This window comes from Longimicrobiaceae bacterium, assembly GCA_035696245.1.
Classification (GTDB): domain Bacteria; phylum Gemmatimonadota; class Gemmatimonadetes; order Longimicrobiales; family Longimicrobiaceae; genus DASRQW01.
In genome coordinates this window covers 1-51,827 of record DASRQW010000273.1, presented here as the reverse complement: position 1 = coordinate 51,827, position 51,827 = coordinate 1, and the positions used below count along the sequence as shown (strand labels likewise).

Here is a 51,827-nt window from a genome sequence, read left to right as displayed (position 1 = left end):
AGCGCCGCCTCGATCTCGCCCAACTCGATGCGGAAGCCGCGAATCTTCACCTGCTCGTCCAGACGGCCGACGAACTCGATGGTTCCGGAGGCGTTCCACCGCACCGCATCTCCCGTCCGGTACAGGCGCTGACCGTCGATGAACGGATTCGGGACGAACCTCTCCGCCGTCAGCCCCGCGCGGCCGAGATAGCCGCGCGCCAAGCCGTCGCCGCCGATGTACAGCTCGCCGTTGACGCCCATGGCAACCGGCTGCATCTCGCGGTCGAGCACGTACGTCGTCGTGTTCGACAGCGGCGCGCCGATGGGAACCGTCGCCGCGTTCTCATCTACCGCATCGACCAGGTGCCACGTTGCGAACGTCGTGCTCTCCGTCGGACCGTAGACGTGGAGAAGGCGCGTCGGCCCGCCCGCGTCGATAACTGCACGCACCGCAGACGGGTCGACTGCCTCGCCGCCGAACAGCACGTTGTCGAGCGATGAGAAGCCGTCCGGAATCTCGCGCGCGACCTGATTGAACAGCGCGGTCGTGAGGAACATTGTGTTGATGTCCATCTCCCGAAGCGCGGTTACGAACCGCTCGGGCGACAGCGTCACGTCGCGGTCGATGCCGATGAGCGAGGCGCCGTTCAGCAGCGCACCCCAGATCTCGAACGTCGCCGCGTCGAACGAGGCGTTGGAGACCTGCGCAACCCGCTCATCCGCGCCGAGCTGTACGTAGTTGCTGTTCCGGACGAGGCGCACGACAGCCGAGTGCGGGATGCCGATTCCCTTCGGCTTACCGGTCGATCCCGACGTGTAGACGACGTACGCCAGCGATTCGGGGAAGACGGAGATTTCGGGAGATGCGGGGCTCTGCGCTGCGATCCGCTCGGCGTCTCCAGACAGCGAGACAACGGTGCCGGTGAAGGATGCGAGGGCTTCCGGCAGCGCATCTGCCACGAGGAGCACGCCGATCTCCGAATCGTCCAGCATGAAGGCGAGACGATCGGCCGGGTAGCTGGGGTCGAGCGGAACGTATGCGGCGCCAGCTTTGAGTATGGCGAGCAAAGCGACGACCAGGTCGGCCGAGCGCTCCATTGAAATGCCGACGCGGGTCTCCAGCCCCACGCCAGCGGCGCGGAGATGGTTCCCGAGACGGTTGGAGCGCACGTCCAGCTCGGTGTACGTCAGCTCGTTGTGGACAAAATGGACGGCGGTGGCGCTTGGCGTCTTCTGAGCCTGCGCGGCGAACAGCGCGGGGATCGAAGTGTCGCGCGGGTACTCGGTCGTTGTCGCATTCCACTCGTTGACGAGCGTACGGCGCTCGTCGGCCGACAGCATCTCCAGGGCGGAGAGGCTGGTGTCGGCGTGGTCCGGCAGCGCGCGGAGGAGCGTGGCGTAGTGCCGCAGCATCCGCGCGATCCCGTCGGCCGTGAAGCGGCCGGCGTCGTACGTGGCGCGGAGGAGCAGGCGGCCCGCGGGCGCGGCGGAGACGACGAGCGGGTAGTTGGTGCGCTCCATCGCCGCGTCGAAATCGACGGCGAGCGGGGGCGCGTCCGCATCTTCCGTATCCTCCGTCGCGGCTTCCGGAGCACCGGCGGCGGACGGGTAGTTCTCGAAGACGAAGAGGCTGTCGAAGAGCTGGCGGTCGCGGTCCACGTCGCTCCAGCGCTGGACCTGAACGAGCGGCGCGTAGTCGTGGTCGCGCGCTTCCATCTGCGCGTCCTGCAACGACATCAGCCACGGGAGCACGGCAGCACGGTCCGGCACCGCCACCCGCACGGGGATGGTGTTGATGAGCATCCCCACCATCTGCTCCACGCTCTCCATCTCCGCCGGGCGGCCGCTGACGGTGTTGCCGAACGCGACGTCGGTCTCGCCGGAGTAGCGGGCGAGGAGCAGCGCCCACGCGCCCTGGAGCAGCGTGTTGAGCGTGAGCCGGCGGTCGCGCGCCCAGGCCTGGAGGCGCTCCGTCTCCTCGGCGGTGAGGCCCGACGTCTCCTCCGCGAAGTGGACGGGGGCGGTGGTGGTGCCCGGCCGTGCATCTCCCGGCAGCGCGGTGGGCGTGGTGAAGCCTTCCAGCGTGCGGCGCCAGAACGCCTCCGCGCCGGCCATGCTGCGCTGCGCGAGCCAGGCGATGTAGTCGCGGAACGGACGCGGGCGCGGCAGGTCGAGCGTGCGGCCCGCGGCGAATGCGTCGTACAGCGCCCAGACTTCGCCCATCACCTGCGGCAGCGACCAGCCGTCCAGCAGGATGTGGTGATGGCTCCAGACGACTTCCAGCACGTCGTCCGCCGTGCGCACGAGCGTGAGGCGCATCAGCGGTGCGCGCGTGAGGTCGATGCCGCGGGCGCGGTCGGCCTCCAGCAGCGCGGCGAGGCGGCCGGACCGCTCCGCATCTCCCGCGTCGCGCCAGTCGTGGCGTTCCACGGGCAGATCGGCCGTGCGGTGGACGACCTGCACGGGCGTCTCCAACCCGTCGGCCACGAAGGCGGTGCGGAGGATGGCGTGCCGGGCGACGACCTCGCGCCAGGCGCGCACCATCGCGTCCTCGTCCGAGGCGCCGCGCAGGGTGAAGCGAAGCTGCTCGAAGTACGCGCCGCTCTCCGGCTGCAGGCGCGTGTGGAAGAGCATGCCGCCCTGGAGCGGCGACAGAGCGTACACGTCCTCGATGCCCGCGGCGCCGCCCTGCGCGGCGGCCACGCGGTCCAGCTCGGCCTGCGTGAGCGGCGCGAGCGGGAAGTCCGACGGCGTGAAGCCGCCCGCATCCGCCGTGCGGCAGTGCGCGACGATGGCGCGGAGCGCGGCTTCGTATGCGTTTGCGAGGCGTTCGATGGTGGCGCGGTCGTGGCGCGCGGGGCTGTAGCCCCAGCTCACCACCAGGCGTCCGCCCGCGACCATCGCGGTCACGTCCAGCAGGTGCGTGCGCCGGCCGCGCGGGCTGACGGTCGCGCCGTACGACTCGGCGGAGGGGGCGAGGAGGCCGTCCTCGGACGCGCCGGCGCCCATCTGGCCGAAGTAGTTGAAGCCCACCTCCGGCCGGGGCAGCGCCGCCAGAGCGTCGCGGACGGCGCTTTCGGGTGACAGGTGCCGCAGGATGCCGAAGCCGATGCCGCGGTTGGGGATGGCGCGCACCTGCTCCTTCACGGCCTTGAGCGCCGCGCCCTCGCCGCCCGTGCGCGGAAGCTCCACGAGCACGGGGAAGACCGACGTGAACCAGCCGGCGGTGCGCGACAGGTCCACGCCGTCGAACAGGTCCTCGCGGCCGTGGCCCTCCATCTCCACGGCGAGCGCGGCGCTGCCCGTCCAGCCCTGGAACGCCCGGGCGAGCGCCGCCAGCAGCACCTCGTTGGCCTGCGTGCGGTAGATGGACGGCACCTCGTGCAGCAGCGCGCGCGTCGTCTCCTCGTCCAGCGCCAGGTCCACGGTGGATGCGGTGTCCTGCGTGTCCTCGCCGTCCGCGTGGTCCACCGGCAGCGGCGTCGCGAGGTGCCACGGGCGGCCGAGCCACCAGTGCGCCTCCGCCTGCATTGCATCGGTAGATGCGTGCTGCGCGAGGTGCGACGCCCACTCGCGGTACGAGGTGGTCTTCGGCGGCAGGGCGACGGTTTCGCCCCGGGAAAGCTGGGTGTACGCCGTCTCCAGGTCCGCCAGCAGCACGCCCCACGACACCGCGTCGACCGCGAGGTGGTGGACGACGAGCAGCAGACGGTCGCCGCCAGCGCAGGCAAAGTGCACGGCGCGCAGCAGCGGTCCGTGGATGAAGTCCAGGCTGCGCTGCGTCCGCTCGGCGTGGGCTTCGATGGCGGCGCCAAGCTCTGCCTCCGGCACGGCGGACAGGTCGATTCGCTCGAAGCCGAACGCGCCGTCCACGCCCGCGTGGGCCTGCGTCCACTCGCCCGACACGTCGTTCGCGAACCGCAGCCGCAGCGCGTCGTGATGTGCGGCGACGTGCTCCAGCGCGCGCTCCAGCAGCGCGGAATCCAGCGAGCCTCCGATGCGGCGGATCGTCGCCTGGTTCCAGTGATGCGGATCGGCGACACCCAACTCGAAGAACCAGCGCTGGATGGGCGTCAGCGGCGCATCGCCCGTCACCAGCCCCTGCTCGGCCGTCGTCGCGTTGTCGGTGGATGAAACCGCGACGGCGGCGAGCGCGGCGATAGTCTGGTGCTGGAAGATCTGCTTCGGCGTGAGCTTGAGCCCCGCCTGCGTAGCCCGCGAGATCACCTGGATGCTGAGGATGGAGTCGCCGCCGACCGCGAAGAAGTTGTCGTGGATGCCCACCTTCTCCCGCCCCAGCAGCCCGCTCCAGATGCCGGCGAGGATGCGCTCCGCCTCCGTCCGCGGCTCCGCATCACCTTCCTTGGCGACGGGAGCTTCGGGCGCGGGTAGCGCCTTCCGATCCACCTTGCCGTTCGGCGTCAGCGGCAGCGCATCCAGCGTGACGATGGCGCCAGGCACCATGTACTCCGGCAGACGCGTGGCGAGGGCGATGCGCAGCGTCTCCGCATCAGCATCCCCCGTCACGTACGCCACGAGTCGCTTCGCGCCCGGCACATCCTCGCGCACGATCACGACGGCGTCGACCACGCCCGGCTCGGCCGCGAGCGCCGCTTCGATTTCGCCCAGCTCGATGCGGAAGCCGCGGATCTTCACCTGCTCGTCCAAGCGGCCGAGGTATTCCAGCTCGCCCGCGGCCGTCCATCTCACCCGGTCGCCGGTGCGATACAGCCGTGCACCTGCCTCGTCCGAAAACGCGTCGGGGACGAAGCGATCCGCCGTCAGCCCCGCGCGGCCGAGATAGCCACGCGCCACGCCAATCCCGCCCACACACAGCTCGCCGGGAACGCCCACGGGCACCGGCTGCATCGCACGGTCGAGCACGTACATGCGCGCATTCGCGATCGGCTGGCCGATGGTTGGGCGACGGTCGCCCGTCTCGCCCTCGGACATCGTGGCGCAGACGGTGGTCTCCGTCGGGCCGTACGCGTTGACGAAGTGGCGGCCAGCGCTCCACCGCGCGACCACGTCCTGCGTGCACGCCTCGCCTGCCGAGACGACCGTGCGCAGGGCGGGCAGATCGGCGTCGGGCAAGGCGGAGAGCACGGACGGCGGCAGCGTCGCGACGCTTACCTGCTCGCGCTGCATCAGCTCCAGCAGCGGCGCGCCGGGCATCAGCTCGTCCTTCGTGCCGAGAACGAGCGTGGCGCCTGCGAGCAGCGTCACGAGAACTTCCGAGACCGCGGCGTCGAAGCTGAACGAGGCGAACTGGAGGACGCGGCTGTCGCGGGAGATGCGGAACGCCTCGGCCTGCGCGGCGGCCAGGTTGCCGATGCCGGCGTGCGTGACGACGACGCCCTTCGGCGTGCCGGTGGAGCCCGACGTGTAGATGATGTACGCCGCCGTGCTCGCATCCACAGAAACCGCGGGTGCATCTACCGCCGAGTCTTCATCTCCCGGAAGCTGGTCCAGGAGGACGACGCGTGCGGAGCGCGCGGGCAGGTCCGCGGCGAGGTGCGACTGCGTGAGGATGACCGGCGCGGCGGAATCCGCGAGCATGAAGGCACGGCGCTCGGCGGGGTACGTCGGGTCGACGGGCAGATACGCGCCGCCGGCCTTGAGGACGGCGAGGAGCGCGATGACCATCTCCGGGCCCCGCTCGACCGAGATCGCGACGGGGATCTCGGGGCCGACGCCCATCTCGCGAAGCGTGTGCGCCAGTCGGTTCGCGCGCGCATCGACCTGCGCGTACGTCAGCGACTCGCCGCGGAAGGTGAGGGCGACTGCGTCCGGCGTCTCGGCGGCCTGGCGGGCGAAGAGGTCGTGGGCGGTGCCTCGCCACGCATCTCCCGAATCCGCCGTGCTCCAGTCCGACAGGAGCTGCTTCCGCTCGTCCGCCGAGAGCAGGTCGAGGGCGGAGAGGGGCGCGGCGGGGTCGGCCGTGAGCGCTTCGAGGAGCGCGGCGAAGTGCGCGACGATGCGCTCGGCGGTGGCGCGGTCGAAGAGGTCGGCGCTGTACTCCAGCATGCCGGCCAGGCCGTCCGCGTGCTCCGCGACGTTCAGCGTGAGGTCGAACTTGGCGGCGTTCAGCTCCGGGTCCATGCCCGCCACGCGCAGCCCGCCCGCGTCGCCATCGCCCGCGGCGGGGGCGTTCTGGAGCACGAACATCGCCTGGAAGAGCGGCGAGTGCGAGAGGTCGCGCTCCACGTTAAGCGCGTCGATCAGCTTCTCGAACGGCACGTCCTGGTGGGCGTACGCGCCCAGGGTCGCCTCGCGCACCTGCTTCAGCACGTCGCGGAACGCGGGGTCGCCCGCCAGGTTCGCTCGCATGGCCAGCGTGTTGACGAAGAGGCCGATCAGCCCCTCCGTCTCCGCCTGCGCGCGGCCGGCCACCGGCGTGCCGACCACCACGTCGTCCTGCCCGGAGTACCGCGCCAGCAGCACCTGCCAGGCGGCGAGCAGCGTCATGAACAGCGTCGCGTCTTCCGCGCGGGCGAGCGCCGCGACGCGGTTCGCGAGGGCGGCCGGGAGCGCGAACGAGACCTGTCTCCCGCGGAAGCCCTGCACCGGGGGGCGCGGCCGGTCCGTGGGCAGCTCCAGCACCGGCGGCGCGCCGGCCAGGTGCTCGCGCCACCAGCCGAGCTGCCGTTCCAGCTCGCCGCCGCGCAGCCAGTCGCGCTGCCACACCGCAAAGTCCGCGTACTGCACCGGAAGCTCCGGCAGCGGCGACTCGCGATCCGCCAAGAATGCGGCGTACAGCGTGAACGTCTCGCGGAAGAAGACGTCCATGCTCCACCCGTCGCTCACCGCGTGGTGCATGGCGACGAGCAGCACGTGGTCGTCGTCCGCCAGGCGCAGCAGGCTCGCGTGGAAGAGCGGGCCCGCGGCCAGGTCGAAGGGACGCCGCGCATCTTCCGCAGCCAGGCGGCGCGCCTCGGCCTCGCGCTCATCTTCCGGGAGCGCGGACAGGTCGGTCACGGCGAGGTGGACGGGAGATGCGGGGGCGACGACCTGCACCGGGCCCTCCGCGGATTCCGCGAATGACGTCCGCAGCGACTCGTGGCGGCGCACGATCTCGGTGAAGGCGCGCTCCAGCGCGCCGGTGTTCAGCGCGCCGCCCAGCCGCAGCGCGGTGGGCATGTTGTACGTGGCCGAGCCCGGATCGAGCCGGTCCAGGAACCACAGCCGCTCCTGCGCGAACGACAGCGGCGCGGGCCCGTCTCGCTCCACGCGGACCAGCGGTGGCGCGGAGATGCCGAGCCCGGCGCGGCGCTCGTCGTCCACGCGCGTGGCGAGGGCGGCCACCGTGGGCGCGTCGAACAGCGCGCGCAGCGGAAGCTCCACGCCCAGCGCGCGGATGCGGGAGATGACGCGGGTGGCGACCAGCGAGTGCCCGCCCAGCGCGAAGAAGTTGTCGTGGATGCCCACGCGCGCGGCACCCAGCACCTCGCGCCAGGCGGACGCGACCAGCTCCTCGGTGGGCGTGCGCGGCGCGACGAACGCGGAGTCCGAGAGCGCGGCGGCGTCCGGCGCGGGAAGCGCGCGACGGTCCACCTTGCCGCTGGTGGTGAGCGGCAGGGCGGGGAGCGAGACAAACGCGGCCGGCACCATGTAGTCCGGCAGCGACTCCGCCAGGAACGCGCGCAGGTCCGCGGCGGACGGCGCATCTCCCGATGCCGGAACGACGTACGCGGCCAGCGCCAGCGTGCCCGACGCGTCCGGGCGCGCAATCACGGCGGCGTCGCGGACGGCGGAGTGCGCGACGAGCGCGGCTTCGATCTCGCCCGGCTCGATGCGGAAGCCGCGGACCTTGACCTGCTCGTCCACGCGGCCAAGGAAGGCGAGGCCGCCGTCTTCCAGCCAGCGCGCGCGGTCGCCCGTGCGGTACATGCGCGCGCCCAGGACGCCGGAGAACGGGTCGGGCACGAACGCCTCCGCCGTGGTGCCGGGGCGGCCCAGGTAGCCGCGCGCCACGCCCGCGCCGCCCAGGTACAGCTCGCCGGCGACGCCCACGGGCACCGGCTCGCCCGCCGCGTCCAGCACGTACGCGGCGTCGTTGGCGATGGGGCGGCCGATGGATACCTCGCCCGGCGTCGCGGTGACGAAACCGCCCGTCGCGGCGACGCTGGCCTCGGTGGGGCCGTAGGAGTTGTAGAGCGCGACGCGGCCATCGACGGCACGGTGCCAGGCGGCCACGCGCTCCGGCATCGCCCGCTCGCCGCCGATGACGACGAGGCGCAGCGACGCGGGAAGCTCCAGCGCGTCCGCATCCATCGCCGCCGCGAGCTGGTGCCAGAACGCGGTCGGTGCGGGCGCCACGGTCACGCCCCACTCGCCGCAGCGCGCCAGGAACGTCTCGGGTGACGAGATCATCTCGTCCGTCCGCAGCACCATCGTGCCGCCGCAGGCCAAGGGCGCGAACAGCTCCTCCACGCTGGCGTCGAAGGCGACGGAGGCGAACTGGAGCATGCGGTCCGCCGCCGTCAGCCCGTACTCGTGCACGGCGTGGCGGACGTAGTTGGCGGGCCCGGCGTGCGGGACGAGCACGCCCTTCGGGCGGCCGGTGGAGCCGGACGTGTAGATGACGTACGCCAGCCCGTCGGGCGCGACCTCCACGCCCGGATTCTCCGCGTCGGCCGACGAACGCGCATCCACGAGGACGCGGCGGACATGCGGGGGGAGGCGGTCCGCCAGGGCGGCGGCGGTGACGGCGACGCGCAGCCCCGCATCATCCGCCACGTAGGCCATGCGGTCCGCGGGCCAGGCGGGGTCGAGCGGGACGTACGCCGCGCCGGACTTGAGGATGCCGAGCAGCGCCGCCACCATCTCCGGCGAGCGGTCGATGCACAGCCCGATGCGCGCCTCCGGTTCCGCGCCGAGGTCGATCAGCCGGTGCGCGATGCGGTTGGCGGCGGCGTTCAGCTCCGCGTACGTCAGCGACGCTCCGTCGTGCTCCACCGCGGTGGCGTGCGGCGTCGCCTCTGCCCAGCGCTCCACCCACCCGTGCAGCGTCTCCACGCCGTCGGACGGGAGATGCGGGCCGCGCGCGCGGTCCGCCAGCAGCTCGCGGCGCTCGGCCTCGCCCAGCATCTCCAGCGAGGCGAGCGGCGCGTCGGCCGAGGCGGGGAGGGTGCGGAGGAGCGCGCGGTAGTGCTCCGCGAGGCGCGACATGGCCGCGGCGGCGAAGCGGTCGGCGTCGTAGCTGATCTCCACGCGCACCTGCTCGCCGGGCACGACGCCGACCGTGACCGGGTAGTTGGTGCGCTCGTGGACCGGCGCGGGCGTGACCTCCAGCCCGCCGTCGTCCTCCGACTCTTCGCCCGTGCCGAACTGGGCCGGGTAGTTCTCGAAGACGAAGAGCGTGTCGAAGAGCCGGCGCTCGCGCGGCACCTCGCTCCAGCCCTGCACGTCCACCAGCGGCGTGTAGTCGAAGTGCCGCGCCTCCATCTGCAGCGCCTGCAAGTCGTGCAGCCACGAGGAGGTGCGCGCATCGCCCGGCACGCGGACGCGAACGGGGATGGTGTTGATGAGCATCCCCACCATCTGCTCCACGCCGGGCAGGTCTGCGGGACGGCCGGAGACGGTGCTGCCGAACGTCACGTCGTCGCGCCCCGTGTAGCGGGCCAGGAGCAGCGCCCACGCGCCCTGCATCACCGTGTTCAGCGTGAGCCCGGCGCCGCGCGCAAAGGCTTGCAGCGCATCGGTATCCTCGCGCGACAGGCTCATCTCGGCCTGGGCGAACGACGCCGGCGCGTCTCCGTCTCCCGCGTCTCCCCACGTGGTGGGGAGCGGCACGGGATCGCCGAAGCCGGCCATGGCCCGGCGCCAGAACCCCTCGGCGGCGGCGCGGTCCTGGCGCGCGAGCCACGCCACGTAGTCGCGGTACGGCCGCGGGTGCGGAAGGCGGGCCGTCTCGCCGCGCGCATAGGCGTCGTAGAGCGCGCTCACCTCGCCCAGCACCTGCGGCATCGACCAGCCGTCCAGCAGGATGTGGTGGCTGCTCCACACGAACTCCCACTCCGCCTCGCCCGTGCGGATCAGGGCGATGCGCGTGAGTGGCGCGCGGTCCAGCCGGAAGCCGCGCGCCAGGTCCGCCGCCAGGTATGCGGCGATGCGCGTCTCCGCGTCGCCGTCGTCCCGCCCGCGCCAGTCCTGGCGGTCCACGGGAAGCTCCGCGCGGCGGTGCACGACCTGCACGGGGGCGTCCAGCCCGTCGGCCACGAAGGCGCTGCGGAACACCGAGTGGCGGTCGGCCACGCCCTGCCAGGCGCGCGCGAACGCGCCGGGGTCGAACCGGCCGCGCATGGTCATCCGCACCTGCTCGAAGTAGGCGGCGGAGCCGGGCGACAGGCGGGCGTGGAAGAGCATGCCCTGCTGCAGCGGCGACAGCGGATACACGTCCTCGATGCCCGCCGGGCCGCCCTGGCCGGCGACGATGCGGTCCACCTGCGCCTGCGTGAGGGGCGCCAGCGGGAAGTCCGACGGCGTGAAGCCGCCCGCGTCCGCCTCGCGGCAGTGGGCGATGATGTCGCGCAGCGCGGCCAGGTATGCTTCGGCGACGCGCTGCACCGTGGCGCGGTCGTGGATGCGCGGGCCGTACGTCCAGCTCACCACCAGGCGCCCGCCACCCACGGCCGCGGCCACGTCCAGCAGGTAGTGCCGTTCGCCGTGCGGCCCCATCGCGGCGCCGGTGGGCTCCGGGGCGGTGTGGAAGAGGGCGCGCTCCGCCGCCGCCGCGTCCACCTGCCCCAGGTAGTTGAAGCCCACCTCCGGCCGGGGGATGGCCGCCAGGCGCGCGCGCAGCTCCGCATCTCCCGAGAGGTAGCGCAGGATGCCGAAGCCGACGCCCTTGTGGGGGATCGCGCGAAGCTGCTCCTTCACCGCCTTGAGCGCGGCGCCCTCGCCGCCCGCGCGCGGAAGCTCCAGCAGCACTGGGAAGGCGGAGGTGAACCAGCCCACGCTGCGCGACAGGTCCACGCCGTCGAACAGGTCCTCGCGGCCGTGGCCCTCCGGCTCCACCAGCAGCGCGCCGCCCGTCCAGCCGCGGAACGCGAGCGCCAGCGCGGCCAGCAGCACGTCGTTCACCTGCGTGCGGTAGATGGACGGCACCTCGTGCAGCACCGCCCGCGTCTCGTCCTCCGTCAGCGCCAGGCTGATCGTCTCAGCCTCGCCGACGGTGTTCGAGCCGCCCGCGTGGTCCACGGGGACGCGCGCCGCGGCGCTCCAGGGCCGGCTCAGCCAGTAGCCCGCCTCCGCCTCCATGGCCGGAAACGAGGCGTGGGCGGAGAGCCGCCGCCCCCACTCCGCGAACGAGGTGGTCTTAGGCGGGAGCGCGGCCGGGGCCCCGCGGGAGATCTGCGTGTACGCGCTCTCCAGGTCCGCCACGATCACGCCCCACGACACCACGTCCACCGCCAGGTGGTGGACCACGAGCAGCAGGCGGTCCGGACGTCCGTCTCCCGCGGCGAAGTGCAGGGCGCGGAAGATGGGACCCGCCGTGAAGTCGAGAGATGCCTGCGCCTCTTCGGCCCGCGCCGCGATCTCGGCCGAGAACGCGTCGTCGGAGAGCGCGGAGAGGTCGATGCTGCCGAAGGCGAAGGAGCCTTCGGACGCGGTGTGCGCCCCCCTCCACTCGCCCGCGGCGTCGCGGGCGAAGCGCAGGCGCAGCGCGTCGTGGTGCTCGGCCAGGCGCGCCAGGGCGGCGTGGAGCGCGTCCGCGTCTAGCGCGCCGCCCGCCTCCAGCATCACCGCCTGGTTCCAGTGGTGCGCGTCGGTCACCTCCATCCCGAAGAACCAGCGCTGGATGGGCGTCAGCGGCGCGTCGCCCGTCACCAGCCCCTGCTCGGCCGTGCTCGCGGCGCCGGCGGTCGACACGGCGACGGCGGCGAGCGCGGCGATGGTCTGGTGCTGGAAGATCTGCTTGGGCGTCAGCTTCAGCCCCGCCTGCGCAGCCCGTGAGATGACCTGGATGCTGAGGATGGAGTCGCCGCCCACGGCGAAGAAGTTGTCGTGGATGCCCACCTTCTCCAGCCCCAGCAGCCCGCTCCAGATGCCGGCGAGGATGCGCTCCGCCTCGGTCCGCGGCTCCGCGTCCCCGTCCGTCGCGACCGGCGCCTCGGGCGCGGGCAGCGCTTTTCGATCCACCTTGCCATTGGGTGACAGCGGCATCTCGCCGAGGGTGACGATGGCGGACGGCACCATGTAGTCCGGCAGGCGCGCGGCCAGCGCGGCCCTCAGCGCCGCCACGTCCGCGTCCGCCGGGGTGACGTAGCCCACCAGGCGGCGCGTGCCCGGCACGTCCTCGCGCGCCAGGACGACCGCGTCGCCCACCCCCGGCTCGGCGGCGAGGGCGGCTTCGATCTCGCCGAGCTCGATCCGGAGGCCACGGATCTTCACCTGCCCGTCCAGGCGGCCCAGGTACTCCACGTTGCCGTCCGCCCGCCACCGCGTCCGGTCGCCCGTGCGGTACAGCCGCGCGCCCGGCGTGGCCGAGAACGGGTCGGGGACGAACCTCTCCGCCGTCAGCGACGGCCGGCCCAGGTATCCCCGCGCCACCTGCACGCCGCCCAGGTACAGCTCGCCCGGCACGCCGGTGGGCAGCGGCAGCCCCGCCTCGTCCAGCACGTAGACGCGCGTGTTCGCCACCGGCGCGCCGATGGGAACCACGGCGTCACCCGCACGGCAGAGCCAGGCGGTGACGTCCACCGCGGCCTCCGTCGGCCCGTACAGGTTGTGCAGCTCGGTACGTGGAAGACGGGCGAGGAAGCGGTCCTGGAGCGGCGCGGGAAGCGCCTCGCCGCTGCAGACCACGTAGCGGAGCGACGTGCAGCCGTCCATCTCCGGCTCGTCCACGAAGAGCTGGAGCATGCTGGGGACGAAGTGCGCCACCGTCACGCCTTCGCGCCGGATCAGGTCGGCCAGATACGACGGCTCGCGATGGCCTTCCGGCCGGGCCGGGACCATCGTCGCGCCCGCCATCAGCGGCCAGAACAGCTCCCAGACGGAGACGTCGAAGCCGAACGGCGTCTTCTGCATCACGCGATCATCCGCGCCGATGCGGAAATGCTCCTGCATCCACCGCAAGCGGTTGCAGATGCCCGCGTGCGAGTTGACCACGCCTTTCGGCCGCCCGGTGGAGCCGGACGTGTAGATGACGTAGGCCGCGCTCTCCGGCACCACGCCGGCATCGAACGGCTCCGCATCTTCCGCATCCACCGAAGCGCGGTCGCGGTCCAGCAGCAGCACGGAGCCGTCGTGCACGGGAAGCTCCGCGGCCAGCGCCTCGGTGGCGACCAGGACGGAGACGCCGGCATCCGCCAGCATGTAGGCCAGGCGATCCGCGGGATAGCTCGGGTCAAGCGGCAGGTACGCGCCGCCCGCCTTCATCACGCCGAGGAAGGTGGCGACCGCGTCCGGGCCGCGGTCCAGGCAGACGCCCACGCGCGACTCCAGGCCCACGCCGCGCCGCCGAAGCGCGCGGGCGATGCGGTTCGCGCGCGCGTCCAGCTCCGCGAACGTCACGCGCTCGCCCTCGTACGCGACGGCGACCGCGTCCGGCGTGCGCGCCGCCTGCTCCGCGCAGAGCACGTGCAGCAGGTCGGTCTTGGGATACGGGCGCGCCGTGTCGTTCCACTCCTCCAGCACGCGGCGCCGTTCCTCGCCCGCGAGCAGGGAGACGGTGGAGAGCGGGGCCGCGGGATCTTCCGTCACGGAGGCGAGCAGCGCCCCGAAGTGCTCCGCCATCCGCTCGGCCGTCGCGGCGTCGAACAGGGCGGTGTTGTACTCCAGCGCCGCGTACAGCCGCCCGTCCTCCTCCACGGCAGACATCGTGAGGTCGAACTTGGCGGTGCCCAGCTCCGCATCCTGCCCGGCCACGCCCACGCCGCCCCAGTCCATGCCGCCCATCGGCTGGTTCTGGAGGATGAACATGGTCTGGAAGAGCGGCGCGTGGCTCAGGTCGCGCTCCACGCCCAGCTCGTCGATCAGCTTCTCGAACGGCACGTCCTGGTGCGCGTAGGCGCCCAGCGTGGCGTCGCGCACCTGCTTCAGCACCTCGCGGAAGCTGGGGTCGCCGTCCAGGCGCGTGCGCAGGGCCAGGGTGTTGAGGAAGAGGCCCACCAGCCCCTCCAGCTCCGACCGCGTGCGCCCCGCGATGGGCGTGCCGACGACGACGTCGTCCTGCCCGGTGTAGCGCGCCAGCAGCACCTGCCAGGCCGCGAGCAGCGTCATGAACGTGGTCGCGCCCTCCCTGCGCGAGAACGCCGTGACAGCGGCGGACACGTCCTCCGGCAGCGCGAAGATGAGGTGCGAGCCCTCGAACGCCTGCTCGGCGGGGCGGGGGCGGTCCGTCGGAAGCTCCAGCAGGGCGGGGGCGCCGGCCAGCCGCTCGCGCCAGTACGCCATCTGCCGCTCCAGCTCCGCGCCGCGCAGCCAGCCGCGCTGCCACACCGCGAAGTCCGCGTACTGGAGCTCAGGCTCCGCCAGCGGCGACGGCCTCCCGTCGGCGAACGCGCGGTACAGCGCCGCCGTCTCGCGGAAGAAGACGCCCATGCTCCAGCCGTCGCTCACCGTGTGGTGCATCGCCAGCAGCAGCACGTGCTCGTCCGCCGCGAGGCGCAGCAGCCGCGTCCGCAGCAGCGGCCCGGCGGCCAGATCGAAGGGCGTGCGCGCCTCGGCCGTGGAGATGCGCTTCGCCTCCGCTTCGCGCGCGTCCGCCGGCAGCTCGGAGAGGTCGTCCACCGGCAGCGCGAGCGGCGTCCACGCATCCACCACCTGCACGGGGTGCCCGTCCACCAGCGCGAAGCGGGCGCGCAGGACCTCGTGGCGGCGCGTCATCTCGCTCAGCGCCTGCTCCAGCGCGCGCACGTCCAGCGCGCCCGTGAGCCGCAGCGCGGTGGGCATGTTGTACGCGATGCCGCCGGGGTCCAGCTGGTCCAGGAACCACAGCCGCTCCTGCGCGAACGAGAGCGGCGCGGGTCCCTCGTCCGTCCTCGCCAGCAGCGGGGGGATGGAGATGCCCTGCCGCTCGCGCATCGTGTCGTCGACCGCGTGCGCCAGGTCGGCCAGCACGGGATGCTCGAAGATGGCGCGCAGCGGAAGCTCCACGCCCAGCGTCTGGCGCGCGCGCGAGGCGACCTGCGTGGCCAGCAGCGAGTGCCCGCCCAGGTCGAAGAAGGCGTCGCGGCGGCCCACGCGCGGCACCGCCAGCACCTCGCTCCAGATTCCCGCCAGCACCTCTTCCGTCGGCGTCATGGGCGCCGCGAAGCCCTCCGCGCCGCCCAGGTCGGGCGCCGGGAGGGCGCGGCGGTCCACCTTGCCGTTGGGCGTCAGCGGGAACGCAGGGAGGACGACGATGGCCTGCGGCACCATGTGGTCCGGCAGCCGCTCCGCCAGCGCGGAACGCAGCGCGGAGGGAGATGCGGCGCCGTCATCCTCCGCCACCACGTACGCCACGAGCCGCCGGTCGCCCGGCACGTCCTCGCGCGCGACGACGACGGCGTCGCGGACGGAAGGCTGAGCCGCGAGCGCGGCCTCGATCTCGCCCAGCTCGATGCGGAATCCGCGCACCTTCACCTGCTCGTCGGCGCGGCCCAGGTACTCGATCTCGCCCTCGTCCGTCCACCGCACGCGGTCGCCGGTTCGGTAGATGCGCGCTCCCGCATCTTCCGAGAACGGGTCCGGCGCGAAGCGGTCCGCCGTGAGCCCGGCGCGGTTCAGGTAGCCGCGTGCCACGCCCGCGCCGCCCACGCACAGCTCGCCGGCCACGCCCGCGGGCACCGGCTCCAGCCGCGCGTCCAGCACGTACGCGCGCACGTTCGCCATCGGCCGCCCGATGGTGGGGCGCCGTGAGCCGTCCTCGCCGACCGACATCGTCGCGCAGACCGTGGTTTCCGTCGGCCCGTACGCGTTCACGAACCGCCGCCCGTCTCCCCACCGCGCCGCCACCTCGGCCGAGCACGCCTCGCCCGCCGAGATGACGGTGCGCAGGTCGGGCAGCTCCGCATCCGGCAGCGCGGCGAGCACGGACGGCGGCAGCGTCGCGACGCTCACCCGCTCGCGCTCCAGCAGGCCGAGCAGCGGCGCGCCGGGCATCGTCTCGTCCTTGGTGCCGAGAACGAGCGTGGCGCCCGCGAGCAGCGTCACCAGCACTTCGGAGACGGCGGCGTCGAAGCTGAACGACGCGAACTGGAGCACGCGGCTCCCCGCGCCGATCCCGAACGCCTCGGCCTGCGCCGCCGCCAGGTTGCCGATGCCCGCATGGGAGACGACGACGCCCTTCGGCGTGCCCGTGGAGCCGGACGTGTAGATGACGTACGCAGCGTTCCGCACATCTATCGAAACGCCAAGGTTTTCGGCAGATGCGGTAGATGCGGTAGATGCGGGCGCTTCCTCATCCCCCGCGTCGTCCAGCAGCACCACGCGCGCGGACGTCTCCGGCAGGTTCTCGGCGAGATGCGACTGCGTGAGGACGACGGGCGCGCCGGAATCCGCCAGCATGAACGCCCGCCGCTCCGCCGGATACGCGGGATCGACGGGCAGGTACGCGCCGCCGGCCTTGAGCACGCCGAGCAGCGCGACCACCATTTGCGGCCCGCGATCGACCGAGATGGCGACTGGCACGTCCGGCCCCACGCCCATCTCCCGAAGCCGGTGCGCCAGTCGGTTGGCGCGCGCGTTCAGCTCGCCGTACGTGACCTCGCTGCCGCCGAACGACAGCGCGATGGCGTCCGGCGCCGCCGCGGCGCGGGCCTCGAACAGCTCGTGCGCGGGTGTCTCCGCGGGGTACGGGCGCGCGGTCGCGTTCCACTCGCGCAGCATGCGCTCGCGGGCGGGGCCGGCGACCATGGGGATGGAGCCGAGCGTGCGGTCCGGGTCCGCCGCGATCTCGTCGAGCAGCGCCTCCAGCGCCTCCATCAGCCGGTCGATGGTCTCTCGCGAGAAGCGGTGCTGGTGGTAGGTGACGCGGATGTCGAGGCCCTCGTAGTTCACGATGGCCAGGCCCAGCGGGAAGTTGCTGCGCTCCACGTTGTGGCGGGCCCCGTAGCGGAGCTGCTCGTCGTCCGCGCCGTCGTCGCCGGTGGCGAGCGGGAAGTTCTCGAACACCAGCAGCGTGTCGAACAGCGAGCGGTCGCGCGGAACCCCGCTCCAGCCCTGCACGTCCACCAGCGGCGAGTACTCGTAGTTGCGCATCTCCGCCGCGTGCGCCTGGATCTCCGCCAGCCACTCCGCCGCGCGCGCGTCCGCCGGAACACTCACGCGCACGGGCAGCGTGTTGATCAGCAGGCCCACGATGCCCTCCACGCCTGGCAGATCCGCCGGCCGGCCGCTCACCGTGGTGCCGAAGACCACGTCGTCCACCCCGGCGTACCGCGCGAGGAGGAGCGACCACGCGCCCTGGAGCAGCGTGTTCATCGTGATCTTGTGCCGCCGCGCGAACGCCCGCAGCTCCTCCGCCTTCTCCGGCGCGACGGTGCGCGTGAAGCCCGCGCACTCCGCCGCGCCGTGGTCCTCGGCCGGGGCCGTGTCCAGCGGCAGCGGCGTGGGCGCCGTGAAGTCGCCCAGGCTGCGGCGCCAGAACGCCTCGGCCTGGGCCATGTCCTGCTGCCCCAGCCAGCCGATGTAGTCCTTGAACGGCCGGTGCCGCGGAAGCTGGGGGGTCTCCCCGCGCCGCAACGCCTGGTATGCCACGTCCGCCTCGCCGAAGACCGACGAGATGGACCACCCGTCCAGGATCGCGTGGTGGAAGGTGAGCACCAGCAAGTGCTCCCGGTCCGAGAGGCGCGCGATCGCCATGCGGATGAGCGGCGGCTTCGCCATCTCGAACCCGCGGCGGCGGTCGGCCGTCACGTACCCGTCGATCCTCGCCTCGCGCTCGGCCCCGTCCAGCCCGCTCCAGTCCAGCATCTCCACGGCAACCGGCGCCTTGCGGAACACCACCTGCAGCGGCTTGGCCACGTTCTCCCACACGAACCCGCTGCGCAGCACGGGGTGGCGGTCCACCACCATCTGCCACGCGCGCACGTACGTCTCCGCGCTGAACGCGCCGCGGAGGGTCACCACCGCCTGCTCGGTGTACAGCCCCGTCTCGGGCGAGTACAGGGCGTGGAAGAGGATCCCCTGCTGAAGCGGCGAGAGGGGATAGATGTCCTCGAGGTTCTGCTTCATCGACTGGACTGGAAGATTGCAGGAGAGCGGGTTCGCGCCGCCTGCGCGGCCGGCCGTGTGGCGTCCACACCCGCCGCACGGCCACGGACGAACCTTTTCGGCCGCCGGAAAGGGCGGCGCTCAGCCCGGAAATCTCGCACTTGCCGCCGGTTTAGTCCACCCCGCGAAACGCCATCCCACGGCGTTACGCAAGTCGTCGCGGCCCATCCGTTTCCGCGTACTCTCTATCCTTTCCGTCACCCCGCCGGAGGGCGTGAAGCAGACGGCCCCGCATCAGCGAGGTGGCTGGTGCGGGGCCGTTCCGATGTCATTGCAACCGCGGAATTTCGATTAACGGGTGGATGCGATCACATCCCCCGTGAACCGTTGCAGGGAGATGCGGACGAGGTCGTCCAGCGACGCGTCCGGCGGTTCGGGAGATGCGAGGCGTTCCGCAGCGTCGCGCCAGAACGCCGGCTCCGCGTCAGCCAGGGCACGGGCGGCGCGCCAGAGCATGCGGGAGACGTAGACCTCCTCCGCGACGGTGATGCCCAGGCGGTTCGCGCTCATGTGCGCGTGGCTGGACGCGATGCGCAGCCGCACGTCTGCCGGCGCGTCGCGAAGCGTGGCGCCGAGAACCCGCGGCCCCTCCGCCCAGCGCATCGGGATCTCCGTCGATGCGGCGATGCCGGAGAGCGCCTCCATCTCACCACGCACACGGGCGATGAGTGGCTCCGGACGCCGGTCGAACGCCGCGTCGCCCTCGCTCACGAAGCGCTCCAGCGGGCCCGCCGCGCCACCCGCCGCCCAGCCGATCAGCCGCACCATCTCGGCCGGGTCCGCCGCGAAGCTCCACGCGTGGCGGAGGAGGGAACGCGAAGCTTCCGTCAGACGGCGCGCGGCGGTGGGCTCGCCTTCGTTTAGCCACGCCAGCGCGTCGATGCTGGAGAGGGTGAAGAGCGCGACGGAATCCGCCAGGCGCTCCGGGCCGCCGTACCGCTCCGTCTCGAGCTTCACCGGGCTCTCGACGACGCTGTCGCCGGGCAGCACGAGGTCCGCCATCTCCGCCTCGCCGGGATCGGAGGCGGCGACGCCGCGGTTGCGCTCGCGGATCGTCTCCGGCGCCAGCGGGGCGGGGGATGGGTGGCGCGCGAAGAACTCCGACGCCGCCGCGTGGATGCGCTCGTTCGCCTCCCGCTCGCGGCCGGGGCAGGGCAGCACGCGGAAGCGGACGTGCGGCCCGCCCACGGCGTAGCGGATGAAGAAGAAGCGCGAGATCGCCCCATCGCGCAGCAGCGACGCGGCGAGCGGGCGCACCATCTCCGCGAGGAGCCGGTCGCGGTCGCCGTGGCAGACGAGGTGATACGCTCGCCAGCCGAGGCCCGCGTCCGGCGGCGCCGCTACGCTCACGAAGCCACCGCGGCGACGGGCGAGCCGCGCAGCCACGCGTACAGCACCAGCGGCACGTGCAGCCGCACCATCTGCCCGAGCTGGAGCAGCACGCAGTGGTTCACCTCCCGCAGCACTCCCCATCGTCCGTGCGGCGACTGGGCGCCCTCGCGGAGCGCGTGCTCCACGAGCTCGGTCGCGGAAGACCACGGCGGCCCGTCGGCTTCGACCTCCGCCCACGCCCGCGCAAACGCGTCGCGGTTGCGGTCGCCGACCAGCTCGCGCAAGCGCGAGACGATCGCCTCCGGGTCGGCATCGTACCGTTCGTCCAGCCCCACGAGCAGAGTGGACGCGTGGCGGCGCCAGTAGTCGTCCGCCGCCTCGCCGCTCTCGCGAAGAGCCAGGTCCACGGATGCCGCCCATCGCACGGCCGCGCGCGAGCCCGTGCCGGCGCGCAGATGGCCGATGCTCCACAGCGCCAGGCCGCACATCATCTCCCCCGCCCGGTCGTCCGCCCCGGGCTGCGGCATCGGGCCGAAGGGGTAGCGCGGGGCGGCCTCTTCCGCGAACGCGAAGGTGCCGGGCGCGGCGATGCCCGGTTCCGCGTCGATCGAGCAGAGCCGCTTGCCGCGGCACTCGGCGTGACGCCGCGCCACCTCCTCGTCGCTCAGCGGCTCGGTGGAGGGATGCGTGGCGAGGAAGGCTTCCAGGCGCGCCGAAAACTCCGCCCGTACCTCATCCGCCGCGTCGTCCGCGACGCCGAGGACGACGCCGACGTGCGGGCCGCGCGCGTCGAACGGCTGGAACCAGAAGCGGCGGACGAGGCCGCTGCCCCGCATCTCCTCCACCGCCGGGCCGACGCACTCGGCCAGCAGCCGATCCTGCGCCGCGCGACCGCGAAGGTAGACGTTGAGAGCGAGATGCTTCATGGTGCGAGGGTGCGTGGTGGGCGGCGCGGACGAGCTGCCGTGAGCCGGGATCGCACGCTTCCGGGCGCGCGCGCTTCCCCAGCCGGTGGCATGCCGGAGCTTCACGAGGCGGCACTCCCGGTGTCGGACGCCGGGAGTGCCGGGAGCGTCACAGCTCCTTGCTGTTGGAGCAGGCGGTGAGGGAGCAGATGCCGCCCGCGACCTCCTCCAGCGACTCGTCAGCGAGTGGCTCGACGTCCGCCGCTTCGATCGCCTGCTGGGCCTGCATGTCCTGCGACATGGCGGTCACCTCGGTGTGGGTTTTCCCGGCCGTGCGCCGGGCTCGTCGTGCGGTGGAGCCGCCGGCGTGCGGCCTGTCGAGATGTGCTCGGTGGCCGCGGCCTACGCCGGCTCGACGTACGAGCAGTAGGCCATCGAGCAGCCGTTGCCACCGGCGACCTCTTCCAGCGCCGCGTCGTGAAGCGGCTCGATCTCGGCGTCCGCGACGCCCTGCTCCACCTGTGGATCCTGGGACATGATCGTCTTGCCTCCCGTGAGATTGTCTGCCCGCGTGCGTCTGCCCGCGAGCCACAGCATTTCGGTGACGGCGAGAAGATGCACGGAGCGCGGCGCGCCACCATCCGACGGCGCGGCGTCGTGCCCATCGGGCCGGCTACACCTGCGCCGAGCAGTAGGCCCAGGAGCACATTCCGCCTGCCACCTCTTCGAGCGCGTCGTCCTGGAGCGGCTCGACCTCCGCCTCGTTCACCGCGTCCGAGCGCTGTTCGTCGTTCTGGGGCACTGGAGCCTGCCTCGTTGCGAGTGGAAACGGTTCGCGCCGGTGGTATAAACCGGCGCGGTGTGGACCGAATCGCTATGGACCGCACGCGTCCGATCATCGAAGGGCGGGTGACGTCCACCGGACCGGTCAGCCCTGGTTGGAGCAGTAGGTCAGGGAACAGGGCCCCTTCGCCACCTCTTCGAGCGCTTCTTCGTGGAGCGGCTCGATCTCCGCATCCTCCAACGCGTCGCTGCGCTGTTCTTCCGGCGGCATCACGACCTCCTTCGCTGCAAGGTTGAACCTGTCCGCGTCCGGGCGGCGTCGCCTGCGCGGCCGTGGATTCTGAGCGGGGATCGACGGCCGGCCGCATCGCCCGCCCCGCGAGGACTCGGGCCGATCGCGGCGGTCAGTCCGGGACGTTCGAGCAGTTGACCATCGAGCAGATGCCGCCCGCGACCTCCTCCAGCGACTCGTCGGTGATCGCGTCCACCAGCACTTCGTCCGGCTGCTGCTCCATCTGCGCTTGCTTCGACATGATCTTCCGGCTCTTCGTGAGCTGTTTCCACGTCCGCGGCGGATGTCCGGCAGGGACGCGCGGGTTCGCAGCCTACACCGACACGTTCGAGCACATGGTGAGCGAGCACATGTTGCCGCCCGCGACCTGCTCCAGCGCGTCGTCGTGGAGCGGCTCGACCTCCACGTCGTCCATCGCCTGCTCGGCCTGCTGGTCCTGGGGATTCATGGCGTGCTTTCGATGGAAGGTGGTCCAGTCGCCGCTTGGAAGCGAGCCCGGCGTCCGGGCGAGCGCGCGTGCGGGATCAGGGCGCGTGGATGACCGAGTCAGGGATGCGCAGCACGTCGCGAATCCAGCGGTCTATGTCCTGGCGGCACTGCGTGGGATCCTGGAGGTTCGGCTTCACCGGCCGCTGCTCCGGCGCCGCGGGAAGCGCTTCCAGGAACTCGCGCACGTCCGAGAGCCACACGCTCCTGCCGTCGCGCAGCACGTAGAACGGCTCGCCGCCCGCCCGCATGGCCCGCGCGGCGGAGATGTGGTCCCACATCTCCGCCCAGCGCTGGCGGTTGCGCGAGATGCGCGCGCGGTGCAGCCGCAGCTCCACCGCCTCGTCGGCCAGCACAACCAGGAAGCCGCGCCGGGTGACCGCGTCCACCATGTGCTCGTGGGCACGCGCCATCACGCGGTCGGCCTCGTCGAACTCGGCGAGGCGGTAGTGGTACATCCCCAGCGCGCCCAGGTACCAGCGCTCCATCACCGAGAGGATCGATTCGTCGCCGACGTCCATGGCCGAGAGCTGCTCGCGCGCGTCCTTCAGCATGCGGGCGCCGGTGTCGATCTCGCCCCGGCGCAGGAGCGGCACCGAGCCCATGATCCCCTTCGCCACGCTGTCGAAGCGCCCGTACTGCTCGCGCCAGCGCCGCCCCTCGTCGCCCGACAGCGAGACGAGGTCGAACCAGGGCATGGCGGCGGCTTCGGGCGAGGCTGTCTGCGTCACGGTTCCGCGTGGTTGGAGGAAAGCCGGGGTGCCGGGCGAGGGGGGCAGGCCGCCCCCCCTCGCACGGTCGATACTACTTCTGCACGATCGAGGAGTTCGAGCACCCGCTCCACGAGCAGATGCCGCCGGCCACTTCCTCGAGCGATTCGTCCGAGAGCGGCTGGATGTCATCCTGCTGGTTGGGATCTTGGGCCATGGTGTGCCTCCTAGCTGCCCGAAGGCTTCGTGCTGGTGGTGGTGTTCGAGCAGCTGCTGACCGAGCAGATGCCCCCCGCCACTTCCTCCAGCGACTCGTCCGAGAGCGGCTGGATGTCGTCCTGCTGGTTGGGATCCTGTGCCATGGTGTGCCTCTTCAGTTGGAGTGTGGTCCGCGCCGTCGGGGCCCGGACGGTGGAACGAGATCAGTCGCTGTTCGGGCAGCAGCTCCACCAGCACACTCCGCCGGCCACTTCCTCCAGCGACTCGTCAGGGAGGGACTGGATGCCGGCGGCGTGCTGGTCGAGATGCTGAGCCTTGCCGTCCTCTTAGTCGACCGTAGGTGCGGGCGCGCTGGCGCCGTTCGAGCAGCCGCTCCACGAGCAGACGCCGCCGGCGACTTCCTCGAGCGACTCATCCGAGAGGGGCTGGATGTCGTCCTGCTGGTTGGGATCCTGAGCCATGATGTGCCTCCTTGAGTGGGTGTTCAGGGGTCCGGGCCGGGGCGGCCCGGCGGGGTCGAAGATCAGGCGCTGTTCGAGCAGCCGCTCCACGAGCAGAGGCCGCCGGCGACTTCCTCGAGCGACTCATCCGAGAGGGGCTGGATGTCGGCGTCCTGCTGGTTGGTGTCCTGAGCCATGGTGTGCCTCCATGTGGTGAGGGGGTGTTCCGGGCCGGTGCCGGCCTGGAGACGTTGTGCGAGCTTACAGCGAGGCGCTGTTCGAGCAGCCGCTCCACGAGCAGACGCCGCCGGCGACTTCCTCGAGCGACTCGTCCGAGAGGGGCTGGATCTCGGCGTCCTGCTGGTTGGTGTCCTGAGCCATGGTGTGCCTCCTGGAGGGGTTGTGGCCCGGGCCGGACGGCCCGGGATGGATCACCCGGCGGCGGTGCCGGCGGGGGTGCGCCCAGTGCGGGCGCGGGTACGGCGGAGCGGAGCGGCCTCCGCGCGTTGCGTGCGCCGGCGCAGGGCCAGCGAGTCGACCAAGACTTCCACGGCCCGGCTCCGCCCCGCGGCGTCGCGCGGGAGCATCGCGGGGTCGGGAAGCATCTCTTCGACGGTGATGCGCTCCTCGCCCGTGGCCGCCAGCTCGCGCAGCACGGAAAGGAAGAGCGGCGACGTGAAGTCCACGTAGCGGGGCTTGCGGACGGTGCCGGCCAGGGGGTGCGTCATGGCCTCGCGGACGAAGGCGCGCTCCGGGATGCCCCACCCGGCACGGAGCCGGTTGGCGTCGGCGAAAGCGCGTGCGTCGTCGGTCGCGGCCAGCGCGGCGGCGAGCGGGGCGGCGGGGACGGACCACGCGCGGCGGTGGACGACCAGGTTGCCCAGCGTCGTGCGCGCGCGAATCCGCACCTCCCCTTCCGCGCGCTCGGGAGCGGGCGGAAGGATGGAGCCGCGCTCGCTGGGCCCCAGCGCCATGAGGAAGCGCACCACCGGCGGCATGTACGCCTCGTACGCAAGACCCAGGTGGACCGGCACGAACCTCCGCCCGTCCACACCGCGCAGCGCGATGCGCCCGGCGGGACCGTCGAAGCACACGCGCAGGTCGCCCAGCGGCACGCGGCGGTGCGGCGCTACCCCCGTCCGCTCGCCGGGGAAGGCGAGCACGGCGGGGGTCTGGGGCGCGTGCACGTTCAGCGTGTCGCCCTGCACCGCGAACAGGTCCAGCAGCTCCGCCCGCTCGCCGTCCACGGTGACGGTGCCGCGGGCGCGGAGGTGCGCGGCGTACTCCCGGCGGAGCGCGGCGGGCATGGCGGGGGTGTAGCGGCTCCCGCAGCGGCCGGTGCCCTCGCGCACCGCGTTCAGCCGCCAGAGCGAGCCGTCGCGGCTGGCGGGCTGGAGAAAGAGGCACGCCCCGCCGCCGCCGCCGTCCGTGAGGCCGGACGGCACCGCGCCGATCAGCGACCGCAGCCGGTCCTCGTCCACGCACGCGTCGCCGTCCGGCAGCGTCTCCACGCACCCCGCCAGGCGGTCCATCACCATGGCGCGGCAGGCCCGGAGCGTCTCCACCTCCGGCAGGCCGCGCGGGTTCCACGTCCGTCCGGGGTCGCGTTCCTGGAAACCCGCGGCGCGGAACGCCAGGTACGCCTGCCACAGCGGCTGCGCGGCCGAGAACAGCTCCAGCACGCCCACCTCGCCGCGTCCCGGCCACGTCTCCGCCGCGAAGGCGGCGAGGGCGGCGCGGAAGTCCTGCCGGTCGTCGCAGAGCGCGGCGAGGTCCGCCAGCGGCTCGGCGCTTCGCAGCGCGCGGCGGGCGGCGTCGCCGGAGAGGTGGAAGGCCGGCGCGGTCTCCGCCCCGCCGGGCACGAGCAGGACGTCCTCGTACAGGTCGTAGCGCGCGGTGCCGCGGTAGGCGGTGCCGGCGAAGGACCGGCCGCCCAGCGCCGCGGCCGCACCCCACAGCTCGTCCACCAGGCGCCGCATCTCGCGGAGCGACGCGGCGGGGTCGGATGCCTGCGCGTAGCCCTCCTCCAGCGCCACCAGCCGCTCCAGCCGGGAGATGAACGGCTCCAGCGCGGCGTCGTACGGAAGCGCGCGGAGGGCGTCGCACATCCGCGCCTCCAGGTGCCCGGCCTGCGACGGCCACGGCAGCACCAGCCGCAGCATCCCCAGCTCCGCCAGCCGTTCCAGCTGGCTCGGGGCGGATGCGGCATCTTCCGGTGCGCCTTCGCCCTCGATTCGCGCCACCAGCTCGCCGAACGTGTGGCGGCCCTCGGCCAGGAGCTCCATGGCGCGCCGGACGAGCGGGGCGGCGATGCCCACGCGGACCAGCGCATCGGCGCGGTAGCGCAGCGTGCCGCGGTCGGCCGCTCCCTCCCAGCAGCCCGGCCGCAGCAGCAGTGCGCGCCCCGGCTCCGTGTCCTCGGCCGAGTCGTTCAACACCACGCGCAGGCCGTCGCGGAAGGGAGCGTACCTACAGAGCGCGTCGCTGAGCTGGCCCAGGCGGAAGCGCTTGAGCCGCACCAGCGACCGCGGCTCCGTCTCCCCGCCGGCGATGCGGAGGCCGGCCGCGCCCGCATCTCCATCCGCCGCGCCCACCGACACGGGCGTGAAGGTGGAGAACGGCGAGGTCTTGAGCGCCGCGCGCACCACGTAGCGGAGCAGGGCCGCCTCGCTCTTCGCATCCTTCCGCGCGACGGTGGGCGAGGCGGCGAGCTGCCGGCAGGCGTCGTACAGGTCGGGGCTCGCCAGGGCGAGGCCGCGCATGAACGCGCGGTCCCGCAGCGGCTCGCGCAGGGCGCCCCTCTGGCGGTCGCGCTCCGCTTCGTAGTCGCTGCGGAACGCGGCCCAGGCATCCGCCACGCGGTCTTCCAGCTCGCCCACCTGCCCGGCGAGCGAACCCGCCGCGTCCGCCACCAGCGGCCACTGCGGCGAGCGCCGGTGCCGGGCGATGCCGCGCCCGTTATGGCAGTCGCGGCGCACCGCCAGCAGCAGCCGGCGCAGCTCCAGCGCGGCGCCCGGCACCGCGTCGTGCAGCCGGTCGGCCAGCGCCTCGCGGCACCCGGCCAGCTCCGACTCGAGCGCAGCCAGCGCGTCCGCGGCGCCGCAGAGGGCGGTGGAGAACGCCTCCACCGTCTCCGCGGGCAGCCCGCCGAAGCGCCCGATCACGGGCGCGCGGTTGCGTGCGGTACGCGGCAAGCGCTACGCTCCCGCCACCGCGGCGCCGGCCAGCGCGCGCAGCACGATGTGGTGCAGCATGGACTCGTTCAGCATGTCCACGCCGAGCTGGTTGGCGAGCGAGTGGAAGACCTTGAACAGGGCGGGGAAGACGGGGTCGGCCGTGAAGGGGTCCACGTGGTGCGCGGGGTCGCCGCGGAACCGGGCGACGTACGCCGCCAGCTCCGCCAGCGCGTCGCGCCATCGGGCGAAGGCGCCGACCGCCGGGCCCTCGCTCGCGATGCGCCGGATCTCCGCCGCCGCGGCGCCGCTCGCGTCCGCCCGCAGGTCGAACTTCGCCAGCATCTCGGCGTCGCGCTCGGCGTGGGGCATCATCCAGCGGAGCAGCCAGTCGCGGTGGTACTCGAGGTAGAGGTCGCGCTCGGTTTCTGTCAGAGGCAGGCCGGAGACGCCGGCAGCCAGGCCGCCGCGCAGGGCCTTGAGCCGCCCCGCCTCGGAGATCTCCGGCTCGATGGCGGTGACGGCGATCTCGCCCGCGGCAGCCAGGCAGGCGGTGAAGAGGGAGACGTAGCGGTCGTCCGCCAACAGCTGGGTGTCTGGGCCGAACGAGACGGCGCTGCGGCGGTACGTCGTCCACAGCAGCGTGCGGTCCGGGCGCTCGCCTTCGCCCTCGTCCTCCAGGTCCACCGCGCCGGCGGGTGCCTTGGAGTGCTTCATGGGGCCGTCGCCCTCCGGCGACAGCGAGGCGAAGTGGGCCTCCGCCGCTTCCTCCAAGAGCTCGCGGACGGCGCCCGCCTCCTGCTCGGGCCCGTGCAGCCTCAGCTTGAGATGCGGACCGCGGCGCAGGTAGCGCATGGTCCAGAGCGACCACCGGTCCGCCATGCCCCGCTCGGCCAGGCCATGCCGGAGCGGCACGACCACGCCGCGGACGATCTCGTCCAGGTGGCGTGCGCTGTAGATGTTCGCCGTGACGGTGGGGTCGGGGCTGTGCATCGGGTGCCCAGGTATGCGTTCGAGAGAGACGGCAGAGGAGCCGGGAGCCGCGCGGAGAGAGCGCAAGCCGGATGACCATCCACCTGTTTCTGTGTTTTCTGTCGTCTAAAGGTATGCAGGCTGGGTGCCACTCCCCGTCCAGTGCGTAGGTCTTTGCCGTGTACCGTTTTCGGTTTGTTTAACCTCGCCAGCCGGGCGCTCGTGCCCGAAGCCCGGCTCTATCCGATAGAGTCGCCACTCGGTCCAGCGACCGAGGGCCCATTAGGCGCGGTTGTAGAGATATGTCGGAAGCCATTTCTGCGCCAATATGTGCAACTCCTTGCGGCTACAGGTGGCTCGATCCCGAGCCCGTCTTTCCGGCGGCGTAGCCGTTCCCCCACACGCCACCGCCAGCGTGCGGGCACGACCGGTGCGCCCCGGCAGCCGACGAGCCGGCGACACTTCCTCCGACCCCCTGATGACGATGGATGACCTTTGGACGAGCGACGCGCCGAAAGCGTGGCGGACGGCGCTGGATGCGTATGCCGCTGTGGTCGATGCGCAGGGCGTGAAGCCGCTGCCGGAGCTGGATGCGTGGTATCGCGGCGAGCTGCCGGGCGCGATCGCGGCCCGCGAGCCGGCGCACGTCACGCACGCGGAGCTGGTCCGGCTGACGGAGTGGAAGATGGCGCGCGGAGTGTGGCGGGCGCGAAACCTGGCGCTCGTCCGCGGCAACCCGCCCGGGGCCGTGGTGGACGCGAGCACGGCAGCCCTCGCCGCCGTCCCCGACCCGGCGCGCCCCATCGCCACGCTCGCGAAGCTGGCCGGCGTGGGCCCGGCGACGGCGTCCGCGGTCGCGGCCGCATACGCCCCCCACGCCTACCCGTTCTTCGACGAGCTGGTGGCGGCGCAGGTGCCCGGCCTCGGCGACGTCGCGTTCACCCCCGCGTACTACGCGCGCTACGCCGCCGCGCTGCGCGCCCGCGCAGACCTGCTCGGAAACCACTGGACGCCCGTGATGGTCGAGCGCGCGCTGTGGGCGCACGCCGGCGGTAAGCGCGGAGTGCGCTAGCGGAACGACCAAGCTTAGGCTGGCCCGTGCGGGGACGATCGACAGAGGAGAATCGATGCCCGTCGACGTCCATTAACGAAGCAGAGGTCATGCTGCATCTGCCGTCTAACGGGGCGTGCACCACAATCGCTTCCGCCGCCCGCCACCGAACGGAGGCAACCGTAAAACAAAAGCACCTCCGCGCCCGAAGCCGCGGAGGTGCTTTCGTAGCTCGGTCCGAGGCGTTGCCTACAGCGCGGGGTTGCCGTCCAGGGCGGCGACACGCGCCTAGTGGCTCGCCACGGCCGAGGCGATGGATATCGGGACGAGAACCTCTCTCTGGCGTTGGCGGTCGTGAATTGCCAACGAATGGTGGCCCGGCTCTCGTTGCGTGCCCGGCACCACGCAGCCGTCTCGACGCGGACCTTGTGTTGGGTCGGCAGGCGACGGTCCAGACACTGGCCTCCCAGCACGGAGAACTCGATCTCAGCCATGTTCAGCCAGCTCGCGTGTTTGGGGGTGTAGTGGAACTCCAGCCGCTTCACAATTCGCCGCGCCTCCCCAGGCGAGAACGCCTGGTAGAGTGAGGCCGGTGTGTGCGTATTCAGGTTGTCGAGCACCACCCGGATTGTCTCGGCCTTGGGGAAGTGCACGTCCACCAGGTCCCGCATGCATTCGGCGAAGTCGACCCCAGTGCGCCGGTCGGTGACCTTGACCTCTCGCCAGGCGATGTCGGGGCTGAAGAAGACGAAGAGGTTGCAGGTGCCTTCGCGTCGGTATTCGTAGTCGTACCTTTCGGGCTGCCCGGGGCGCGCCGGCAGAGGGGTGCGGACTTCGGAGACCAGTTGCAGCGGCATCTCGTCGAAGCAGACTCGAGGGCGCTCTGGATCGCTCTCCTCGGCGTAGAGGTCGAGCACGTCCTCCATGCGCCAGATGAACTCCGGCGTGATCTCCGGGATCAGCCACTGCTGGCGCTGCCACGGCTTCGTCTTGCTTTTTTGAGACTCCGCCGCACCGTCTCGTCCGAGATGGCGTCGACGGCTCCCAACGCGACCAGACGATCTGCCAGCATCTGCATGCTCCAGCGCGCATGTCCCTCCGGCACGTCGCTGCAAGCCAGTGCCAGCAGCAGCGCCTCCCCCTTCCCATCCAGCTTCGGCGGAAGTGGCGGGCGAGGCTTCTCCGTCACCGCTTCCTCCAGCCCTTCGGTGACGAACCGCTTGCGGATGCGCTCCACCGTTGCGCTGCCCACGCCAACTCCGGCGGCGATCTGCTCGTCCGTGGCACCTTCGTCGGCCCGCAGAAGCACCAGCGCCCGCTTGATCTGTCGCGCACCTGCCTTGCCACGGCGTGTCAGCCGATGCAGATCGCCACGCTCGGACTCCGTCAACTTCACCACGTACAGCTTTCGCATCGCTCGGCTCCCGGTCTTCTATTTCGAAAGCCCCGCAATACACATCAAATCACGCGTGGTGCCCCACTAGTCCGGGTTGATGCACATGTAATCGAACGACATGCAGATGCTGCAGGTGTAGCAGCTCACCCCCGCACACGAGTTCTGGCCGCACGTCATCTGGTCGTTCATGCTGGTGGTGGGCTTCTCGGCCTGGATCTGCCCGAGCACCGTGCCGTCGCCGCCGGTCGCGTCACCGGTCATGAACGACTCCACGGCGAGCGCGTCCAGCTCGAGCTTCAACTTCTGCATTGGGTTGATCTCCTGCGGATGTGTGCCGCCGGCTGAGCAAACTGGGCCGGCGGGGATGAGGTGGGAGTGGTAAAAATAAGGCTGAAAAAGAGTACGACAAGGGTTCTGTAAACATTTGTCCCCATCGCGCCAATCCTCTCCCGCCCTCGGTGAGACGGATAGAGTTCGGACGACGGGCCGGGCGAGCTGCTGGCAGAACCCCCAGCACCACCGACCTCGCCATCGTGTCCGACCCTGCGCTCCCGATCCCACGCTCGCCAAGCTGGCCGCCTCGGCCCGGCGACGGCATCGGCAGCCGCATATGTGCCCGCACGTCTACCCCTTTTTCGACGAGCTGGTGGCGGCGCAGGTGCCCGGCCTCGCGACGTGGCGTTCACGCCCGCGTACTTCGCACGGTACGCATCCGCGCTCCGCGACCGCGCGGCCCTGCTCGGCGCCTGCTGGACACCCTTGATGGTCCAGCGCGCGCTGTGGGCGAACGCCGGCGGGAAGCGGGACGTGCGGAAGGGCAAAGCAGACGGAATAGAACGCCGGCGTCCGGCGAGAGTCCGAAACCGGCGCTATTCTGCATTGGAAAGACCCCGCGCCTGATGATGAGTCAGGGACGGGGTCTTTCCGCGTCCACCCAAGTCGGCGGAGCGGAGTACGTGGAGAATTCCGGACCCGCCGCCCCTCAATGGAGGAGGCACACGCCGGCGGACGCGCAGGCGCACCTGCCGCGGCGGCGCCTTCCCAACCTGCAACCGCCTCAACCCGCCCCGCCGCCGGCGGACGAAGGCTCCGGAAAGGACCCCCACCATGTCCAATCTGCTGCGCAACATTGCGTTGGTGACCGAGGGTACGAACGCCATCTCGCCGTCGGACCTAACGCGGGTGGCAGCCGCGCTCCAGAAGCAGGCCACCCGCGACTTCGGCCCCGTGTGGGGCGTCACCGCGACCGTAGACGCCTTCACCCGGCTCGAGGACGTGCCGATCGGATACTGGCCCATCATCGTCGGAGACGTGTGCCCCGGCGGCCTCGGGGTGCACCTGGACGACCAGAACCAGCCGTACGCGCTGGTGGAGGTGACCTCCGACTGGACCGTCACCGCCAGCCACGAGGCGCTGGAGATGCTGGCGGACCCGTTCGGCAACCGGCTGGTCGCAGGCGACTCGCCCGATTCGTCCAAGCCGGGCCGCGTCGAGTTCCTTCTGGAGGTGTGCGACCCGTGCGAGGCACCGACGCTGGGATACACGGTCAACGGCGTGCGCGTCTCCGACTTCTACCACCCGCGCTTCTTCGAACCGCCCCAGCAGGCCGGGAACGCGGCCGCGCGCTACGACTTCATGGGACACATCGAGGCGCCGCGCCAGGTGCTTCCGGGCGGCTACCTGAGCTGGCGGACTGGCACCGGCGAGTGGTCCCAGGAGACCTTCTTCTCCGGCAGCGAGCCGGAGTTCGTGTCCATCGGCTTCTTCGACCAGAGCCACGGTAGCCTCCGCGCCTGGATCGACACGCTCAGCAAGCCAGCGCGGCTCGAGGCTCAGAAGGCCCAGCCCGGGTACCCCAACCAGGTGCTGGTGCGGCTCGCGGGCGACCACCACGCCGATGCGAACCTCGCTGACAACGCGTCCAAGGAGCGTGCGGAGCGGCTGCGCGGGATTATCCACAAGATGTGCCAGGACCAACCGTAGGCGCTCGGCGCCGGGCCGGGCACGCCCGATGCACGGCTCGCCACCGTGCAGCGCCGGACCTTTCACAGGGGGACTTACATGCACCAGCGAACCGTCACCGACGATGGCGAAGGGCTTGCGGACGAGCCCGTGCCGGAATCCGATCCGGAGCACGCACCCACTCCACACTCCGGCGAGGCTTCTCGCGCCGAGCCCAACGAGACGGAAGCATCGGGAGCGGGCCTGGGGCATGAGGACCCCGGCGGGCCGAGCTACGTGGAGTTCATCCAGCGGAAGATGCGCGAGCGATAAGGGATCCCGTGACGGCCGTGACGTCCACGCTCGGACGGGCTTCCTGGGCCGCCGCGATGAACGGCGCAGCGAGGGCGAGACAGAGTGTGGCGAGCGGAAGTACGAGCTTCGTTGCGCGCATGTAGGTCCGTATGTTGGGAACGTGGCCTGCGAGAGCGGACGGCGGTGCGCGGGAGCGCGTCCGGTCGGAGAGCGTCAACGACCTGTGGCGTGGAAGAACGGCACACGCCCGGCCACCTGCGCGGTGAGGTCGGCGAAGTCGCGCCCCGCCAGCTCCTCCACCTTCACGCCGAACGACTGCTGGCCGATGGCGCCGCGTAGCGTGAACCGCAGGGTGAGGCCGGCACGTCGCCCAGCCCACACCCAGCGACGGCCCGGCGAAGCGCACGTGCCCGGCCGAGACCTCGTTGGTGGAGCGATGATGCCCGCGGGCAGGTCGGTGTGGTCCAGCGTCAGCACCGCCGGTCATACGTCAGCTCGCCCTGGTAGCTGGAGATGGACAGCGCCGACGGCACCCCGTTTCAGGTACAGCTCCACCTGCGCCGCAGATGCCGTCTGGCTGGCGACCTCCACGGCGGGTACACGCAGGCTTCCAGGCCTGCCGGGAGCCCGTCGTCCGCCGCGGGCGCCGTGGCGTCGCTGCACGCGGCGAGCAGCAGGCAGGCAGACGCCAGCGCCAGGGTTCCGCATCTTCCGTAGCTTTTCACGTGCAAGCGTCACCACTGCAAACCCTTGCCGAGTGATGGCATTCCCGGCGCGTTTGAATGTCGTCCTCGGGCGACGCAGTATGGTGCCCCGAAGATCGACTGTGCGCGAGTTACTGAAGAGGGTCGGCACTGTGTGCAGGTTGCACCAAGAGCCGGACTGTAGAGAGACGATGTAGCACGCGGTGTATCGATCCGAAGCAAAAACGACGAAGGCCCTGCACCGTGAGTCGATGCAGGGCCCCTCACCGTAATGGTTTCGGTGGACTCTAATCCTACTTGACCCGGCTCCCCGGGGGGCACGCCTTCACGCCTGCGGGGTGGTCGCCTGCGTGGGGGTGCGCGGCGGCTTGGGCGCCGGCGGCGCAAGGAACTCGCGCAGGTGGCGCAGGTTGAGAGTGGAGAAGGAACGCTCGACGTAGTAGCGCTGGCCCGCGAGCCGCACCCGCACGATCCGCGCGGCGGCGATGCGCTCCAGGAGGGTGCGGAACACGGGGTACCGCGCCTGCTCGCGGTCGCCGCGCACGCCCGACCGGGCGCGGTGCCCGGAGCTTCCGGCGCCGCGGAGGGCCACGCGCTGGCTGTCCACCAGCAACACGAGCGTCTCCCCGGCCGGCACGCGAAGCGGGTGGCCGCTGGTGCGGTAGTCGACCACCAGCGCGTATCGCGCCGTGTCGCCGCGGGTCCGGGAGGACTCGGCATCCAGCGCCAGCCAGTCGTGACCGGTGCCTTCGCCCGCCAGGACGTTGGCGCGCATCTGCCGGGTCTCCGTCTGCTCGAAGTCGTCGCGCCACTCCGCCACGCGGTATCGAGGCACGCAGGCGGAGAGGACGAGGGGGAGCAGGGCGGCCAGGATTCTTCTCATGCGCGTGGGACCAGTGATCGGGGGGAGCAGCCCGCCGGCAGGAATGCGGTGGCGTCGGTCGGAAAATACCCGCGCCACGCGTTTTCCGGGAGCCCGCGGCGCGCAGGCGCCGTCCTCGCGCGGGTGGGGTGGGCAAGGCCGTTCACGCGGTGCTAACACGCTGCGGTACCATGGCGTAGCACCGCGGCCGTGGGCGTGGGCGGCGATTGCCACCCGCGGCGGCTTTGGATACCTTTGGCGGTCTTTCCTCACGCCGTGCGAGCCGCAGGCGGAAGGTCTCCCCGTGCGACCGCCGTCCACTTCGCAGCGTCCGTCTGGCAGCGCGCCGGACTGGCGTCCCCATCTCCTCGCCTCCCGAACCTTCGTGTCGTCCGCATCGTCGCACCCTCCCCTGCCCACTGCCTACATGGTCGAGTGGGGCGTCATCCCCATCGTCGAGGCGGGGTGCGTGCGCGTGCTGGCGGCGGGGGAGCCGGACCCGCAGGTGATGGACGACCTGCGCTGGGCGTTTGGTGCCGAGCCCACGGTGGAGCGCATCCCGGCGGAGGAGCTGGCGAACGCGCTCGCCCGGCTGGAGCAAGGCGCGGACGAGACGGCCGCGGACCTGATCGCCTCGCTCGGCGAGCCGGGCGACGGCGCGGGAGACGATGCCGGGGAGGGAGACTTGGCGGCGCGGATCCAGGAGGCACCGGTCATCCGCCTGGTCAACCTGATCCTGCGCGAGGCGCTGGAGGCGCGCGCCAGCGACGTGCACCTGGAGACGGGCCGCGGCGGGCTGGAGGTCCGCTACCGCGTGGACGGCGTGCTGGTCGCCGCGCCGTCGCCGCCCCCGGCGCTGGCGTCCGCCGTGATCGGCCGGCTCAAGGTGATGGGTGAGATGGACGTGGCGGAGCGGAGACGTCCGCAGGACGGCCGCGTCCGCCTCCGTGTGGAGGGCCGCGCGGTGGACGTGCGCCTCAGCACGCTGCCCACGCTGCACGGCGAGAGCATGGTGCTGCGCCTGCTGGAGAACGAGGGCGGACGCCAGCACGACCTCTCCCACCTGGGGATGGACGCGGCGACGCGAAAGCAGTTCGACGAGCTGCTGGCGCGCCCGCACGGGGTCATCCTCGCCACGGGGCCCACGGGCAGCGGGAAGACGACCACGCTGTACGCCGCGCTGGAGATGATCCGCACGGGCCGCGAGAAGGTGGTCACGGTGGAGGACCCGGTCGAGTACGCGCTGGCCGGCGTCGCCCAGGTGCCCGTGAACCGCAAGGCGGGCGTGACGTTCGCCGTCGCGCTGCGGTCCATCCTGCGCCAGGACCCGGACGTGATCCTGGTGGGCGAGATGCGCGACGCCGAGACGGCGGAGATCTGCGTGCAGGCCGCGCTCACCGGCCACCTCGTCCTCTCCACCCTGCACACCAACGACGCCCCTGGCGCGCTGATCCGCCTCGTGGACCTGAGCGTGGAGCCGTACCTGGTGGCCAGCACGGTGGATGGGGTGCTCGCCCAGCGCCTGGTGCGCACCGTCTGCCCGGAGTGCGCGGAAGAGGTGGCGCCGCCCGCCTGGGCCGCGGCGGAGATGGCGGCGGCCGGCTTCCCCGCGTCGCGCATCCGCCGCGGGCGGGGCTGCGCGCTCTGCCGCGGCTCCGGCTACCGCGGCCGCACGGGCATCTACGAGCTGCTTCGCGTGGACGATGCGGTGCGCTCCGAGCTGCTGCGCCGCCAGGGCGCGGGGTCTATCCGCCGCGCCGCCGTGGAAGGCGGCATGCGGCCGCTGCGCGACGACGGCTGGCGGCAGGTGGCCGCCGGCGTCACCACCCCCGAAGAAGTGCTGCGGGTCGCGCAGGCGTGACCGCATCTCCCCTCATCATCCAGCACGCGTCATGGAACAGCGAAACCGCCGGGCGGGCTTCACGCTCATCGAGATCATGGTGGTCATCATCATCCTGGGCGCCCTGGCCGCGCTCGTGGCGCCCAACGTGTTCCGGCACGTCGGCGCCTCGAAGGTGACGACGGCCAAGTCGCAGGTGGAGATGCTGGGCGCCGCGCTCGACGCGTACCGGCTGGACAACGACGTCTATCCCACCACCGAGCAGGGGCTGGCCGCCCTGCGCACCGCGCCCACGGGCGAGCCGCGCCCGCGCGACTGGCGCGGCCCGTACCTGCGCAAGGACGTGCCGAACGACCCCTGGGGCAACCCGTACGTGTATCGCAGCCCGGGGACGGAGAGCGATGGGGGATACGAGGTGGTGAGCCTGGGCCGCGACGGGCGGCCCGGCGGCGAGGGCGAGGACGCCGACGTGCAGAGCTGGAAGTAAGGTGCCCACCTTCAGCTACGAGGCGGCCACGCGCACCGGGCAGACGGTGCGCGGGACCGAGGACGCTGCCAGCGAGGGCGCGCTGGAGCGCTCGCTCTCGCGGCGCGGCCTGTACTCGCTGAAGGTGCAGCCCGCCGCGAGCGGCCAGGCCCGGGAGCGTGGCGGCGGCTGGGTCTCGCGCCGGGCCGACGTGACGGAGGCGGTCGCCACGCTGGCCGCGCTGCTGGACGCCGGCCTGCCGCTGGAGCGCGCCCTGGATGTCGCCGCGCGCGGCGCCGGGCGGCCGGACGTGGTGAAGGCACTGGACGAGGTGCGGCGCGCGGTGCGCGGCGGCGGCCGGATCGCGGAAGCAGTGGCGGCGCAGGGCACGCTCTTTCCCGAGGTCGCGGCGGGGCTGCTGGGCGCGGCCGAGCGCGGCGGCCACCTGGCCGAGGCGATGGCGCGCCTGGCCGAGCAGATGGAGCGCGAGGGCGCCCTGCGCTCCCGCGTCGTCTCCGCGCTTACCTACCCGTTGCTGCTCGCGAGCGTCGGCACCGTCGCCGTCGTGGTGCTGCTCGCGTACGTGCTGCCCAAGTTCGTGGACCTGCTGGCGGATGCGGGCGCGGACCTGCCCGCGTCGACGGCGATCCTGATCGGCGCGTCACGGCTGTTCACGCGCTTCTGGCCCGTGCTCGTCACGTCGATCGTGGCGTGCGTGGCGGCGTGGCGCACGGTGCGGCGGCCGGGTGCCTGGCGGGAGAGGTCGGACGCGTGGCTGCTGCGCCTGCCGCTCGTGGGCGCGCTGCGGGCCCGGTACGCGTCCGCCCAGGTGGCGCGGACGCTCGGCACGCTCACCGCGGGCGGCGTCCCGCTGCTCCAGGCCCTCGACGTGGCCGTGAGCTCCACGCGGGACGAGGCCGTGGCCGCCGACCTCCGCGCCGCCCAGTCCGCCGTGCGCCGCGGCGAGCCGCTCTCGGCCGCGATGGCGCGGGGGCGGGGCTTTCCCCACGTCTTCACCCGCCTCGTGCAGGTGGGCGAGGAGACGGGCGAGCTGGACTCGCTGCTCCTCCGCGCCGCCACGCAGATGGAGGCGGAGCTGGAGCGCCGGCTGGGTCGGTTCGTCGCCCTGCTGGAGCCCGCGCTGATCCTGCTCTTCGGCCTGCTCGTGGGCGGCGTCGCGCTCTCGCTCCTGCAGGCCATCTACGGCATCCACGCAGATGGCTTCTGACGTGCGGGCCACGCATCAGCCGATCCTCTCGGGTTTACCTCGTTCGGGAGATGCACGGCCTCTCGCCAGGGCGTCGGCAGCGTGGTCAACGGATGCCCCGCATCGCCCGCCTGGCTTCACGCTCATCGAGCTGGCCGTCGTGCTCGTGGTGATGGGTATCGCGCTCGCCGTCGCCGTGCCCGCGCTGCCGCGGCCGAAGTCGGGCGCCGACCGGGCAGTGGACGACGTCGTGCGCCTGCTCGGCCAGGCGCGCGGCAAAGCGACGCAGAGCGGGTCGGAAGTCGCGCTGAGGATCGATCTGGAGACTGGCCGCTTCAGTGAGACGACGCGCCGCACGGCCGAGGCGGACGACTCGCTGCTGATGGAGGGTGCGGTCGCGGACTGGTCTGCCGCGCGGTTCCGTTCGGCCGACGGCCGGGCGGTGCTCGTTGCGCGCTTCGACCCGCTGGGCGGTGCGGCGCCCGCGGTGCTGGCGTGGGAATCGGGAGATGGGCGGGCGGGCGAGATCCGCGTGGACGCCTGGACGGGGAGGGTGGACGTTGCGCGCCGCTGACCGCCGGGGCTTCACGCTCATCGAGGCCGTGGTGGCGCTCGCGCTCGCCGGGATGCTCGTGGCCGCCGCGCTGGGCGTGGCCGCGGCGGACGTCCGCGCCAGCCGCCGCGCCGCCTCGGTCCAGGAAGCGTCCTCGCTCGCCGACGAGCTCATAGCGCGCACGGACCTGGCGCCGCCCGAGCAGTTCGCGCTCTGGGCCGACACGGCGGACGGGCATTTCGACGCTCCGCTGGACCGTTACTCGTGGCGCATCGCCGCGCGTCCGGTCCCCGGCGAGGAGGACCTGTTCGACGTCCACGTTCAGGTTCTGTGGCGCGATGGAAGCGTGGCCGCCGACACGCGCGTCGTCCCGCGGCGCACCATCCCGCTCCGCATCGGCCCGTGACGATGCGACCGATGGCCCCGCAAGGCGATGCGTGGTTGGCGAGACGGTGGATTCCGTCTGCCGATTCGCGTGCCGGCGTCCGCTTGGACTGCGCTGCGTTTCCCTCGTCAACCGGTGTCGTCCGGGGCCGCGGCGGGTTCACGCTGATGGAGGTGCTCGTGTCGCTGACGCTGGCTGGCATCGTCGCGCTTCTCCTGCACCGCGGGCTGGGCGAGCTGGGCGCAATGGAGGCTCGCGCCGCCGCCCGCCGGGAGCAGGCCGCCCACGCCGCCGCCGTGCGGCGCGAGATCGCGGGCTGGCTGCGGGGCGCGTACGTGGAGCCGCTCACCATGGGGATGAGCTTCGAGGGCAGCCGCGGAGAGGGGCAGCGGGGCTCGGACAGGCTGCGCTTCCACACCACGACGTCGGCGTGGCCGCGCGGCGCGCCCGCCACGGTGGACCTGCGGGTGGAGCCCGGCGCCGGGCTGGTCGCCTCGGTAGATGAGGGAGCGCCCACGTCGCCGGAGGCCGGCGACCGCTCCGCATCTCCCGGCGCGGCGCAGCGGGTGGAGGTGCTGGAGCCCGCCGCGGAAGGGCTGGACGTCCGCTACCGCATCAGCGCGGGCGGGGACGTGCGGTGGGTCACCAGCTTCCTCTCCGCCGCCGGCGTCCCGGACGCGGTGGAGCTCCGCATCCGTGGCGCTGGCGTCCCGCCTCTCCTGCAGGAGCCGGTGGTCGTCGTGCTCTCGGGCTCCTGACGTGGAGCGCCGCGCATCTCCCAGCCCTGCCGTCACGCTGGGGGAAGACGGCTTCGCCCTGCTGCTCGTGGCGCTGATGGTGGTGCTGGTCACCGCCTTCCTTCTCGACCGCGCGCTCCGGGCACGCACCGAGTACCGCCAGGCCGCCAACGCCGCGGGCGACGTCCGCGCCCGCGCCGCCGCCGCCGCGGGCGTGCAGCACGCCATCTCGCGCCTGGACGCGATGATTGGCCGCCAGCCCGCGGCCCGTGCCGGCGACGGCGTGGCGACCATGATGCTGGCGGACGAAGGGCTTCGTGCGGACCTGGCCAGCGTGCCGCTCGCGCCCGGCGTCCGTTACGGCGTGGCGGTGGAGGACGTCGCCTCGCGCCTCTCGGTGAACGACGCGGGGGACGACGACCTCCGCCGCCTCTTCCTGGCGCTCGGCGCGGGCTTCCGCGAAGCAGACGTGGCCGCGCAGTCGGTGCTCGACTGGCGCGACGCGGACGAGCTGCACCGCGGGCAAGGGGCCGAGTGGGACGACTGGTACCGGCATCAGCCCGTGCCCGTGCATCCCCGCAACGCGCCGTTCCAGTCCGTCGCCGAGCTGCGGCAGGTGCGCGGAATGGAGCGCCTGTTCGCCCGCGCCGCGCCGTACCTGACGGTCGCGGCCTCGGTGCGCGTGAACGTGAACACCGCGCCGGAGCCCGTGCTGCGCAGCCTTCCGGGGCTGGACGGCGAGAGCATCGCGCTGCTGCTGGGCCGGCGCGCGGGTGGCCGGCCGGTGCGCGACGTCTTCGAGCTCCAGTCGCAGCTTTCCGTCCGCTCGCGCACGACGCTCCAGGCTGCCATGGCGGAGTTCTCGTCGCGCGCGGCGTTCGACTCGAACCTGCTGGAGGTGGTGTCCACGGGCGCGGTGAGCGGCCTGCCGTTCACGCGGACCGTCCGCGCGCGGGTCGCCCGCTCGGGCATGGAGGTGCAGGTCGTGAGGATCTTCGAGGAGTGATGACAGAGAGCGGGATGGAGGAACGGCCGCAGGGCCGCGAACGGTGGGCGGGAACGCGCGTGGGTGTCGCCATCGGCCCCGGCGGGCTGCTGGCGTGCGAGGCCGCGCGCGGCCGGCCGTGGCGCGGGCTGTCGGTGGCACTGCCCGCGCCGGAAGCAGATGGCTGGGGAGATGCGCTCGCGGCTGCCTTCCACGAGATCGCGGACGTCGCCGGCCCGCGCGCGGAGGTCCACGTCACGCTCCTGCGGCCCCTCGCGCTCGCCAAGGCGCTGCGCCTGCCGCCGCTGCGCCCGGCCGGGCTGCGGCTGATGGTGGAGCGCGGCGCCGACCGCTGGTTCCCGCTCGCGCCCGGCCCCGTCGCCGCATACGTCGCCCCTCTCCCGTCCCACACGGCCGACGCGGACGAGCCCAGCGCCCTCGTCTCCGTCGCCTCCGCCGCGCTGGTGGAGACGATCGTCGCGGCCGCGGCGGAAGCGGGGCTCACGGTCGCCTCCATCTCTCCGTCCCACGCCGCCGCGGCTGCCGCCGCGCTCGCCCTCGCGCCCGAGCTGCGGAAGGGCGGGCACCTGCTCGTCCTCTTCCACGACCACTCCACGGACGGCCTGGTGCTGGAGGATGGTCGCGTCCACCTCGCCCGGTCGCTCCCGCTCGCATGGAACAACGAGGACTACGGGACGGGAGATGCGCGATCCGCCCACCTGGCGAGTCTGGCGCGATCGGCAAATGCGGGAGCGGCCTCCATCTTCCTCGCCGGCGCCACGGCGGATGAAGAGGCGCGGGCCGCGGCGGTCGCCGGATGGGAGGATGCGCGGCGCGTTCCCGGCTTCGAAACCGCGGAGGAGATGGCGGCGTTCGGCGCGACCCTGGCCTCCGCGCGCTCGCACGACCTGCGGCCGGACGCGCATCGCCTCCCCGCGCGGCGAGCTGCGCTGCGGAGGACGGCGGTGCTGCTCGGTCTCTCCGCCGCCGCGTGCGCGTTCGGCGCGTGGATGCGGCTCCAGCGCCTCGAGGACGAGGTCGCGCGGATCGAGCGGCAGCGCGCAACCCTCCGCCCCGCCGTGACCGCCGTGCTCCGCACCCGCGCCGAGATCGACTCCGTGCAGCAGCGGCTCGCCGCGCTGGACAGCCTGGAGGCCGCGCGCCCGCGCTGGGTGCCGTTCTTCGCCACGCTCTCCGACGCGCTGCCGCGCCAGGCCAGCCTCCAGTCGCTGCGCACCGACGGCGCCGAGGTGGCGGTGGAGGGCACCGCGAGCAGCGCCTCGGGCGTGGTGATCGCACTCGGGCGCGCGGACGGCCTGCGCGGCGTCCGGTTCGCCTCCTCGGTCCAGCGCGAGGAGACCGCCGCGGGCGAGCGCGAGCGCTTCTCGCTCCGCTTCGGGGCCCCGGCGCTGCTTCCGTCATACGCGGTCCCGGCCGGCCGCGCATCTGCCACGCGCGACCCGTCCTCGTCCCGCTCCGCATCCCCCGCAGCGTTCGGAGGCCGGCCGTGAGGTGGGCGGAGATGCGCGAGCAGGACCGGCGTGCCATCGGCTGGGGCGCCGCCGCGCTGGCGGTGATGCTGCTCTTCCGCCTCGCGGTCGTGCCATACCTGGACCGGATGGCCGACGCGCGGGCCACGCTGGACCGCGAGCAGGGCCTGCTCGCCCGCGAGCGCCGGCTCCTGGCGGAGGCACGCGGCTACCGGGGGGCGTTCGACCACGCTGGCGCCCGGCTGCTCGCTACCGTTCCACGCCTGATGAAGGGCGGCCCCCTGGCCGAGACGCAGGCCGCGCTCTCCCGCCGCGTGGACGAGTCCGCCACCATCGCCCCCGCCGCGCTCACCCGCGTCGAGGCGCTCCCGCCGCGACCGGCCGGACGCGGCCTGCTCGCGATCCCCCTGCGCGTGGAAGGCGAGAGCGACTACGAGGGTTTCCTGACACTGCTCGCGGACCTGGAGAGCGGGCCCACGCTCTTCCACGTGACCGACCTGGACCTCCGCTCGCAGGAGGCGCCCGCCTCCGGCTATCCGGCCGCCGTGGGCCCCGGCGGCGTGGTCCCGGTCGCCGCCGGCCCGGTCACCGTCACGTTCCGCTTCACGGTCACCGGGTTCGTGCTGGACGACTCGGGAGATGCGGCGCAGGCCGACTCGGCGGAGGCCCCGCGATGATCGGGAGCTTCCGCGGCTGGACGTGGCACAACTGGGCCTCGCTCGCCGTCCTCGCCATGTCCTGCGCCTGGGCCGTGATGGCCGCTGGCGCCACGGCAGCACCGCTCTCGGGCACCCCGTCCGCTGCGCCTGCGCCTGCCTCCGCGTCCGCCGACGCCGAAGTGGAGGCGCGCTCCGACGCCGAGGAGCTGGACCGCCTCGTCCTTGCGTCGGTGGCGCGCGATCCGTTCCGCAGCGACCGCGCGCGCGCCTCCGGGCGCTATCGCACGCCGGGAGAGGTGCTGCGCGCCGCGTCCGCCCCGCCGGCCGGCTCCATGCCTCCCCCTCCCCCGCCGCCGCCGGCTCTCATGGCCGCCATCCGCCTGCACGGCATGGCGACGGACGGCGCGGGCGGCGTCCTGCTCGCGGTGGAGATCAACGGTGCCACGCGGCTGATGCACGTCGGCGAGGAGTTCGCGGGGCAGAAGCTGCTCGCCGTCTCCCGCGGCGTCGCCCGGTTCCGCGGCGCCGGCGGCGTCACCACCGTCCGTCTCGACCCTGCGCACCCGTGATACATCCCTCGCGCCCGTCGCGCGACGCACATACCCGAAGGTACCCGATGCGGAAGCTCCACGTCACGCGCGCGCCCGTCGCCGTCGCCCTGCTCGCCTTCACGCTCGGCGCCGCCCCGCGGCTGGGCGCGCAGCAGCAGCCGTCGCCCGGCGTGCGCACCACCGCCGCCGGCTACACCGTCGACTTCCGCGACACCGACCTGCGTGTGGTCGTCACCGCGCTGGCCGAGCTGGCGGGCGTCAACGTGACGTACGGCAGCCTGCCGTCCACCCCGGTCACCATCCGCAGCAGTACGCCGCGGTCGCGGGCCGAGGTACGCGGATTCCTGGACAACGTGGTGCGCTCGAACGGCCTCCGCATGGTGCAGGACGGCTCGCTCACCCGCATCGAGGCGATCCCGCCGCCAGCTCCGCAGCCGATGACGCCGCAGCCCACGTTCAGCGGCGGCGCTGCTGCGCAGTCGGGAGATGCACAGCTCTTCGTCCTCCGTCTGCGCCACGCCCAGGCCGACGCGGTCGCCGGCACGCTCCGCGAGCTGTTCGGGTTGGGGCAGCGCCAGCCCAGCAGCGGCGTGTTCGGCGACGCGGCCTCGTCCCTCTCTCGCGAGCTGCGGTCCCAGCGCGTGCCGCCGGTGACCGACCCCGCGAACCCCACCATCGCCTCGGCCGCGTCCGCGCCGCAGCCGAACGTGACGGTGCTCTCCGGCCAGGTGCGCGGCAACGTCCAGATCGTGCCCGACGCGCTCACCAACTCGCTGCTCATCCGCAGCAGCACATCGGACTACCAGACCATCGCCCAGGCGGTGCAGCTGCTCGACGAGCGGCCGCTGCAGGTGATGATCGAGGTTTTGATCGTGGAGGTCCGACGCGACAAGAACCTGTCGCTCGGGTTGGACGTGAACGTCCCGAACCAGCGGGAGCCGCGCACCGGCACCACCATCGGCGGGCACATCACCGACAACACGCCGGGGAACATCCTCGTCAACCTGATGAACGTGGGCGGCGTGGACGCGACGGTGATCATCCACGCGCTCGCCTCGTCCGGCCAGGCCACCATCGTTTCCCGCCCCATCATCATCGCCCAGAACAACCAGCAGGCGCGCATCCTGGTGGGCGACCAGCGCCCATTCGTGCAGATCTCGCGCTCGCTGCCCACCGACGGGGGCGCGCGCGACGAGGTGGTGCAGTACCGCGACGTGGGCACGCAGCTCACCATCCGCCCCACCATCAACCAGGACGGCTTCGTCACCCTCACGCTGCTCCAGGAGGTGAGCACGGCGACTGCCGAGAGCCAGTTCGGTGCGCCCATCATCAGCACGCGCGAGGCGGAGACCGTGCTGCTGGTACAGGACCGGCACACGACGGTCATCGGCGGCCTGATGGGCCAGGAGCACACCACCACCCGCTCCGGCATCCCCGGGCTGAAGGACATCCCGTTGCTCGGCGGGCTCTTCCGCTCCACCCGCAACACCACCGCGAACACCGAGCTGTTCCTGCTGCTTACCCCCCACGTCCTGCGCACCGACGACGACGTGGACGAGGCCGCCCGCGCCGTGCAGGAAGGCTCGCGCGACGTGGGCAAGGTGCTGGAGAAGTACGATCCCATCACCGGCCGCTCCGTCCCCGTCCAGCCGATGCCGGCTCCGCGCTGAGCGAACGCGGGGCGCACCCGCCATGCTCCCCCCGGTATGAAGGATCCCGGCGGGAGCATGTTTTCGTCGGGACGAGTCCAGCCGTCCGAGCAAGCTGTTTCTTCTGATACCAGATTCTTGTTTTGTTCGTGCATTGACGAGTAACTTGGGTTAACCTCAATGGGAGGAGCCCATGCGCCGAGTCATGCCGGAGATCCATGAGCCGCTGGAGACCCTCGAGGAGCGGCTGGCGAAGACGAAGGATGCGAAGCGGAAGAGGCGGGTTCACCTGCTCGTCCTCATCTGCTCGGGCCAGGTCCGGAGCCGGGGTGCCGCGGCCAAGCACCTCGGTGTTCATCGCAACACGGTCGGGGAGTGGCTCTCAGCCTACGAAACCGGCGGGTTGGATGCCCTGCTGGACATCAGGGCGCCGGGTGCCAAGCCAGGGCAGAAGGTACTCGCGCCGGCGGTGCTGAAAGCCCTCGAGGAGCAGCTTCAGGGCGAGGGCTTCTGTAGCTACAAGCAGGTCCGGCAATGGCTCGAACAGGAGTTCGGCCTCGAGATCCCCTATACGACGGTCTACGGCCTGGTACGTTTCCGGCTGGGGAGCAAGCTGAAGAGGGCCAGACCGCAGCATGTAAAAAAAACGCCATCGCCGCCGCCGCCTTCCTCGGGTGGCTGAAGCGGCTCGTCGATCTGGCAGTTGCCTTCTCACCCCTGCCGGTGCGCTGCTTCTTCGAGGACGAGACACGCATCGGGCTTCATGAGTCGGGGACGGGCCGCCGCATCACGGCCCCAGGCGTCAAGCCGATCCAGCTCATGCTTCCGCGCTACGAGTACCTCTGGTTCTACGGTGCGGTCGAGCCGGCTTCGGGTGATTCCTTCTTCCTGGAGTTGCCCGCCCTCGACACCATCTGCTTTCAAGCTTTTCTCAACGAGTTCTCGCTCGCCTTTCCGGATACCCTGAACATTCTGGTTCTCGACGGAGCGCCCGCACACGTAGCAACGGCGCTCCTCATCCCGGATAACATCCTCCTCGCGCGGCTACCACCCTACTCGCCCGAACTCAACCCTGCTGAGCGCGTCTGGCTCGATCTCCGCCGCCGTCTCGGAGACAAGCTCTCGGCCAGCCTTGATGCGCTCGCCAGCGCCACCGGTAAAATCCTTCAGGACTATTCCGCCCAGACGCTCGCCTCACTCACAAACTACGGTTACCCCCGTCTCTTAGGAATGCATAGTTAAATCATGTATCTGGTATGATATGATATGTCTGCGACGCGACGTCGGGTGGCGGTTGCGGTCGCCTGCTCCACTCCATACGTTTCCCACCTCAAGCTCCGCCTGAACCCCATTCAGTTCCGCCGCTTCGTCACCGGGTCCGATCTCTCCCGTGCGTAGTTGCTGTCCCTCAACCTTTCCAGTCGAAAGTCCTTCGTTCATGCCTCGTTCCGTCCCGCGGCCCCACTTCCCGTGGAAGCTCGTCATTTCCGTCGTCGCCCTCCTCCTGGCCCACGTCACCACCGCTGCCGCCCAGTGCAGCCCAACCCGCGCGGAGGCCGTTCAGGGCGTGTACCGCCAGGTGCTGGAGCGCGAGGCGACACCGGGCGAGGTGGCGTTCTGGCATGCCCCGGCCGACAGCGGGCGGAGCATGCGCTACATCGTCCAGCAGGCCGTCTACTCCGTGGAGTACCAGACGCGCTTCATCAACGGGCGCACGAACGCGGACGTGACGAAGCAGCTCTACCTGCACCTCATGGCGCGCGAGCCGGTAGGCACGGAGTGGAGCTCGGCACCTGTGGGCAGCGACTGGTCAGGGGTGATGAACGCGCTGACCGCGAGCAGCGAGTACACGGCGCGCTTCGGCGACCGCGGCGTGCCGGGCAGCCCCATGCAGGTGTGGGACTGCACGAAGCCGGGCCTGTCGCTGGAGCCCGCGCAGGCATCGGCGACGCAGATGCGCGGCATGTGCCTGACGATCGCCGTCTCGGGCGGTGCGTACGAGTGCGGGGATCTGCGCCTGGCGCACGCGCTGCCGTCGGTGCGCATCCGCAGCAAGGCACGCACTCCCGTGCTTCTGTACAACAGCCAGCACGCGCAGCCGCACCCGCTGGTGGGCGCCTACGTGACGCTGCCCGCCGCAGCCGACCGGGTGGATGCCACGGTGGCGGTCGCCGGGCAGTCACAGTCCCACACCGGGAGCTGGACCGGCTGGGGTGCGAACGTGTCGCGGCGCATCACCATCGGCTGGGACTGGGACATTACGCAGCCCACCGGCCTCTACCCGTACACGCTGCAGGTCACCGCGTACTCGGGCAGCACGGTGGTAGCGAGCTACACGGCATCGGGCGAGATGGCGGTGGTCAACCGCTCGGCCTCGCCCTTCGGGGCCGGCTGGTGGCTGGCGGGCTTCGAGCAAGTGATCCCCGTCTCGAACAACCGCCTGCTGTGGGTGGGCGGCGACGGCAGCACGCAGGTCTACAACCCGGCGAGCTCCGCCTCATACGTGTGGTACGGCGACGTTGTCTCGCGCGGCGACACGATCCGGCAGTACGCGCCCACGCAGGCCTACGGCATCTACGTACGGGAGGCTGCCGGGGAAGGCGAAGCTGTGGTACGACGCCGGGGGAGCACAGCGGGCGAGCGAGGACCGCTTCGGCCACCGCACGGTCTTCGACGTGGACACCACCACGCGGCGGCTGAACACGATCCACCTCTACGGCGTCAGCAACTATCAGTACGGCTTCACGTACGCGAACGCAGGCAAGCTGAGCGTGGCGACGCTGACGGCAGGCACGGCCCAGCGCAGCGTCACGATGAGCGTGGACGGCACGGGCCGGCTGACGCAGTTCACCGACCCGGACGCGACGACGGAGGTGATGACGTTCGATACCGTCGTCACCGCCCCGCGCCGTGTGGCAACGCAGACGGACGCGCGGGGTACCGTCTCGCGCTACGGGTACGACGCGGGCGGGAAGCTGGCGAACTCGCGCCTGGAGATGCAGGGGCAGGGCTCGGACATCGTGCTGGGCTTCCAGGCGCAGGAGACGCGTGGGCTGGCTCCCGCTGCGAACCAGCCGCCGGGCGCGCCCGCGTGGACCACCGACACGTACACGCTGATGGGCGGGCCGCGCGTGGACAGCACCATCTACAACCGCTTCTGGCTGGACCGCTGGGGCGGGCCGCGCAAGATCGTCAACGCCCGTGGGGACGCGACGGCGGTGGTGGTGCGCGGCGATCCGCGGTTTCCGGGGTTGGTGACCAGGGTCGTGGGGTCGAACGGCTACACCCAGGTATCGGAGCACGATGAGCGCGGAAACGTGCGCAGCGTCACGCGGCTTAATCCGTACGGGGACGGACGCAACGCAACTACCCGCTACGAGTACGGCGACTCTAACTGGCTGGACTTCCCCACACGCGTGGTCAATCCTGAGGGGGACAGCACCGTCAGCGCATTCGATGCGGCGGGTAACCGGGCGTGGCAGCAGGACGGGCGAGGGGACTCGACCCGTGTCTACTTCTCGTACGACGGGGAAGGCCGCGTCACGAGCGTTCGGAGCCAGGCCGCCATCAACCGCAGTGAGCCTGCCACGACCGTGACGTACGACGCGGTGCTGGGCAACGTGAAACGCGTAACCTCACCCCTCGGGTTCTACACGGAGACCTTTGAAGACGGCTTCGGGCGAGACACCTTGGTCGACGCCCCGGGCAACGACGCCACACATCGGCTGCTCGCGCACGCCTGGTATGACGCAGCCGATCAGGACACGCTCACAATCACCTCCGGGGATGCGACCGAAGGCAACCTCCACGTGCGTACCGTGCGCGACCCCGGTGGCCTGACCACCACCATCTCGCGCTGGAGCAGCACGGCTCCGACCCGTAAGCTCACGAACTCCTGGACGCGCGACCCCGCCGGCCGCGCATGGCAGGAGGTGCGCGAGGATGGCACGACGCTCACGTCTGCATTCGACCTCGCCGGCAATGACACCGCGCAGACCGACCCGCGGGCCACCGTGCGTATCGCGTACGACGCGCTGGACCGCCCCACCCGGCGCATCGTTCCTGCGAAGACGTATGCCGCGACGTCGTTCGTGCTCTCGGAGGCGAGCACGAATCAGGCGTTCTACACCGCTACATTCCCGAATCCGGCGATAATGGCGAGCCCCGTGACTATTCCGGGTGACACGGCCGAGTTCCGCTACGATCCGCTGACCGGCGCGATGGTCGCGGCCGACAACCGGGACGCGCAGGTACGGCGCACCTACTATCCGAACGGCCAGCTGAAAACGGATACGCTGCACATCCGCACTTGGACCGTGACCGGCGCGGCGGGCGAGTTCGACCAGCACGTCTATGCGATCGCCCACACGTACGACTTGGACGGCCGCCCCGTAACGCTGCGGCACCCGTCAACCATCGCGCCACGTAACGGCACCACCTCGCAGCTCTACGACCTGGAGCAGTACGCGTACGAGCCGGGCAGCGGCGCCCTGTCCCAGGTCACGGGCGTCCTCGGAACCCAATACGGGTTCTTCTACGATGCGGAAGGGCGCACCGACAGCATCTCGTATCCGGGTAATCGATACGAGAAGCTCCGCTACGACGCGGACAGCCGGCTGGCGGAGCGCTATGACGCCGCGTGGAACTGGAATGGGACCGTTGGGAGCGTCCCGCACGACATCGACCGCGTCTCCTGGACCTACGACGAGCGTGGGAAGGCGCTCGACATCGACGGCAACAACACTACGAGCAACACCTACTCGCTGCTGGGAAGCCTGCGGACGACCACCAGCACCGCCTACCACCCGATGAGCCCGGCCGATCTGGGGCCGACCCGGTACGTGGTAAACGCGCTGGGGCTCCGTCTTCAAGAGCAGCACGTGGGCGACAGCACGCCGACCGACTACGAATACGACGGGGCGTCTGGCCGCATGACGGGATCACACCCAGCGACCAGCTATTACGGCTCCGGCGCCGGAACCATGCAGTCGTTCCGGTACGATGCGGCGGGCAACCAGGAGGAGGTGCACGCGCAGCAGAACATGATGAGCATGATTGACCACACGCGCAGCTTCTACGGAGGCGACGAGAAGCTGCGGATGACCGACCGGCAGTCGTGTGATGTGAAGGAGGTGTCCGGCAGCGGTCCCAACCGGTTCGCCTGCACAGCTTCGTATGCGCTGAACAACGGCACGTCGGGCGCGTTCGAGTGGTACCGGTACGATGCGCTGGGACGCAGAGTGCTGGCTCGGACCCGGCGAGACAAGGCGTGCACGAGTACCAGTTGCGCGAGCACGATCACCCGCTTCGTGTGGAACGGCGACCAGATCCTCTATGAGGTTCGCGCGCCGGGCGGCAACGTGTCCGATTCCGACCTGGAGGATGACAACGCGCAGGGTGCGCAGTACGGCCGAGTGGCATACACGCACGGCGGGGGCATCGACCAGCCGCTCGAGATCACACGGATGGGCTACACGCCCGCCGTGAGTGCGAGCTTCGGACTGGACGCCTGGAACGGCCCCTACCCGGTCGTGCCCTACGCCGCCTGGAACGGAAGCTTCGAGGGTGCCACGACGGCGACCGGGATGCGGGTGCCCTGCGTGCAGACGGCCTATCTCTGCGGCAAGACGATCTGGCCCGGCTCCAGCCTGGACCCGTACCACGCCGCTACCGAGACGGTGGACAAGCAGATCTGGTTCGGCAGCCTCACCGACGAGAAGGTCGACGGCAGCGGGTTGAAGTACATGCGCAACCGCTACTACAACCCCGTCTCCGGCACCTTCACCCAGCCCGATCCAATGGGCATCGCGGGTGGACTCAATGCGTATGGGTTCGCGGACGGGGATCCCGTCAGCTATTCTGATCCGTATGGGCTCTGTACTGAAGCGGATCATTGGACAGGATGTTCCGTTGCAGATCTTCTAACATTTAAGCTAGAAGTTGGTGTACGCGTAGGTGAAGAGATCACAGTCGGGGGCGTAGGCGTGTATATGAACGCACAGGTGGGGCCGACAGTCGGAATCGAAGTAAACCACGCAGATCCCTACGGTGAGCTATTTGAACGCCGATGCAGCTATCAGTAGAGGCCGGGGTACGAGGACCACTCGGGGTGCAAGGTGGTGTCAAATGTGATCTGCATGGCTACATGCTCGACAAATGGTGCACTCCCCAAGGGCGAAACCCCGCATGCAGTTGAGCGGAGTCACAGTGAAGGAACTCGCAGAACTGGGATCTCACGTGCCAAGCTTGCTGCGGTCCTGATCACCCCAGCTATCGAACTCCACACGCCCGCTGCGGTCGCTTAGGTGAAGGACATCTTCACCGCTGGCCCACGGCAGATAACCAATCCGGCTCCTGCCGACGCAACTGCTGTTCGGCGGATTCCGTAGGATCCCTAGCCGGATTCGCGGTGACATCTGCCGGATTCGCAAAACCAAGTGTTAACCCTGGGATGCGCTGTCGATGATTCGTTTCGGACGGTTTACGAGTGTTCTGGCCTGTTTGGGCATCGGGTCGGATGCTCCTCCTAATGAATGGAACACTCCGCGATGCGCTCCGGGAACACTCCGGTGTTGTGGTTGGCTTTAATATCTTCATGGCCATCAACGGCAATATCTGTGTTTCCCACTTGGTTGCTGGCCCTGTTCCATTGGGGGCGGCACTACACCGGCAGGCGAAAAGGATTGTGGGGTGCCGCGATTCTGATTTCTGGATTTATCGGCGCAACAGCATACTGGTGGCTTGTCGCGCAACCGGCGAGACGAGGGTGGACGACGTAGATCTGCACATGACGGGAGCGTCAAAGGTCGGGACGGCCTAACCTCCGCGGCGCCAACCGCACGGACGCTCCTTCCAGAAGTGGCCTGCCCCCCCCCCGGAAACTGGACCAGGTAGAATTGGAGTCTACCCAGAGCCTTTGAGGTGAGGAGACTTCCGGATGAAGAAGACGCAGCAGAGCGCAACACAGATCGTGGGGTGCTCCGGGAAGGGGAGGCGCTTCTGACCTCGGATCGCACGGTGCCGGAGGTGTGTCGGCACCTGAAGACCGAAGCAATGCCGCTCGTCCCTGCCCCCGCAGCGCGCAGCGCGAGTCGCCAGCAGTGCGGTGGCAAGGAGGCCCGCCGAAGAGCCTGGAACCCGCCGCCTAGGTGGAAGCCGTGCCTTCCCCCGCTTGCGGATGAGTCGTCCACGAGCTTCGCTCACCCTAGCGGATGAAAGTGTTGCTACATCGCCACTTCGGCGAATTCGCGAAGATCACTTTCTTTTCAGGGCAGGCGAGTTTTACGAGCCGGGTGAGGGCAAGAACGGCGCGCCCCGATCTCTCGAGGCGCGCCGTTCGTCATCCCCTCGACCTGTTCGGCTTCAACTCGTCCGCGGCCGAGCGGACTGCACCAGGCGCTGCTTGGCGGTGTTGGCCGGGGTCGCCACCATCGTGGACGGGTCGAACTCGCGGCCCACGGCGGGGCTGCCCTGCGGCACCCAGATCTGCACGTGCGTGGAGTAGTACGCCGCCGGGTAATAGCGCACGTAGAAGCCGTC

The 51,827-nt window shown here is 71.5% G+C and carries 36 protein-coding genes and 1 pseudogene; 17 read left to right on the top strand and 20 right to left on the bottom strand.

The genetic code is table 11. The annotated features are described in order from the left end of the window. The 15 genes from VFE05_12780 to VFE05_12710 all read right to left on the bottom strand — a co-directional run. The coding region (locus VFE05_12780; GenBank protein ID HET6230939.1) for a non-ribosomal peptide synthase/polyketide synthase at positions 1-18,146 on the bottom strand (18,146 nt) is incomplete at its 3' end. Between the two features lie 330 nt (positions 18,147-18,476). Further along, positions 18,477-19,535 (bottom strand): lantibiotic dehydratase C-terminal domain-containing protein, encoded by a 1,059-nt coding sequence (locus tag VFE05_12775; protein ID HET6230938.1) that lies wholly within the window; start codon positions 19,533-19,535, stop codon positions 18,477-18,479. Beyond that, positions 19,532-20,443 carry a lantibiotic dehydratase C-terminal domain-containing protein gene (locus tag VFE05_12770; protein HET6230937.1) on the bottom strand — a complete coding sequence of 304 codons (912 nt, stop codon included), beginning with the start codon at positions 20,441-20,443 and terminating at the stop codon, positions 19,532-19,534. The genes VFE05_12775 and VFE05_12770 overlap by 4 nt, the downstream gene beginning before the upstream one ends. A 148-nt stretch (positions 20,444-20,591) precedes the next feature. Further along, entirely contained in the window at positions 20,592-20,723 is a 132-nt protein-coding gene (locus tag VFE05_12765) for a hypothetical protein (protein ID HET6230936.1), read from the bottom strand. Between the two features lie 101 nt (positions 20,724-20,824). Beyond that, complete coding sequence (locus VFE05_12760) at positions 20,825-20,959, bottom strand: hypothetical protein (protein HET6230935.1); 135 nt, start codon at positions 20,957-20,959, stop codon at positions 20,825-20,827. 136 nt (positions 20,960-21,095) lie between these two features. Continuing rightward, positions 21,096-21,224: a hypothetical protein gene (locus VFE05_12755; protein ID HET6230934.1), complete on the bottom strand. Its 129-nt coding sequence runs from the start codon at positions 21,222-21,224 to the stop codon at positions 21,096-21,098. 126 nt (positions 21,225-21,350) lie between these two features. Next, positions 21,351-21,476 (bottom strand): hypothetical protein, encoded by a 126-nt coding sequence (locus VFE05_12750; protein ID HET6230933.1) that lies wholly within the window; start codon positions 21,474-21,476, stop codon positions 21,351-21,353. 133 nt (positions 21,477-21,609) lie between these two features. Further along, positions 21,610-21,738 (bottom strand): hypothetical protein, encoded by a 129-nt coding sequence (locus tag VFE05_12745; protein HET6230932.1) that lies wholly within the window; start codon positions 21,736-21,738, stop codon positions 21,610-21,612. A gap of 72 nt (positions 21,739-21,810) precedes the next feature. Further along, positions 21,811-21,945: a hypothetical protein gene (locus tag VFE05_12740; GenBank protein ID HET6230931.1), complete on the bottom strand. Its 135-nt coding sequence runs from the start codon at positions 21,943-21,945 to the stop codon at positions 21,811-21,813. 76 nt (positions 21,946-22,021) lie between these two features. Beyond that, the gene (locus tag VFE05_12735; protein HET6230930.1) at positions 22,022-22,714 is read right to left on the bottom strand and encodes a hypothetical protein; all 693 of its coding nucleotides are present in this window, start codon (positions 22,712-22,714) and stop codon (positions 22,022-22,024) included. A 73-nt stretch (positions 22,715-22,787) separates the two neighbouring features. Further along, the gene (locus VFE05_12730) at positions 22,788-22,910 is read right to left on the bottom strand and encodes a hypothetical protein (protein HET6230929.1); all 123 of its coding nucleotides are present in this window, start codon (positions 22,908-22,910) and stop codon (positions 22,788-22,790) included. Between the two features lie 10 nt (positions 22,911-22,920). Further along, positions 22,921-23,055 carry a hypothetical protein gene (locus VFE05_12725; GenBank protein ID HET6230928.1) on the bottom strand — a complete coding sequence of 45 codons (135 nt, stop codon included), beginning with the start codon at positions 23,053-23,055 and terminating at the stop codon, positions 22,921-22,923. 183 nt (positions 23,056-23,238) lie between these two features. Beyond that, positions 23,239-23,373 (bottom strand): hypothetical protein, encoded by a 135-nt coding sequence (locus VFE05_12720; protein ID HET6230927.1) that lies wholly within the window; start codon positions 23,371-23,373, stop codon positions 23,239-23,241. A gap of 410 nt (positions 23,374-23,783) precedes the next feature. Then, complete coding sequence (locus VFE05_12715) at positions 23,784-26,546, bottom strand: lantibiotic dehydratase (GenBank protein ID HET6230926.1); 2,763 nt, start codon at positions 26,544-26,546, stop codon at positions 23,784-23,786. A 3-nt stretch (positions 26,547-26,549) separates the two neighbouring features. Next, positions 26,550-27,518 (bottom strand): lantibiotic dehydratase C-terminal domain-containing protein, encoded by a 969-nt coding sequence (locus VFE05_12710; GenBank protein HET6230925.1) that lies wholly within the window; start codon positions 27,516-27,518, stop codon positions 26,550-26,552. Between the two features lie 457 nt (positions 27,519-27,975). Between VFE05_12710 and VFE05_12705 the strand changes: the two genes are divergently transcribed. Continuing rightward, on the top strand, positions 27,976-28,569 hold the full coding sequence (locus tag VFE05_12705) for a hypothetical protein (protein ID HET6230924.1): 594 nt from the start codon (positions 27,976-27,978) through the stop codon (positions 28,567-28,569). A gap of 293 nt (positions 28,570-28,862) precedes the next feature. Here the strand turns inward: VFE05_12705 and VFE05_12700 are convergent. Together VFE05_12700 and VFE05_12695 are read right to left on the bottom strand one after the other, a co-directional pair. After that, positions 28,863-29,962, bottom strand: a pseudogene (locus VFE05_12700) (IS630 family transposase). Between the two features lie 66 nt (positions 29,963-30,028). Next, entirely contained in the window at positions 30,029-30,253 is a 225-nt protein-coding gene (locus VFE05_12695; GenBank protein HET6230923.1) for a hypothetical protein, read from the bottom strand. 798 nt (positions 30,254-31,051) lie between these two features. Between VFE05_12695 and VFE05_12690 the strand changes: the two genes are divergently transcribed. Further along, complete coding sequence (locus VFE05_12690) at positions 31,052-31,927, top strand: hypothetical protein (protein ID HET6230922.1); 876 nt, start codon at positions 31,052-31,054, stop codon at positions 31,925-31,927. A gap of 78 nt (positions 31,928-32,005) precedes the next feature. Beyond that, on the top strand, positions 32,006-32,218 hold the full coding sequence (locus tag VFE05_12685; protein HET6230921.1) for a hypothetical protein: 213 nt from the start codon (positions 32,006-32,008) through the stop codon (positions 32,216-32,218). A gap of 195 nt (positions 32,219-32,413) precedes the next feature. Here VFE05_12685 and VFE05_12680 read toward each other — a convergent pair whose 3' ends face one another. Both VFE05_12680 and VFE05_12675 read right to left on the bottom strand, forming a co-directional pair. Next, the gene (locus VFE05_12680; GenBank protein ID HET6230920.1) at positions 32,414-32,677 is read right to left on the bottom strand and encodes a hypothetical protein; all 264 of its coding nucleotides are present in this window, start codon (positions 32,675-32,677) and stop codon (positions 32,414-32,416) included. 552 nt (positions 32,678-33,229) lie between these two features. Next, on the bottom strand, positions 33,230-33,787 hold the full coding sequence (locus tag VFE05_12675) for a hypothetical protein (protein ID HET6230919.1): 558 nt from the start codon (positions 33,785-33,787) through the stop codon (positions 33,230-33,232). 364 nt (positions 33,788-34,151) lie between these two features. On the opposite strand from VFE05_12675, the gene VFE05_12670 reads away from it, so the two are divergent. The 13 genes from VFE05_12670 (at position 34,152) to VFE05_12610 (ending at position 45,530) form a co-directional block, all read left to right on the top strand. Next, a complete protein-coding gene (locus VFE05_12670) occupies positions 34,152-35,627 on the top strand; it encodes a GspE/PulE family protein (protein HET6230918.1) in 1,476 nt (491 codons plus the stop codon). Positions 35,628-35,658: 31 nt separating this feature from the next. Beyond that, positions 35,659-36,093 carry a type II secretion system major pseudopilin GspG gene (gspG, locus tag VFE05_12665; GenBank protein HET6230917.1) on the top strand — a complete coding sequence of 145 codons (435 nt, stop codon included), beginning with the start codon at positions 35,659-35,661 and terminating at the stop codon, positions 36,091-36,093. A 1-nt stretch (position 36,094) separates the two neighbouring features. Then, positions 36,095-37,300, top strand: a complete 1,206-nt coding sequence (locus VFE05_12660; protein ID HET6230916.1) for a type II secretion system F family protein — start codon at positions 36,095-36,097, stop codon at positions 37,298-37,300. Next, a complete protein-coding gene (locus VFE05_12655; protein HET6230915.1) occupies positions 37,290-37,853 on the top strand; it encodes a prepilin-type N-terminal cleavage/methylation domain-containing protein in 564 nt (187 codons plus the stop codon). Before VFE05_12660 ends, VFE05_12655 begins: the two co-directional genes overlap by 11 nt. Further along, positions 37,840-38,238, top strand: coding sequence for a prepilin-type N-terminal cleavage/methylation domain-containing protein (locus VFE05_12650; protein HET6230914.1), 399 nt, complete (start codon positions 37,840-37,842; stop codon positions 38,236-38,238). The genes VFE05_12655 and VFE05_12650 overlap by 14 nt, the downstream gene beginning before the upstream one ends. Before the next feature lie 2 nt (positions 38,239-38,240). Continuing rightward, complete coding sequence (locus VFE05_12645; GenBank protein HET6230913.1) at positions 38,241-38,975, top strand: prepilin-type N-terminal cleavage/methylation domain-containing protein; 735 nt, start codon at positions 38,241-38,243, stop codon at positions 38,973-38,975. A 1-nt stretch (position 38,976) separates the two neighbouring features. Further along, entirely contained in the window at positions 38,977-39,960 is a 984-nt protein-coding gene (locus tag VFE05_12640) for a hypothetical protein (protein ID HET6230912.1), read from the top strand. Further along, the gene (locus tag VFE05_12635; GenBank protein ID HET6230911.1) at positions 39,960-41,450 is read left to right on the top strand and encodes a PilN domain-containing protein; all 1,491 of its coding nucleotides are present in this window, start codon (positions 39,960-39,962) and stop codon (positions 41,448-41,450) included. The genes VFE05_12640 and VFE05_12635 overlap by 1 nt, the downstream gene beginning before the upstream one ends. Next, entirely contained in the window at positions 41,447-42,106 is a 660-nt protein-coding gene (gene gspM, locus VFE05_12630; GenBank protein ID HET6230910.1) for a type II secretion system protein GspM, read from the top strand. Before VFE05_12635 ends, gspM begins: the two co-directional genes overlap by 4 nt. Then, complete coding sequence (locus VFE05_12625; protein HET6230909.1) at positions 42,103-42,657, top strand: hypothetical protein; 555 nt, start codon at positions 42,103-42,105, stop codon at positions 42,655-42,657. Before gspM ends, VFE05_12625 begins: the two co-directional genes overlap by 4 nt. 47 nt (positions 42,658-42,704) lie before the next feature. After that, positions 42,705-44,309: a secretin N-terminal domain-containing protein gene (locus VFE05_12620; GenBank protein ID HET6230908.1), complete on the top strand. Its 1,605-nt coding sequence runs from the start codon at positions 42,705-42,707 to the stop codon at positions 44,307-44,309. A 172-nt stretch (positions 44,310-44,481) separates the two neighbouring features. Beyond that, a complete protein-coding gene (locus tag VFE05_12615) occupies positions 44,482-44,970 on the top strand; it encodes a helix-turn-helix domain-containing protein (GenBank protein HET6230907.1) in 489 nt (162 codons plus the stop codon). A 41-nt stretch (positions 44,971-45,011) separates the two neighbouring features. Beyond that, entirely contained in the window at positions 45,012-45,530 is a 519-nt protein-coding gene (locus VFE05_12610; GenBank protein HET6230906.1) for an IS630 family transposase, read from the top strand. Between the two features lie 498 nt (positions 45,531-46,028). On the opposite strand, the gene VFE05_12605 is transcribed toward VFE05_12610, so the two are convergent. Next, complete coding sequence (locus VFE05_12605; GenBank protein HET6230905.1) at positions 46,029-46,253, bottom strand: hypothetical protein; 225 nt, start codon at positions 46,251-46,253, stop codon at positions 46,029-46,031. A gap of 710 nt (positions 46,254-46,963) precedes the next feature. Here VFE05_12605 and VFE05_12600 point away from each other — a divergent pair. After that, on the top strand, positions 46,964-50,371 hold the full coding sequence (locus tag VFE05_12600; GenBank protein ID HET6230904.1) for an RHS repeat-associated core domain-containing protein: 3,408 nt from the start codon (positions 46,964-46,966) through the stop codon (positions 50,369-50,371). Positions 50,372-51,827 lie beyond the last annotated feature (1,456 nt).

What these genes read in the sequence shown, in the direction of transcription:
- VFE05_12765 (HET6230936.1), bottom strand. Translation starts at nt 20,723, where the DNA reads ATGTCGCAGGACATGCAGGCCCAGCAGGCGATCGAAGCGGCGGACGTC.
- VFE05_12770 (HET6230937.1), bottom strand. Translation starts at nt 20,443, where the DNA reads ATGAAGCATCTCGCTCTCAACGTCTACCTTCGCGGTCGCGCGGCGCAG.
- VFE05_12635 (HET6230911.1), top strand. Translation starts at nt 39,960, where the DNA reads ATGACAGAGAGCGGGATGGAGGAACGGCCGCAGGGCCGCGAACGGTGG.
- VFE05_12720 (HET6230927.1), bottom strand. Translation starts at nt 23,373, where the DNA reads ATGGCTCAGGATCCCAACCAGCAGGACGACATCCAGCCCCTCTCGGAT.
- VFE05_12760 (HET6230935.1), bottom strand. Translation starts at nt 20,959, where the DNA reads ATGTCCCAGGATCCACAGGTGGAGCAGGGCGTCGCGGACGCCGAGATC.
- VFE05_12750 (HET6230933.1), bottom strand. Translation starts at nt 21,476, where the DNA reads ATGCCGCCGGAAGAACAGCGCAGCGACGCGTTGGAGGATGCGGAGATC.
- VFE05_12655 (HET6230915.1), top strand. Translation starts at nt 37,290, where the DNA reads ATGGCTTCTGACGTGCGGGCCACGCATCAGCCGATCCTCTCGGGTTTA.
- VFE05_12625 (HET6230909.1), top strand. Translation starts at nt 42,103, where the DNA reads ATGATCGGGAGCTTCCGCGGCTGGACGTGGCACAACTGGGCCTCGCTC.
- VFE05_12675 (HET6230919.1), bottom strand. Translation starts at nt 33,787, where the DNA reads ATGAGAAGAATCCTGGCCGCCCTGCTCCCCCTCGTCCTCTCCGCCTGC.
- VFE05_12615 (HET6230907.1), top strand. Translation starts at nt 44,482, where the DNA reads ATGCGCCGAGTCATGCCGGAGATCCATGAGCCGCTGGAGACCCTCGAG.
- VFE05_12725 (HET6230928.1), bottom strand. Translation starts at nt 23,055, where the DNA reads ATGGCACAGGATCCCAACCAGCAGGACGACATCCAGCCGCTCTCGGAC.
- VFE05_12705 (HET6230924.1), top strand. Translation starts at nt 27,976, where the DNA reads ATGACGATGGATGACCTTTGGACGAGCGACGCGCCGAAAGCGTGGCGG.
- VFE05_12730 (HET6230929.1), bottom strand. Translation starts at nt 22,910, where the DNA reads ATGGCCCAAGATCCCAACCAGCAGGATGACATCCAGCCGCTCTCGGAC.
- VFE05_12685 (HET6230921.1), top strand. Translation starts at nt 32,006, where the DNA reads ATGCACCAGCGAACCGTCACCGACGATGGCGAAGGGCTTGCGGACGAG.
- VFE05_12645 (HET6230913.1), top strand. Translation starts at nt 38,241, where the DNA reads ATGCGACCGATGGCCCCGCAAGGCGATGCGTGGTTGGCGAGACGGTGG.
- VFE05_12695 (HET6230923.1), bottom strand. Translation starts at nt 30,253, where the DNA reads ATGCAGAAGTTGAAGCTCGAGCTGGACGCGCTCGCCGTGGAGTCGTTC.
- VFE05_12745 (HET6230932.1), bottom strand. Translation starts at nt 21,738, where the DNA reads ATGTCGAAGCAAGCGCAGATGGAGCAGCAGCCGGACGAAGTGCTGGTG.
- VFE05_12740 (HET6230931.1), bottom strand. Translation starts at nt 21,945, where the DNA reads ATGAATCCCCAGGACCAGCAGGCCGAGCAGGCGATGGACGACGTGGAG.
- VFE05_12710 (HET6230925.1), bottom strand. Translation starts at nt 27,518, where the DNA reads ATGCACAGCCCCGACCCCACCGTCACGGCGAACATCTACAGCGCACGC.
- gspG (HET6230917.1), top strand. Translation starts at nt 35,659, where the DNA reads ATGGAACAGCGAAACCGCCGGGCGGGCTTCACGCTCATCGAGATCATG.
- VFE05_12620 (HET6230908.1), top strand. Translation starts at nt 42,705, where the DNA reads ATGCGGAAGCTCCACGTCACGCGCGCGCCCGTCGCCGTCGCCCTGCTC.
- VFE05_12605 (HET6230905.1), bottom strand. Translation starts at nt 46,253, where the DNA reads ATGCCGCGCATCTGCGTCGCCGATGCCTGCGCGGGCTCCAGCGACAGG.
- VFE05_12690 (HET6230922.1), top strand. Translation starts at nt 31,052, where the DNA reads ATGTCCAATCTGCTGCGCAACATTGCGTTGGTGACCGAGGGTACGAAC.